Source organism: Leisingera sp. ANG-DT (assembly GCF_000813785.1).
GTDB lineage: Bacteria > Pseudomonadota > Alphaproteobacteria > Rhodobacterales > Rhodobacteraceae > Leisingera.
In genome coordinates this window covers 1-45,518 of the sequence record NZ_JWLE01000022.1, presented here as the reverse complement: position 1 = coordinate 45,518, position 45,518 = coordinate 1, and the positions used below count along the sequence as shown (strand labels likewise).

General features: G+C 60.9%; 36 protein-coding genes, 4 pseudogenes and 3 riboswitches. Of the genes and pseudogenes, 21 read left to right on the top strand and 19 right to left on the bottom strand.

What is annotated here, in order from left to right:
• Nucleotides 1-10: 10 nt before the first annotated feature.
• Nucleotides 11-652 carry an ABC transporter substrate-binding protein gene (locus RA21_RS16760; RefSeq protein WP_241483516.1) on the bottom strand — a complete coding sequence of 214 codons (642 nt, stop codon included), beginning with the start codon at nt 650-652 and terminating at the stop codon, nt 11-13.
• Nucleotides 653-655: 3 nt separating this feature from the next.
• The gene (locus tag RA21_RS16755; RefSeq protein WP_039151026.1) at nt 656-2,539 is read right to left on the bottom strand and encodes a TonB-dependent receptor plug domain-containing protein; all 1,884 of its coding nucleotides are present in this window, start codon (nt 2,537-2,539) and stop codon (nt 656-658) included.
• Nucleotides 2,540-2,699: 160 nt separating this feature from the next.
• Nucleotides 2,700-2,908, bottom strand: a riboswitch (cobalamin riboswitch).
• Between the two features lie 278 nt (nt 2,909-3,186).
• Nucleotides 3,187-3,401, top strand: a riboswitch (cobalamin riboswitch).
• A 143-nt stretch (nt 3,402-3,544) separates the two neighbouring features.
• Between RA21_RS16755 and RA21_RS16750 the strand changes: the two genes are divergently transcribed.
• Genes RA21_RS16750 through RA21_RS16730 form a run of 5 tightly spaced genes read left to right on the top strand, consistent with a single transcriptional unit; the run spans nt 3,545 to nt 6,961 of the window.
• Complete coding sequence (locus RA21_RS16750; RefSeq protein WP_019294587.1) at nt 3,545-4,330, top strand: DUF4198 domain-containing protein; 786 nt, start codon at nt 3,545-3,547, stop codon at nt 4,328-4,330.
• Between the two features lie 10 nt (nt 4,331-4,340).
• On the top strand, nt 4,341-4,958 hold the full coding sequence (gene cbiM / locus RA21_RS16745; RefSeq protein ID WP_039151022.1) for a cobalt transporter CbiM: 618 nt from the start codon (nt 4,341-4,343) through the stop codon (nt 4,956-4,958).
• Nucleotides 4,955-5,539, top strand: a complete 585-nt coding sequence (locus RA21_RS16740; RefSeq protein WP_019294585.1) for a cobalt ABC transporter permease — start codon at nt 4,955-4,957, stop codon at nt 5,537-5,539. Before cbiM ends, RA21_RS16740 begins: the two co-directional genes overlap by 4 nt.
• Nucleotides 5,536-6,324, top strand: coding sequence for a cobalt ECF transporter T component CbiQ (gene cbiQ, locus RA21_RS16735; RefSeq protein WP_039151019.1), 789 nt, complete (start codon nt 5,536-5,538; stop codon nt 6,322-6,324). The genes RA21_RS16740 and cbiQ overlap by 4 nt, the downstream gene beginning before the upstream one ends.
• Nucleotides 6,311-6,961 (top strand): energy-coupling factor ABC transporter ATP-binding protein, encoded by a 651-nt coding sequence (locus tag RA21_RS16730; protein WP_019294583.1) that lies wholly within the window; start codon nt 6,311-6,313, stop codon nt 6,959-6,961. The genes cbiQ and RA21_RS16730 overlap by 14 nt, the downstream gene beginning before the upstream one ends.
• Nucleotides 6,962-7,496: 535 nt before the next feature.
• Here RA21_RS16730 and RA21_RS16725 read toward each other — a convergent pair.
• The 9 genes and pseudogenes from RA21_RS16725 to istA form a co-directional block, all read right to left on the bottom strand.
• Nucleotides 7,497-8,399 carry a DMT family transporter gene (locus tag RA21_RS16725; RefSeq protein ID WP_019294582.1) on the bottom strand — a complete coding sequence of 301 codons (903 nt, stop codon included), beginning with the start codon at nt 8,397-8,399 and terminating at the stop codon, nt 7,497-7,499.
• Between the two features lie 19 nt (nt 8,400-8,418).
• The gene (locus RA21_RS16720) at nt 8,419-9,264 is read right to left on the bottom strand and encodes an ABC transporter permease (protein WP_039151016.1); all 846 of its coding nucleotides are present in this window, start codon (nt 9,262-9,264) and stop codon (nt 8,419-8,421) included.
• Nucleotides 9,261-10,208, bottom strand: a complete 948-nt coding sequence (locus RA21_RS16715) for an ABC transporter permease (RefSeq protein ID WP_019294580.1) — start codon at nt 10,206-10,208, stop codon at nt 9,261-9,263. The genes RA21_RS16720 and RA21_RS16715 overlap by 4 nt, the downstream gene beginning before the upstream one ends.
• Complete coding sequence (locus RA21_RS16710) at nt 10,205-10,993, bottom strand: ATP-binding cassette domain-containing protein (protein WP_272946432.1); 789 nt, start codon at nt 10,991-10,993, stop codon at nt 10,205-10,207. Before RA21_RS16710 ends, RA21_RS16715 begins: the two co-directional genes overlap by 4 nt.
• Nucleotides 10,980-11,741 (bottom strand): ATP-binding cassette domain-containing protein, encoded by a 762-nt coding sequence (locus RA21_RS16705; RefSeq protein WP_019294578.1) that lies wholly within the window; start codon nt 11,739-11,741, stop codon nt 10,980-10,982. Before RA21_RS16705 ends, RA21_RS16710 begins: the two co-directional genes overlap by 14 nt.
• Before the next feature lie 13 nt (nt 11,742-11,754).
• On the bottom strand, nt 11,755-13,314 hold the full coding sequence (locus RA21_RS16700; RefSeq protein WP_019294577.1) for an ABC transporter substrate-binding protein: 1,560 nt from the start codon (nt 13,312-13,314) through the stop codon (nt 11,755-11,757).
• A 265-nt stretch (nt 13,315-13,579) separates the two neighbouring features.
• A riboswitch (cobalamin riboswitch) is annotated at nt 13,580-13,790 on the bottom strand.
• Nucleotides 13,791-14,109: 319 nt separating this feature from the next.
• Entirely contained in the window at nt 14,110-14,511 is a 402-nt protein-coding gene (locus tag RA21_RS22695) for a hypothetical protein (RefSeq protein WP_152610579.1), read from the bottom strand.
• A gap of 117 nt (nt 14,512-14,628) precedes the next feature.
• Nucleotides 14,629-15,425 (bottom strand): annotated as a pseudogene (istB, locus tag RA21_RS16695) (IS21-like element helper ATPase IstB).
• Nucleotides 15,388-17,135, bottom strand: a pseudogene (gene istA / locus RA21_RS16690) (IS21 family transposase). The pseudogenes istB and istA overlap by 38 nt, the downstream one beginning before the upstream one ends.
• A gap of 124 nt (nt 17,136-17,259) precedes the next feature.
• Here istA and RA21_RS16685 point away from each other — a divergent pair.
• The 8 genes and pseudogenes from RA21_RS16685 to argE form a co-directional block, all read left to right on the top strand.
• Nucleotides 17,260-17,679, top strand: a pseudogene (locus RA21_RS16685) (IS21 family transposase); the annotation flags it as partial.
• A gap of 522 nt (nt 17,680-18,201) precedes the next feature.
• On the top strand, nt 18,202-19,476 hold the full coding sequence (locus RA21_RS16680) for a flavin-containing monooxygenase (RefSeq protein WP_039151011.1): 1,275 nt from the start codon (nt 18,202-18,204) through the stop codon (nt 19,474-19,476).
• Between the two features lie 130 nt (nt 19,477-19,606).
• A complete protein-coding gene (locus tag RA21_RS16675) occupies nt 19,607-20,023 on the top strand; it encodes a RidA family protein (protein ID WP_019294911.1) in 417 nt (138 codons plus the stop codon).
• Nucleotides 20,024-20,145: 122 nt separating this feature from the next.
• Nucleotides 20,146-20,820, top strand: a complete 675-nt coding sequence (locus tag RA21_RS16670; protein WP_019294912.1) for a DUF1028 domain-containing protein — start codon at nt 20,146-20,148, stop codon at nt 20,818-20,820.
• 14 nt (nt 20,821-20,834) lie between these two features.
• Nucleotides 20,835-22,331 carry an aldehyde dehydrogenase gene (locus RA21_RS16665; RefSeq protein ID WP_039151008.1) on the top strand — a complete coding sequence of 499 codons (1,497 nt, stop codon included), beginning with the start codon at nt 20,835-20,837 and terminating at the stop codon, nt 22,329-22,331.
• Between the two features lie 33 nt (nt 22,332-22,364).
• The gene (locus tag RA21_RS16660) at nt 22,365-23,306 is read left to right on the top strand and encodes a LysR family transcriptional regulator (RefSeq protein WP_039151005.1); all 942 of its coding nucleotides are present in this window, start codon (nt 22,365-22,367) and stop codon (nt 23,304-23,306) included.
• 92 nt (nt 23,307-23,398) lie between these two features.
• The gene (locus tag RA21_RS16655; RefSeq protein ID WP_039151002.1) at nt 23,399-25,468 is read left to right on the top strand and encodes an oxidoreductase; all 2,070 of its coding nucleotides are present in this window, start codon (nt 23,399-23,401) and stop codon (nt 25,466-25,468) included.
• A 2-nt stretch (nt 25,469-25,470) separates the two neighbouring features.
• A complete protein-coding gene (gene argE / locus RA21_RS16650; protein WP_039150999.1) occupies nt 25,471-26,610 on the top strand; it encodes an acetylornithine deacetylase in 1,140 nt (379 codons plus the stop codon).
• A 42-nt stretch (nt 26,611-26,652) separates the two neighbouring features.
• Here the strand turns inward: argE and RA21_RS16645 are convergent, their stop codons facing one another.
• Nucleotides 26,653-28,053: an aspartate ammonia-lyase gene (locus RA21_RS16645; protein WP_039150996.1), complete on the bottom strand. Its 1,401-nt coding sequence runs from the start codon at nt 28,051-28,053 to the stop codon at nt 26,653-26,655.
• 222 nt (nt 28,054-28,275) lie between these two features.
• On the opposite strand from RA21_RS16645, the gene RA21_RS16640 reads away from it, so the two are divergent.
• From RA21_RS16640 to RA21_RS23195, 6 genes and pseudogenes are all read left to right on the top strand, one after another.
• Entirely contained in the window at nt 28,276-29,406 is a 1,131-nt protein-coding gene (locus RA21_RS16640) for an ABC transporter ATP-binding protein (protein WP_019294918.1), read from the top strand.
• Entirely contained in the window at nt 29,406-30,335 is a 930-nt protein-coding gene (locus RA21_RS16635) for an ABC transporter permease (protein ID WP_019294919.1), read from the top strand. The genes RA21_RS16640 and RA21_RS16635 overlap by 1 nt, the downstream gene beginning before the upstream one ends.
• Nucleotides 30,336-30,338: 3 nt before the next feature.
• On the top strand, nt 30,339-31,148 hold the full coding sequence (locus tag RA21_RS16630) for an ABC transporter permease (protein ID WP_039150993.1): 810 nt from the start codon (nt 30,339-30,341) through the stop codon (nt 31,146-31,148).
• Nucleotides 31,149-31,168: 20 nt separating this feature from the next.
• Nucleotides 31,169-32,206 carry an extracellular solute-binding protein gene (locus RA21_RS16625; RefSeq protein WP_019294921.1) on the top strand — a complete coding sequence of 346 codons (1,038 nt, stop codon included), beginning with the start codon at nt 31,169-31,171 and terminating at the stop codon, nt 32,204-32,206.
• Between the two features lie 797 nt (nt 32,207-33,003).
• Nucleotides 33,004-33,429 (top strand): annotated as a pseudogene (locus RA21_RS23200) (class I SAM-dependent methyltransferase).
• Nucleotides 33,423-33,599, top strand: a complete 177-nt coding sequence (locus tag RA21_RS23195) for a hypothetical protein (RefSeq protein WP_241480939.1) — start codon at nt 33,423-33,425, stop codon at nt 33,597-33,599. Before RA21_RS23200 ends, RA21_RS23195 begins: the two are co-directional and overlap by 7 nt.
• Nucleotides 33,600-34,619: 1,020 nt before the next feature.
• Here RA21_RS23195 and RA21_RS16615 read toward each other — a convergent pair.
• Genes RA21_RS16615 through RA21_RS16605 form a run of 3 tightly spaced genes read right to left on the bottom strand, consistent with a single transcriptional unit; the run spans nt 34,620 to nt 38,135 of the window.
• Nucleotides 34,620-36,797 carry a xanthine dehydrogenase family protein molybdopterin-binding subunit gene (locus RA21_RS16615; RefSeq protein WP_019294895.1) on the bottom strand — a complete coding sequence of 726 codons (2,178 nt, stop codon included), beginning with the start codon at nt 36,795-36,797 and terminating at the stop codon, nt 34,620-34,622.
• 1 nt (nt 36,798) lies between these two features.
• Complete coding sequence (locus RA21_RS16610) at nt 36,799-37,260, bottom strand: (2Fe-2S)-binding protein (RefSeq protein ID WP_039150990.1); 462 nt, start codon at nt 37,258-37,260, stop codon at nt 36,799-36,801.
• Between the two features lie 35 nt (nt 37,261-37,295).
• Entirely contained in the window at nt 37,296-38,135 is an 840-nt protein-coding gene (locus RA21_RS16605) for an SDR family NAD(P)-dependent oxidoreductase (protein ID WP_039150987.1), read from the bottom strand.
• Nucleotides 38,136-38,336: 201 nt separating this feature from the next.
• On the opposite strand from RA21_RS16605, the gene RA21_RS16600 reads away from it, so the two are divergent.
• Nucleotides 38,337-39,230: an AraC family transcriptional regulator gene (locus tag RA21_RS16600; RefSeq protein ID WP_039150984.1), complete on the top strand. Its 894-nt coding sequence runs from the start codon at nt 38,337-38,339 to the stop codon at nt 39,228-39,230.
• 215 nt (nt 39,231-39,445) lie between these two features.
• On the opposite strand, the gene RA21_RS16595 is transcribed toward RA21_RS16600, so the two are convergent.
• From RA21_RS16595 to RA21_RS16580, 4 genes are all read right to left on the bottom strand, one after another.
• On the bottom strand, nt 39,446-40,081 hold the full coding sequence (locus RA21_RS16595; protein WP_019294899.1) for a peptide chain release factor-like protein: 636 nt from the start codon (nt 40,079-40,081) through the stop codon (nt 39,446-39,448).
• Nucleotides 40,078-41,208 (bottom strand): RNA ligase RtcB family protein, encoded by a 1,131-nt coding sequence (locus RA21_RS16590; protein ID WP_039150982.1) that lies wholly within the window; start codon nt 41,206-41,208, stop codon nt 40,078-40,080. The genes RA21_RS16595 and RA21_RS16590 overlap by 4 nt, the downstream gene beginning before the upstream one ends.
• A gap of 597 nt (nt 41,209-41,805) precedes the next feature.
• Nucleotides 41,806-42,897: an aminomethyltransferase family protein gene (locus RA21_RS16585; protein WP_039150980.1), complete on the bottom strand. Its 1,092-nt coding sequence runs from the start codon at nt 42,895-42,897 to the stop codon at nt 41,806-41,808.
• 16 nt (nt 42,898-42,913) lie between these two features.
• A complete protein-coding gene (locus RA21_RS16580) occupies nt 42,914-44,455 on the bottom strand; it encodes a trimethylamine methyltransferase family protein (protein WP_039150977.1) in 1,542 nt (513 codons plus the stop codon).
• Nucleotides 44,456-44,571: 116 nt separating this feature from the next.
• Here RA21_RS16580 and RA21_RS16575 point away from each other — a divergent pair, with 116 nt between their 5' ends.
• A complete protein-coding gene (locus RA21_RS16575) occupies nt 44,572-45,441 on the top strand; it encodes a LysR substrate-binding domain-containing protein (protein WP_052257697.1) in 870 nt (289 codons plus the stop codon).
• Nucleotides 45,442-45,518 lie beyond the last annotated feature (77 nt).

Below are 45,518 nucleotides of genomic sequence, written 5' to 3'. Positions count from 1 at the left end.
GGCGCTGACGTCAGACAAGCAGATCCGGCGCGGCCAACGCCAGCAGTTCCAGCGGCATATGACCGGAGTGCGCATAGCCCAGTTCATCCGCGATATTGCGCAGCCCCGCCGCGCGCAGGATCCGGCCCGCGAGGGTCATACTGCCGGAAGTGAACCCGTTGGCGGCATAAAGCGCGGCGCGTGCCGCCTCCGGTCCGGCTTGCTCAAGCGTTGCCAGTCGCTTGTCGAAGTCTGCCAGCAGTGCGTGGGCCGCTTCTTCGCGGCCCAGAACCTGACCCATCTGCAAGATACGTGCGCGCACATCCTGCAGCGAGCTGGCGGGCTCGAACACCACCACCGGCACGCCAAGACGGCGCAGCATATCCGTGGTGGCAGGTGTCGAATAGGCGCCGGCAATCACCAGGTCGGGCTGCAGCAGATAGATCTCTTCGGCCAGCCCGTGGTTGGCGGGATAGGCCATGGCCGCGTCCGCCATGGCCGAGGCGCGTGTGTCCTGCGCGATGTAGGAGACCGAGGCCAGCTGGCCGGGCGCCGCAAGCAGCATCGCCAGTTGGTCAGTGCAGAGGTTCATCGACACCACGCGCGATGGCCCGGCAAAAGTACCGGTGGCGGCCCACAAAAGGGCCAGGGCTATGCCGGGGAGCCTGCGCATGGGTCAGAACGAGGCCCGCACGCCGATATAGGCGGCGCGGCCGCGCTTGGCGTAGCCCCAGACGTCGGCGTAGTCCTCGTCGAACAGGTTGGTGACGCGCCCAGTCAGCACCACGTTATCCGTCAGCTCATACTGAGCAGCCACATCAAAGGTTGTGTAATCCGGCAGCTCAGCGGTGGCAAACGAGCCAAAGAACTGGCTGTCCCAATTGCCTGCCACATGCCGGATGTCCGCGGTGACAGAGCCGCGGCCATTGAAAGTATCCAGTGTGGCACTCAGCAGAAGCTCGTGCTCCGGGCGGCGGATCTCGACCGAGCCATCGGGGTTGGTGGCGTCCAGATAGGTGTAGGACAGACGCAGATCGAGGTATTCGCTGGCTTCCAGGCTTGCTGCCAGCTCAACACCCTTGCGATCACTGTCACCGGCTTGGTTGCGGTAGGAGAACGTGGTTGCGTTCACCATGTAGCTCTCGATCTCGCCTGTCAGCGTCTCGTCGAAATAGGTCACATCAACCAGGCCGCGCCCTTGAAGGAACGGCACCTCAATTCCGAAATCGAAGCTGCGATTTTCCTCCGGCTGCAAGTTCGGATTGCCGAGATAGGTGGTGGAGCCGAATGTGCTGTTGGCAAACAGCTCAAAGTAAGAGGGGTTCACAACACCGGTTCCAGCCGAGCTGTGCAGGCGCACACCGCTGTCTGCTAAAGTGTAAGAAGCACTGGCGGTCCAGCTGGTGGCGTCTTCGAATACGCTGTTGTTGTCGTGGCGCACCCCGAGCTGCAGGTCCAGGCCGTTGGCAAAGCTGCCGCGGTATTCCAGGGCAATCGAATTGGTTTCGCGCGCAAAGGCCGGGTTGGAACTGCTGGAGTCCTTTTCCCATTCCAGCATCGCGTTAAGAAGGTGGTCTGCTTGATCCGCTAACTGCCCGTCCAGGCCGAAGCTCAGCAGGTACTTTGCTGCTTCCGTTTTGGTCTCGGTCGGGGTGCCGCCATTGAAGGACCGGTCAAAGTCAGTGCGTTCGATTGACAGGCGGTGTTTCAGGCGGCCGCCCAATGTGTCCAGTTCAGCATAGACTTGCGCCAGTTGCTCATCCCGGTCACTGAATTGCGTCGGATCATCCACGACATAGCTAGCCGCATCCGTTGCGGTGAAGGAGGTGCGGTCGCTGTCATAGCGTTCATCCGACGTGCGGAAGTTGAAGCCAAGTTTCAGCCGGTCGGTGACCAGGTAGTCGCCTTTCAATTGCAGTGTATTGCGGCGGATGCCGTCTTCTTCACCGCCATCGCCCGAGGTGTCATAGCCGTCGTCATTGTCATGGGCGAAGCTGAAGGCGATACCGCCGCGCTCGGTCCGCGACGAAACTCGGGCCGAGGCCCGGTAGCCGTCGGACCCCGCTTCCGCGCTGCCGCCGTATTCCGTGCCGATGCCGCCGGACTTGGTGATGATGTTGATCACACCGGCGGAGGCGTTGGAGCCGTAGAACACCGACTGCGGGCCGCGCAGGACTTCGATCCGCTCGATATTGGCAGTGTCCAGGCCGGACAGAATGTACTCGCTGTCACCGCCCGAGGCTTCGACGCCGTCGATCAGGATCAGCGTGTGATTGGCTTCGGCACCGCGGATGCGGACCTGGGTAAAACTGTCGCCGGAGCCGTTCACCATCAGGCCGGGGACCGAACGCAGCGCGTCCCGGACGGTGGTGATACCGCGATCTTCGATTTCTTCGCTGGTCAGGACTGAGACTGAGCGGCCGTATTTTTGGGCCTCGACCGGCGTGAAGCCGCCGGAGACGATGATCTCCCCCAGATCGGTGACTTCTTCATCCTGAGCGGTTGCGATTACAGGGGCGGCGGCCAGGGCGGCGGCCAGGGACAGGCTTGCCTTGCGCATATTCCATTCCTCCCGGCCCACGCAGCAAGCACAGGCCAAGCGGCTGCCCATACCTGGCAGCATGTTCATAATTTTGGTCTTTGGAAGGCAATGCCCCCGCAGACGGTGAAAACTGCCACCACTACGGAAGGTCCGTTATCTTCGGCGCGCCCCGCACCGCGATAGGGTGATCATCCTGGCAGGTCTCCTGACTTGCGGGTCGAGGCTTTGCTGCGCCTTCCCGCCCCTTGGGGCAGTGGCATACCGCAGCATTGCTCTCCGCTCACAGTTGCGGGGGCAGTCACGGATTCGGCGCCTGTTGGCTACACCTCACCGTGTTCCCTTTTAACCGGGTGGTCTCCCAGCCGGACCAGAATGGTCGGGACTTAGGCAAACTGAACTTATTCTGTCAAGCGGGAGAATTCGCAACCTGAGTAGAAATGGCCTTGGGCTGGCATCCATATCGCCGAATTTGCCTTTCCAATTTTTCAAGTGACGATGATTGATTACGCATACAAAAAACTTCGAAAGGCAGCGGTGTTTCCCCGTTCCTCTGATAGGAACATGCCTGCCTATTGATCCCTGCAGCACTGCAGGAGAAAAACCATCGGCACCGGACGGCCAAGTGAACAGAACATGATTCTCTTGACTCAGAAATTCCGGTTTGCCATTCAGCCAAGGTGACCGGTTCCGCGAGTGTTTCAATGCGCAGCGGAAGAAATAGGGAACACGGTGCGGCGTACCCAAAAGGGACCAAATCCGTGACTGCCCCCGCAACTGTGAGCGGTGAGTGACGCTGAATACGCCACTGGGAACATCCCCGGGAAGGCCAGCCGAGCCAGGACCCGCGAGTCAGGAGACCTGCCGGACACGGGGACTGAGGCTCCGCTTGCGGGGTTACTGCCCTTTTCCACCGGACGCCGGGGTGCGCGTCTGGCGCGTGTGCCGTTCAGGCGTTTCCGTGCCGCTACTCCCCGTTGTTCATTCCTGATTGCAGGTGCGCCTGTATCGTCGAATGAGGACGAAATGAAACTGAACTACCTGGCCGCTGCTCTGGCCGTTTCCCTGCCGGTTACCGCTTCGGCGCATTTCCAGCTGAACTACACTGAACAAGCGCTGATCGAAAAGCCCGGCGACGTGCCGATGGGCCTGGTGTTCTGGCACCCGATGGCCAACGGCCATGCGATGGACATGGGCAAGCCGGAAGAGTTTTTCATGATCCACAAAGGTGAAAAGACCGACCTGTCGGACCGCCTGGAACCCGCCACCTTCAAAGGGGCTGAAAACGAAGCTTCGGCTTACAAGGCCTCGGTCCCGGTCAAGCGGTCCGGCGACTATGTCGTGGTGACGGTCCCTTCGCCTTACTACGAGGAAAGTGAAGACATCTATATCCAGCAGATCTCCAAGGTCGTGCTGAACCGCAACACGCTGCCCACAGACTGGGACCAGCCGGCTGGCCTGGCGACCGAGATCCTGCCGCTGAACAAGCCCTATAACGTCATCGTAGGCTCCACCTTTTCCGGTCAGGTTCTGGCGGACGGCAAGCCGGTTCCGGGTGCCGAGATCGAAGTCGAGTTCATGGCGTCGGAGCCGGATCTGGAAAAATTCTCAACCACTGATCCCACCGTGGGTGAGATGCCGGGCGGCGCAATTGTTGCCATCGCCGACCAGAACGGCGTTTTTTCCTTTGGCATTCCGAAAGCAGGCTACTGGGGCTTTGCGGCACTCGGGTCCGGTCCGGCGACCGAGCACGACGGCAAGGAACTCAGCCAGGATGCTGTTCTGTGGATCCACGCAGAAGAGCTGAAGTGAAAGTAGACCGATGCATATCGTAGACGGCGCACTGTCGAACCCGGTTGTGATCGGCGGCGCGGTTGCCGCCGTCGGCGGTATTGCCATGGGTCTGCGCAACCTGCCGCTGGAGCGGATTCCCGCGGCGGGTGTTCTGTCGGCCAGTTTCTTTGTGGCCTCCCTGATCCATGTCCCGATCGGGCCCAGTTCGGTTCACCTGATCCTAAATGGCCTTGCCGGGCTGGTGCTGGGCTGGGCCGCGTTCCCGGCTTTGTTTGTCGGGCTTCTCCTGCAGGCGGTCTTCTTCGGCTTCGGCGGGCTGACCGTGTTGGGCGTGAACGCCGTGAATATTGCCCTGCCCGCTGTTCTGGTCGGCCTGATGTTCCGGCCGCTGGTGGCGCGCGGCTCGCCGCTGCAGGGGGCTATCTGGGGCGGCATTGGCGGCGGTGCAGCAATTGCCTTCACAACCCTCGCAGTCGCAGTATCGCTGATGCTGTCCGGTGATGAGTTCATCCTTGCCGCCAAGCTTGTGTTCTTTTCCCATATCCCAGTGATGCTGATCGAGGCGCTGTTGTCCGGCGCCGCCATTTTCCTGGCCCGGCGGGTGAAGCCCGAACTGTTTGTTGACACGAAAGGAAGCCTGGCATGATCCGCTCCTGCGTGCTGATCCTTGCCCTGCTGGCACCGCTGCCGGCATTGGCGCACAATGTGATTTCCTCGGTGTTTCCATCTGGATCGGACATTGAGGGCGAGGTCGGCTTTTCCAATGGTGATATGGCTGCGGACTTGCTGATCGAGGTCTTTGACGAGGCTGGCGGCAAACTGGGTGAAACCAGGACCGACGCTGACGGCTTCTTCCTGTTCACCCCGTCAGAACCGGTGACGCATATCTTCCGCGGCGACCTTGGTGCCGGCCATGTTGCCGAAGTGATCATGGACGCCGCAGAGGTCGCACAGATCATGGGCCAAAGCCCAAGCATGGCAGCGCTTGCGGCGACTAGCACCGCAGACGTCACTTCGGCCTCCAGGTCTGCCGGTTTGTCCGATCAGGCCCGCGCTGAGCTTGCCACCATGATGCGCAATGAATTGCGCCCGCTTCGGCAGGAGCTTACCGCGTTTAAGAACAAGTCCGATTTTCAGTCTGTTCTTGGCGGCATCGGCTACATCTTTGGTCTTTTTGGTCTGGGCTTTTACATCGCTGCGCGGCGCAGAATCGGTGGCAAAGCATGACCTATGTCCTGACAGGCGCCGAAAGGCCGCTCAGTGGCATCGGTGCCTTCCGCGCCAAGGTCACCGCGCTTGACCCGCGGATGCGCATCGTAATGACCGCGGTCTATGCCGTTGTGGTGGTCTCCATTAGCAACCTTTGGGTGCTGTCAGCTGCGCTTGGCCTGTCGATGTGGCTACTGGCTTTCTCCGGGCTGCCGCCCCGGAAGACGCTGAAGCGGATGGCGATGATGGACAGTTTCATCATCTTCATGCTGGTGCTGCTGCCGTTCACTGTTCCGGGCACCCCAGTCCTTTCTGTTTGGGGGCTGGAGGCGAGCTGGGAAGGCCTGCGGCGCGCGGCCGAGATTGCCCTGACCGCAAACGCCGTCATCCTGGCGGTCATGACGCTGGTCGGGTCCATGGAGCCCGTGACGATGGGACATGCTCTCTTTGCCCTCAAGACGCCGGAGCGGCTGGTGCATCTGATGATGTTCACTATCCGCTACATCGATGTCCTGCGCGAGGAATACCAGCGCCTGAGCACCTCGATGAAGCTGCGCGGCTTCCGCCCCGGCACCAACTGGCACACCTACCGCAGCTACGGCTATCTGGTGGGGATGATGCTGGTGCGCGCCATTGAACGGTCGGAACGCATTCTGGCGGCGATGAAATGCCGGGGCTTCTCCGGCCGTATCATCCTCCTGGAAGACTTCCGCCTGCGCAGGGCGGACCTGTTGTTTGCCGCGGCACTTACCGCCGCCCTTGCCGCCCTGATCTGGGCAGAGGCCTTTTATGCCGCTTCTTGATCTGAATGATATTCATTTTGCCTACCCTGGGCTTGATCCGGTGCTGGAAGGCGCCTCGATGAAGCTCAATGCGGGAGAACGGCTGTCGATTGTCGGACCAAATGGAGCAGGGAAATCCACGCTCCTAAAAATCATCATGGGATTGATTGCACCCGATAGCGGTTCTGTCACAGCATTCGGAAAACCTTGCAACAGCGAACCGGACTTTCACGAAGTGCGCCGCCGTGTGGGGTTCGTTTTCCAGGACGCCGATGACCAGCTGTTCTGCCCGACTGTGGCCGAAGATGTCGCCTTCGGCCCGCTGAACCTAGGCAAGTCCAAGCAGGAAGCCCTGGCGGTGGTTGATGCAATACTGTCACGCCTGCGGCTGATGCACCTGCGTGACCGGGTCACCCACAAGCTGTCGGGCGGTGAGAAACGGCTGGTGACGCTGGCCACGGTTCTGGCAATGGAACCGGAAGTGCTCATACTCGATGAGCCGACCAACGCGCTGGATCCAGAAAATTATGCACGGCTGGCTGAGATTCTGAAAGAGCTTGACCAGGCGGTTCTGCTGGTCAGCCATGATCCTGAGTTCCGTGAACAGATTGCTCCAACAGGGTATCACCTGATGGAGCGGACACTTACAAGGGTATAGCGGTTTTTTGGCTGAACAGGGCTTTAGCACACACGCTTCCTGCTAAAAAACCGCCGCTCCTGGTTAGCCATGCTGCGAATGCGGCCAATATCCGCAAAGTCCGGTCCCTGATCCGTCTCTGATCAACCTATGCTGCAACGCCGATCAATGGCCGCGTTGAACGCCGCGGGGCAGCGCGCAATTTTCTGCATCTGCGATATCCAGTGTGCAGCAAGCGCGCGCAGCGAGAAATGCCAATGAGCAAGTTGGGCTCACAGTCAAATTTCGCCGTCTGCCACACGAACATCTGCTGCCGATACGGGAACGTCTGGTCACCGTTCCAGGTCGCACGATTTCAAGGACTTGGCCGTAACTCTGGGTGGCCGCTTCTGTTGCCTCAGAGCCATCGGATTCGCCGCGTGAGCAGTCAGCAAAAGAGAGCCCCTTTGCGGTCAAAAGTTGGCTCGCCGCCTGCGCCATTTTCATACTTCGTGATCAGCAAAAAGCCGTCGTTTATGGTATTTCCAATGAAAGACTATGTTGTGAGGCAACTAGCCTACATTTGTTTGCTTGGCTCCCGTCCAGGTGATCTTCCTTTTGCACGGTCTTTGAATGTAATCGCCCACATCGCGGCCAGGATCATCAGCGTCGAAAGGTAGAAAGCACCGTCTGGGACAAGCCGGAACAGCATGAAATCCGCTAAAACGGCAAAAATCAGCGACAGATACTCGAATGGTGCGAGTTTTGAGATTTCGCTGTGCTGCAGAGCAAGGGTCATCATGATATGGGCAATGCCACCTGCAATTCCTGCACCGCAGAGGTAGACCAGCTGCAGAAAGTCAGGCTGGACCCAGCCCCAAAACACAGAAACTCCCCCAGCCACTGCACAGGTCAGTGCAAAGTAGAAGGCTATGGCTCCGGCGTTTTCCGTTTGAGCAAGGCTGCGGATCTGAATTTTGGCACCGGCCGTGAAGATCGCCATGGCGAAGGCCAGGCCTGCTCCGATCAAATAGGGTTGATCCGGTGTCGCAGCAGTCAAGCCAGGCAGCACTAGAACGAGCATTCCCAGGAACCCCAGGACAACGGCAAACCAGCGCATCCCGTTCACTTGTTCACCCAATAAGAATCGCGCCAGAACCACTGCCAGGACCGGGGCCAGATAGCCTATGATCGACGCATGGGCGAGCGGCAGGTATTTTAGCGAAGCAAATGAGGCGAACAGCGCAGTGCAGCCCAGTAGGCAGCGGGCAATATGGGACAGGGGTCGTTTAGTCCGCAAACCGCTAGGAAAGTCCCGTGTCCACATCAGGAACAGAACCAGTGGTATCAGGGCGACGGCGCTTCGAAAAAACACCACCTGGCCTAACGGGACCTCGTCGGCAAGCAGCTTCACAAACACGACCATGACTGTGAAAAACAAGGTTGCGCCGATGCGCAGTGCGATACCTGTGGCTTCCATTGTTTTGCCTCTTGGTGGGTTATCTGGTCTGTGCCAGTACGTCTCGGAGACTGTCTCCAGCCAGATTGATTGCCAGCACGGAAACCAGCACGGCCAGACCCGGAAAAATCATAATGTGAGGAGCGGTCTGCATATAGGGTTTGCCATCCAGCAGCATGGCCCCCCATTCGGCGGTGGGCGGCTGCACTCCGAACCCCAGAAAGCTGAGCCCAGACACTGCAAGGATCGTGCGTGACCAGCTGCTGGTCCAAAGAACCAGCAGTGATGGCAGCACATTCGGCAGAATGTGGCGCCACAGGATCAGCCAGTCAGCCAGGCCGTTCAGGCGGGCCTGAATAACAAAATCCCGTTCTCCGATGGTCAACCCCAGACTGCGGGCAAGCCGCGCGAATTTCATCCAACTGACCAGAGACAGGGCAACCACTAGGTTGACAGTGCTGGGGCCGAACAGCCCGGCAAAGGCAACCGCTGCGATAAGCTCCGGAAAGGCAAAGAAACTGTCTGTCACTCGCATCAGCAGGGCGTCGGGGAAGGAACCGGAACGGGCAGCCAGCAGCCCGACGAGCGTCCCTGCGATCAGCCCCGCCAATGACACCACAAGCGCCAGCCCCAGAGACCAGAACGCACCATAAAGCAGCCGGGTGCCAATATCGCGGCCCAGATGGTCTGTGCCGAACCAGTGTGCAGGTTCAGGCGGCGCCAGTCGGTTGAGAAAATCCGCCTGTGCCGGCTGGTAGGGTGTCAACCACAATCCGATGCACAGCCCCAGTGCCAGCACCGCCAGTACCAGACCTGTTCTGCGCTTGAACCGGGACAGCGGGCTGTCCGGCAGCTTGGCGCCTTTTTGTAGGAGAACCTCACTCATACCCTCTGCTCCTGCGTGCGGGTCGCCGGGTCACTGGCGGCCTGCAGTGCCTCAGCCAGTGAATTGATCACGACATAAGCAACGGCAAAGAACATCACCAGAAACATCACCATAGGCAGGTCGCGCGACAGCACGGAGCCAGCCAGCAAAGACCCCAGCCCAGACCGGGCAAAGGTCAGCTCGACGATGATCGCGCCTTCCAGCAGGCTAGCAAAGTCGATCGCAATCATGGTCACAGCGGGCACCATCGCGTGGCGCAGCACGTGCCGAAAGAAGATCTCGCTCTCGGAAATGCCGCGCAGGCGCAGGGTTTCGACAAATGGCTGATTGGCCGCCTCCAGCATGAAGCTGCGAAGCAGACGGGTCTGCGAGGCCATCACCCAGAACGCCAGCGTCAGCGCTGGCAGCACCAGATGCGCGGGCGTGCCGGTGCCATATGACGGGAACCACCCCAGATGCACGGCAAAGCCCAGGATCAGCAGCAAGCCCAGCCAGTAGCTCGGCATGGCTGCGCCAACTGAGGAGAGCATCACGGCAGCCCGGTCCAGCCATGTCCCCGGGTGGCGCACCGCAAGACTGGCCAACAGAAACGCAACAGCCAGCCCCAGCCCCAGAGACGTTAGCGACAGGGTCACTGTTTCACCAAGATTGCCAATGAAAATGTCCCAGACCGACGTTTGCGAGGCATACGACAGGCCAAAATCACCGCGCAGCACATTGCCAAACCAATAGAGGTACTGGAGCCAGAACGGCTCCTCTAAGTGGAACTCGGCGCGAATGGCCTGGAGCAGTTCTGGTGGGAAGGCAATTTCTTCGGGGTAGCGCGCATGGGCAATAGCCTCAGCTCGGTCGCCGGGGGAGAAATAGCTGAGCGTGAAGGTAATCAGGCTGATCCCCAACAGAACAAAGGCAAGGCCCGGCAGGCGCGACAGAAAATACTTCATGCGGCCTCACTGGCGTGGCTCAATGTGCCGAGGCTGCGGGCGGCCTCGATCAGGTTTTCCGCATAGGGGCTGGCCGGTGCGGCAATGAACTCATCGCATGGCTGATAGGCTTCGACCTGCCCCATGCGCAGAACCAGAACCTTATCAGCATAGGCCGCGGCGAACCCCAGATCATGGGTGACCACAAGATATGCGGTCTGCGTCTTGCGCCGCAGCACTTCCATTTGGCGGGCGATCTTCTTTTGCACCAGAGCATCCAGCGCGCTCAGCGGCTCATCAAAAAAGATGAGCTTGGGCCGGGCGATCAAGGCCCGCGCCAGACAGGCCCGCTGTGCCTGACCCAGAGAGACCTGACCAGGGAACCTGCTGTAAAACTCCGATCCCAGCTGGACATCTTCCAGTGCGGCAAGAACGGCACTCTTGCGCTCCTGGACGGTCAGGTTTTGGCGGTAAAGGCTTTCCTGTATAGAGGCGCCAAGTGTCAGCCGCGGGTTCAGAGCAGCCAATGGATCCTGCATTACCCAGCGGGTCTGCGGCAGGCCAGGGTGCGTTGGCACAGCCCCGGTGATATCCGTGCCAGAGGGCGTGAACACTAGCCTGCGGCAAGTTGCGGGCAGAAACCCCTGCACGGCTTTCAGCAAGGTAGACTTACCTGCGCCGCTTTCTCCGATGACACATAGCATTCCACCCTGCTGGATGTCACAGGAAACATCTTGCAACAGCACTTTGTCTCCGGCCCTGACTGTCAGGCCTTCGAGTTGAAAGACCGGGTCATTCGGCGGCATGGCTGATCTCTGGCTTGGCTTTGTCCCAGCAGCGGTGCGCCACTAGCTCGCGGGAATAGGTATGCTGCGGGTTGGACAAAAGGATGTCAGAAACTCCGCTCTCAACAATCCGGCCGCGCTGCATAATTGCAATCCGTCCTGCAAATCGTGCGGCCAGCGCCAGGTCGTGGGTCACCATCATCACCGCGATCTCATGTTCCGCGGCGATGCGCCGGGTTTCCTGCAGCACCTGCGATGCAATCAGCGGATCCAACGCTGAGGTCGGCTCGTCCAGGATCAAAAGTTTCGGAGCATCCATCAGGGCCATCGCCAGCAACAGACGCTGCTGCATACCTCGACTCCACTGATGCGGGTAGCTACCGCCCGGATCCGGCAGGCCAAGGGCCGATAGAATGTCCCGCTGATGTGAGGTGTGTTTTACCCTTTTGCGGCGGGCCAGTTGGTCCCATTGCCAGCGCAGGCGGCGCAGCGGATCAAAGCCATGGGCCGGGCTTTGCGGCACATATGCAATGCCATCCAGAGTGGTTTTTGCGGGCGAGGCAAAAGCACGCTGCGCGCCGTTGAACAGAATGTGCCCGCTGGTCGGACGCGCAGGGCGGGTCAGGCCCATCACGGCCCGCAAAAGAGTAGATTTGCCCGCACCGGAGCCGCCCACAACCGCCAGCCATTCTGTCGGCGCCATCTCAAGACTGACATCATGCAGAATACCCTGCCCGCCAATTTCGGCGGACAGGGCCTCGATTTTCATCAAAGGTGCCTGTTTACTCGGCAATCGCCAGCTCCGGGCTCGCCAGATAGGTTTCTGCCGGGTGGATGCGGTAGCCCTCAACCTTGCCATTGCCGACCGAAACCTGTGTCTTGTGGAACAGCGGGATCACCGGAAGGTCACGGTTGATAATGGCTTGAACCTCGGCATAGACCGGTTTGCGCTCTTCGCTTGAAAACAGGCTACGGCCCTTTTTAAGCAGTGCGTCCAGCTCAGGGTTGGAGTAGCCGGAAACATTATAGCTGCCATCCGTCGCCACCAATGTGCTGGGGAAGTAATCCGGATCGCCTTGCGGGGCGGTGCCCCAGGCCTGTAGGTGCAGGTCGATTTCGCCAGCTTTAAGTGCCTCGTTGTTTGCGCCGAATTCACCCATTGCGATTTCCGCGCCCAGACCGATCTGCTGCAGCATGATCTGCGAGATTTCCAGTGTCGGCCGCAGCGCAGCCCGGCCTTCGTAGCTACGGATCTTCAGCACGATGTCTTCGCCGTTCAGCTCCCGGATGCCATTGCCGTCACTGTCGGTAATTCCCGCCTCATCCAGCATGGCCAGCGCTTTGGCCGGGTCATAGGACAGGCTGATATCGCCGTTTACCCAGGATTTCATGCTGGCTGGGAAGATGCCATTGGCCGACTGCCCACCGACACCTGCCAGGGTCGCCGCAACGATGGTGTCACGGTCCAGGCCCAGCGAAACGGCATTCAGAAGCGTCTGGTTGGACAGTGGACCGTCATTCACCCGTGGCTGCAAGAAGAACAGTCGCGCGGTTGCCTCCGAGAACAGCTGGCCTTTGCCTTCTTCAAGCAGCTTGGCGAAATCCGGTTCCGGGTAGTTGGTGACCAGATCAACATCGCCCGCCTGCAGTGCCAGTGCCGCAACCGAAGGGTCGCTGATCGCGTCGATCACCAGACGGTCAAGTTTCGGCGCGCCGCCCCAGTAATCGGCAAACCCAGTGGTCACATAAGTTTTGTCCGTTTCCGCATTTTCAAAGACAAACGGACCAGTGCCCACCAGCGGCATTGCATCGGTGCCGTCTTTCATGACAGCCGCCGACGGTTCGGTCAGCGACCACAGGAAAGCTGAGTTCGGTGCACTGGTGCGGAAGACCAGCGTTTTATCGTCAACCAGCTCGATGGATTCGATGTTCAGAAGCTTGACCAGGCGCGGGTTATTCCCGGGGTGGCCCTCTTCGCTCAGCTTTTCAAACGACTCTTTGACAGCCTGGGCGGTGACCGCAGAGCCATCATGGAATTTTACACCCTCGCGCAGGGTGATTTTCCATTCCCGTTCAGACAGGTTTTCAAAACCGGTGGCAAGGCGCGGCTGAAGGGTCATGTCATAGCCGATACCAATCAGCGTTTCCGACACGCCTGCCCGGTTGCTGAGCCAGCCATTCTGGCGGGCACGGGGATCAGGAATGCTGCTTTTGGGGCCAAACGGCGCGGCAATCACCATTTCCAATTTGGTTTCTGCGGCTGCAGGGCTCAAAAGCGCCGCAGCGGCGAGGCAGGTTGCGGCGAGGGTTTTGGTCCAGAAAGCGCGTGAATAATTCGGCATGTCCTTGGTCCTTAGGTTTCTGACAAGGGAATTTTGGGGTGAGGTGTACAAGTTATGTGATAATATAACAAGCGCTGATTCAGTGGACAGCTGCGTCAGCTCAGGTGTTAGGCAGGCAGCTGCGGAACCTGCATGGACAAGATGATGTCAGGGACGGCAACCGCACCTGCGGCTACGTCCAAGCAAGCCCAAACAGTGGGAGCAAGTTTCCGAGATACGCAGGATGCGTGCCATGAGGCCTCCTTCCAGGACGCCCCGTCCCGGTGTGGTTGAAATCGCGATGGCAGGTCTCCTGACTTGCGGGTCTTGGCTGCGCCATCCTTCCCAGCCATACGGCCAGTGGGTGCTTGGCGTCGCTATCCGCTTACAGTTGCGGGGGCAGTCACGGATTTAGCGCCTGTTGGCTACACCTCACCGTGTTCCCTTTTCATCCTCTCAGCATTTTGCCTTGAGGAACCATCGAAAGCAGGTAGGCGAACGCTGACAGAATTGTCAATTGCCCCGAACCAATAGGTAAGGGCTCGAGGTGGGCCAAAAGCTGCAAGTTTCAAGAGGGTCAGTTTCAATGGAAATGACCTTTGCAGCTAATGGTTCAGCCAAATTGCCTCAGTAGCCTGTATTGTAATGAACCGGCCTGTCAGGCAGTGCCTCTATTAAGTTGGCTTCCCTGCGCGAAGCCGACACTCGGGGCACCCCTAGCTGCAATTGGGGCGGAAGTCAGCTCCGTCCGGCGACCTGTGGATTCGGGTGACAGATCTCTCTGCAGCATGCTTGAACGGCTGTTTTTTACGCCGCTCAGCGGCGCCCAAAATGATGCAGTTGCGACGATTTTGTTGCGGCGAGCACGCGCAGCGAAGAAATCCAAGGTACAAGTTGGGCTCGAACCTGCCGTCCACTGCATGAAGCTGCGACGTCAGCTGCCTGCGTAAAGAGGGCACAGGATGGCGCCTTGGCTGCGTTTGCAGCGAAAACCGGCCTGTCTTGGGTCAGAAATGCTTGACAATTGGGGTGGAAATGCCTGGCAGGTGCAGGCAATTTTTCCTTAAAAACAGTCAGCATCGGGTCAGCTTTGCCTGACGTTTGACACAAATTGTCGGGCGACACATAGTTTTGCCATTTGCGACAGAACCTTTCCTTTTTCGTGTCTCCAACATCCCCGCTCGCGCCTCCTGTTCCGCCAGTGGTTTCAATCGGCATGGAACTTTGACCCCCTATAGGCATCCAAAATTGACCCCCTGTTTGACGTGCGGTTAGCTGGCCCGATGCGGTGTAGCCTCCACCAAGCGAAGCCGTATCGTGCCAGCGTCGGCTCGACTATTCTCGGGTTTTGAAGCGCCAGCTCTCGTTGCCCGTTTCGACGATGTCGCAATGGTGGGTAAGGCGGTCGAGCAGCGCGGTAGTCATCTTGGCGTCGCCGAAGACCGAGGGCCATTCGCCGAAGTCGAGGTTGGTCTTCACGATGATCGATGTGCGCTCGTAGAGGCGGCTGATGAGATGGAACAATAGCTGACCACCGGTTTGTGCGAAGGGGAGATAGCCAAGCTCGTCGAGGATCAGGAAGTCGAGACGGCACAGCAGATCTGCCGTGCGCCCCTGTCGGTCGGCGCGGGCTTCCGCATCGAGTTTGTTCACCAGGTCCACAACGTTGAAGAAGCGCCCCCGTCTGCCGCGGCGGATGCACGCCCGAGCGATGCTGACGGCAAGGTGGGATTTACCGGTCCCTGTGCCGCCGATCAGCACGACATTGCGTTGCTGCGCCAGAAACTCTCCGGTCGCCAGATCACGGACCAGCGCCTCGTTGACCGGCGTGCCTTCGAAGCTGAACTCATCGACCTCTTTCGCCAGGGGCAGCTTGGCAATCGTCATCTGGTATTTGATCGAGCGCGCCTGCTTCTCACTGATCTCGGCGTTCAGCAGATCGCCCCCTCTCGGCAGTATGCTGCGCATGCGCCTGCCGGGCAATGGATGATCTGTTGCGGTTCGTGCTGACGCTTCACCGCCGTGGCGATGGTCTCATCGTAGGCGGCCTTCATGCCGTAGAGCTTCAGCTGGCTCGTCGTGCCGGAGGCACGCCTACGGCGTGACGCGTCCAGCACCTGTGATCTTTCCACGGATGTGTCTCCTTAGGCGGTCATAGCGTTTGCAGTCGGCCACGGGCTCGCAGGTCAGTCGCGTCGTGCCAGAGGCACGCATCCAGCGTGACGCGTCCGGCGTATCGATGGTCAGCGGCGGCTCACGATGCCGGGCCAGAATGTTGGTGACGACCGAGGCCGCGGGGGCCCCTTCGTTCAGCGCTTCGGCACAGGCAGCATCCACTGCATCCAGCCCATCGGTGGGGATCATGCTCAGGATCTGGACCATCCACTGCCCGGCAGGGCATTGCGCAGCAATGTCCCGAGAGGGGGCCGGTCGCCATTGGGCACCTTGCCCAGTTTGCGCTGAATGCGCCTGATCGCTGATGGCAGCTCCCTGTCCTTGAAGGGAGCCCCATTCCTGAGGGCGTCCCGCTGCCCGGCAGCGCATGCGTGCATGCGCGAGAGGGGGCTTGCGGGCCAGCACCGGGATGTAGTGCAGCGGATCGTAGATGGCCTTGTCGCGCCCGAAGGCTCGTTCATGCCGCCCTACGATCTTGCCGTCCTGCCAGAACTCGACCCGCTCGGCATAGGCGCGGATCTCGACTGGCCGGCCGACGGCGCGGCCATCCACCGAGTAGCGGTTCTTGTCGAACCGGACGAGACAGGTCTTCGAGACTGATGCCGGAACAGCGTGGAAACCATCAAAGGGGCCGACGTATGGCACCAGACTCGCCCGCTCGTCCTCGAAGACCTCCCAGATCGTGCGGTCTCGAAGCTCTTGGTGCGGATGAGATTTGGCCCAGGCGGCGCAGCGATCCTCGAGCCAGGCGTTTAGTTCGGCGTAACTCTTAAACTTGGGCCTGGGCACGAAGAAGCGACGCCGGACAACGCCTGCCTGGTTCTCGACCTGTCCCTTCTCCCAGCCCGATGCTGGTGTGCAGGCAACGGGATCGACAAGATAATGCCCGCACATCTGCTGGAAGCGCCGATTGCAGGCCCGGTCGCGGCCAACGAAGATCGTGTCTGCCGCCGTCTTCGCGTCCATTGTCCTCGGACCAGTGGCGGACAATTTCCGCTGTCGTAGATCCCGCGCGTGCAGGCCCCGCCGAAGAAGGCGAAGGCCTTGTCATGGGCATCGAACATCGAGCCATTGGGAGCGCCATTGGTCCAAGCGGCAATGGCGAGGCTCCTGCGTCTCGCGCGGATAGGCCCGGACAAACAGCATGCGGCTGTGGCAGAGCCGGACATGCGCCACCTTCACAGTGGTGGTCGCACCGTCGATCACAACAATCTCGTGGCTCCAGTCAAATTGGTAGGCCTCGCCCGGATCGAAAATCAGCGGGACATAGGCGGCCGCGGTGGCCTCTTGTTCTTCCTTGGACCACGTGGCCGCGTAACGCCGGACAGCGTCATAGCCGCCGTCATATCCAAGGGCTCTCAGTTCTTCGAAGATCCGGATGCGGGTTAACCGCTCGCGCTTTGGCTTCCTCGCATTCGCCGCCAACATCTCTTTGAGCTTGTCTTTCCATGGCCCGATCTTTGGCAGAGGCTTAACGCGGCGTTCGTAGGTTGCTTCCGTCACACCAGACCGGATCACCTTCCGCACCGTATTCCGCGATACCCGCAGTTCCCGGCAGATTTGCTTGATCGGCTTGTTCGGCATTGGCCTCGGACCAATGGCGGCTCAATGCCTCAATCCTGAAAATACGCCCGCCGGATCTTTGCTATCGTCTCCACGACCAACATCCCACTCTGTGCTCCCCGATAACCTCGAGGGCATGATTCACATCAGTGTAAGGGGGTCATCTTTGGACGCCGATTTCCCCGCTACGGGGTCAAAATTGCATGCCTGTTCACACGTTCGGGTGCTGTTGTGCCCCGGTTTCAAGTCCCGCAGCGTCCGAGCAAGCTGGATCCATTCGCGGACAAGCTGTCTGCTTGGCTTGCCGCGCAATCGCGCAAGCCCCGCAAGCAGCGGCGCACGGTTAAGCAGCTGCATGTGGACCTGGCGGCTCTCGGCTTTACCGGCTCGTACGGGCGGGTGGCGGCCTTCATGCGGGCATGGCGCGCGGTACGCCAGCGCGTTCAGCAGTCGTCAGGCCGCGGCACGTTTGTTCCGCTGGCGTTTCAGCCGGGCGAAGCCTCCCAATTCGACTGGAGCGAAGACTGGGCGATTCTCGGTGGAGAGCGCACCAAGCTCCAGATTGCCCATATCAAGCTGTCGCACAGCCGGGCCTTCCTGGTCCGAGCCTACCTTCTGCAATCCCATGAGATGCTGTTCGACGCGCACTAGTATGCGCTCCGGGTCTCCGGCGGCGTGCCCCAGCGCGGGATTAATGACAGTGGGAATTGCCCGCCACTGGTTCAAGGGCAATGACCGCGCGCACAGCGGTTGAACGGGTCGGCAAAGGCGTTGAGCTGACTAAAAAGTCTAGTTCAGCCTGGACCATCTGAACGAAACATTGGTGCTTTAGTTTGAGGGCAGCTGTCGAGTGCCCCACAGTGTATCCAATCCTCAAGGGCTTTTCATGCCCAGACAGTTTGGGAATGTCCCGAATGACTAGCAGTGCAAACAATACTGTATGTTGCCACAGGTTTGCACAGGCGAAACCGCGTCGATCAGGGTTTTTCTTCAGGGCTTTGCCGCGAAAGCCCCGTGAGTTGTCTATTTTGATTTCAGCTGCTGGTTAGCTGCAACCGAAGCAGGGGTAAGTCACACAATTCTTTTTCCGAACTTGTTGTTGTGAGCATTCTGATGGGGAAGACCGGTAGGGTAGCAGCCCGCGCCGGAGTGTCAGAAGAGGGTTTGGAAATGGCTGTAGAAAAGGTAGACACTCTAGTTGTTGGTGCCGGGCAGGCCGGTGTGGCCATGAGCGAGCATCTGACCAGCCACGGCGTACCGCATCTGGTGCTGGAAAAAAACCGGATTGCAGAGGCCTGGCGGACCGGGCGCTGGGACTCGCTGGTTGCCAACGGCCCCGCTTGGCATGACCGTTTCCCGAACCTGGAGTACGAAGGAACTGACCCTGAGGCCTTTCCGGCCAAAGAGAGGGTTGCGGACTACATGGTTGAATATGCGGAACGGTTCAATGCGCCGATCCGCACCGGAGTTGAAGTGACCAGGGCCGGGCGTATTGACGGCACCGGCGGTTTCCGGGTCGAAACCTCGGATGGTGTGATCGAGACAAAGCGGATTGTGGCGGCAACCGGCGCATTCCAGCATCCTGTGATCCCGCCTGTGGTGCCCGAGGGCGCAGGGGTGAACCAGCTTCACTCTTTCCACTACCGCAATCCGGATCAGCTGCCCGAAGGTGCAGTGCTGGTGGTCGGGGCGGGGTCATCCGGTGCGCAGATCGCCGATGAGCTGAACCGGGCAGGCCGCAAGGTTTATCTTTCGGTGGGGCCGCATGACCGCCCGCCGCGGATGTACCGGGGCCGCGACTTTGTCTGGTGGCTGGGGGTGCTGGGCCTGTGGGATCAGGCTGCGCTGGAGCCGGGCAAGGAGCATGTGACGATTTCCGTCAGCGGCGCCTATGGCGGTCAGACCATGGATTTCCGCCGCCTGGCAGGCGAGGGGGTGACGCTGCTGGGCCTGACCGAGTCCTATGACAATGGAACCATGAAGTTTGCCGGCGATCTTCCGGAAAACATTGCCAATGGTGATGCCGACTATTTGAAGATGTTGGACTTGGCAGATGCTTATGTCGAACGCACTGGTGTTGATCTGCCAGAGGAGCCGGAGGCGCGCAGGGCCTTCCTCGACCCGGACAGCCTGACCAACCCGGTACGCGAGCTGGATCTTGCGGCAGAAGGCATCACTACCATCCTTTGGGCCACCGGCTTCCGCCAGGATTTCACCTGGATGAAAGTGGATGCCTTCGACGAACGCGGCCGCCCGCTGCATCAGCGCGGAGTTTCGGCAGAGCCGGGGGTCTACTTCTTGGGCTTACCCTGGCAGTCTCGGCGCGGCTCGACCTTTATCTGGGGGGTCTGGCATGATGCCAAGCATGTGGCTGACCAGATCGCTATCCAGCGCCACTACGAGGGCTATCGTGGCCCCGGCGAACACCGCGCCGACGCGCTCTGAGCGCGGCGCTTAGCAGCAGCCTAAGCAAGGGGTAGCCAGACGGTAGTTTTGCTGCCCCGACGTGTGTGCGACAGTCACCAGAAAAACAACGCTGGCCGCACACTTTATCCCGCCATGCCAGGAGGACATCATGGCCCATACCCGTATCCGCAAGTTCAACACATCGGACACTTATCCGGAACAGAACCTGGACAATGATCTGTGCCAGGCGGTGGTGACACACGGCGGCAAAACCGTTTACCTGCGCGGCCAGTGCCCGCAGAACCTGGACGATGCGAAGAACATTGAAAGCCACGACCCGGTGGAGCAGACCCACAAGGTGATGCAGAACATCCAGCAGTTGATTGAAGAGTGCGGTGGCACAATGGAGCATCTGGTGAAGGTCGTCGTCTACATCACCGATGTGCGCCACCGCGAGGCGGTTTACCGCACCATGGGCGAATACATTAAAGGGGTGCATCCGGTGTCGACCGGCCTGGTTGTGCAGGCGCTGGCGCGGCCCGAGTGGCTGGTGGAGATCGACGGCACCGCGGTTATTCCGGACTGATCCGGAAGCGGGAAGGGGGCTGTCTGCCCCTCTTGAGCCTGCGGCTCAAATCACCCCCGAGGATATTTCCGGCCAGATGGAGGAATAGATCCGTTTCCAGTGGCTGGTGAGGAGGAAAGACGATGACATTTTCGCTTGTGGCGCGCTGCGCGGAAACGGGCATGTTCGGAGTGGCGATTTCGTCCTCCTCTCCGGCGGTGGCAGCACGCTGTTCATTTGCGCGGGCGGGTGTTGGCGCTGCCGCAAGCCAGAATGTAACCGATCCAAGCCTCGGTCCGCTGGCACTGGACCTGATGGAGCAGGGCATGAGCGCCGCTGAAGCGGTTGCGGAAGTTCAGCGGCGCGGCAGGTTCATTGAATACCGGCAAGTGCTGGCCGTAGACAAAAGCGGCGACACGGCCATTCACTCCGGGCCGAACTCCCTGGGCATCTGGACGCAAGCAGAAGGCCAGGATGTGGCCTCGGGTGGCAACCTGCTGGCCAACGATGGCGTATGCCAGGCCATCGTGGACGGGTTCGCGGCTTCAACCGGCCATCTTGGCGACCGGCTGATTGCCGCGATGCGGGCCGGGCTGGCAGCTGGCGGCGAGGCCGGGCCGGTGCATTCTGCGGGCATGAAACTGGTCGACAAGGTGAGCTGGCCGGTGGCCGACCTGCGCTGTGATTGGACCGGGGATTGCCCGATCGAAAACATTGCTGCGGCCTGGGATATCTACAAGCCGCAGCTGGATGCCTATGTCCAGCGCGCGCTCGACCCGCGCGAGGCGCCGTCTTACGGCGTGCCGGGCGACGAATAAACAGGAGTGGGACTATGCTGGACTATACATTTGACGACTGGAAATCCCGTGCAGCGGCTCTCTCATTCCGCAGCCAGGCTTTCATTGATGGCAAATTTACCGACGCTGTGTCGGGTAAGACTTTTGCAAGTGTGAACCCGGCGACGGGCGAAGTGCTGGCGCAAGTAGCCGAATGTGATGCAGAGGATGTGGACCGTGCGGTGGCTGTCGGCCGCCGCGCGTTTGAGGACGGACGCTGGTCGCGGATGGCGCCGGGTGACCGCAAGGCGGTGATGCTGAAGCTGGCGGATCTGATCCGGGAAAATCTGGAGGAGATGGCGCTGCTGGACAGCCTGGACATGGGCAAGCTGGTGACCGATGCGGCCACCATCGACGCGCCCGGGTCGGCGCATTTTTTTCAGTGGTATGCCGAGGCCATCGACAAGGTCTATGACGAGGTGGCGCCGACCGGGCCGGGTGATCTGGCATTGGTGTCGCGCGTGCCGTTAGGTATTGTGGGCGCGGTAACACCCTGGAACTTCCCGCTGGACATGGCGACCTGGAAAGCGGCGGCGGCGCTGGCGGCCGGGAACTCCGTGGTACTGAAACCGGCGGAGCAGTCGCCGCTGTCTGCACTGCGGCTGGCCGAGCTGGCGGCAGAGGCCGGGGTGCCGGACGGGGTATTCAACGTGGTGCCGGGCTATGGTGCCACTGCGGGTAAGGCGCTGGGGCTGCATATGGATGTGGACTGCCTCGCCTTCACTGGCTCCACCGCCATTGGCAAGATGTTCATGCAGTATTCCGGGCAGTCGAACCTGAAACAGGTTTGGCCTGAAACCGGCGGCAAAAGCCCAAATCTGGTATTCGCCGACTGCGAGGACCTGGATGCAGCTGCCGACATGGCTGCCTTTGGCATCTTCTTCAACCAGGGTGAGGTCTGTTCGGCCAACTCGCGGCTTTATGTCGAGCGTTCGGTCAAGGATGCCTTTGTCGAGAAGCTGATTGCCCGCGCCGAGGCGGCCCAGCCGGGGGATCCGCTGGATCCGGCCTCGAAAATGGGCGCCATCGTGGATGAGAAGCAGACCGAGGGCATCATGCGTTTCGTTGAGGCGGGCAAATCCTCGGCCAATCTGGTGGCGGGCGGTGAGCGCGTGACCGTCGGTGGCAAGGGCTGTTTTGTGCAGCCGACGATCTTTGACGACGTGAGCCACGACAACCCGCTGGCGCGGGATGAAATTTTTGGCCCGGTGCTGTCGGTCATTCCGTTTGATAGCGAGGAGGAGGCCGTCGCCATGGCCAATGACTCGATCTATGGTTTGGCGGCTTCGGTCTGGACGGCCAACCTCAGCCGCGCCTGCCGGGTGTCGGACAAGCTGCAGGTGGGCACGGTCTCGGTTAACACGGTGGACGCGTTGTCGGCGCAGACGCCCTTTGGCGGTATGAAGCAGTCAGGCTTCGGACGCGATCTGTCGCTGCATAGCCTGGAAAAATATACCGCGCTGAAAACCACTTGGATCAAATACCGGGCTTGATCGGCCCGGTCCTGCTCCGGCATAGTCGCTGACATGCCTTTGCGTTTCACACTGCGCCAGCTGGAGTATTTCGTCGCCGTGGGCGAGGCCGGGTCTATTGCCCTGGCCTCGGAGAAGGTGAATGTCTCCTCGCCGTCGATCTCGGCGGCGGTGTCGCAGCTGGAAAATGAGTTCGGCCTGCAGCTGTTTGTGCGTAAGCACGCACAAGGGCTGTCGCTGACCCAGGCCGGGCATCAGTTCATGGATCAGGCGCGCGCGGTTCTGTATGAGGCCGGGGCGCTCAGCCGACTGGCGGACAATATCTCGGGTTTCGTGCAGGGGCCTTTGTCGGTGGGGTGCCTGCTGACCTTTGCCCAGCTCATCGTGCCGGGCCTGCGCCGCCAGTTCGAGGCGCTTTATGCGGCGGTGACCATCAGCCAGACGGAGCGCGATCAGGCCGGGCTAATCAACCTGATCCGGCAGGCGCGGATCGACGTTGCGCTGACCTATGACCTGAACATCCCGGCGGACCTGACATTCAACGCGCTTGCGGAGCTTCCGCCCTATGCGCTGCTGAGCGAAGATCACCCGCTGGCGGACCGCGACAGCGTCACGGTGGAAGATCTGGCCGCGCATCCGATGGTGCTGCTGGATCTGCCGCTGAGCGCTGAGTATTTCCTGTCGTTCTTCGAGGATGCCGGAGTTACGCCGCAGATTGCCGAGCGCACCCGCGACATGGCGGTGATGCGCGGGCTGGTGGCAAACGGCTTTGGCTATTCCATTGCCAATATCCGTCCAGTGACAGACATGGCGCCGGACGGGCGCAAGCTGAGCTTCGTGCCAATTGCAGGCAAGCTGCGTCCTATGCGGATGGGGCTGCTGACGGCTGAGGGCGCCGAGAACGTTCTGACCGTCAAGACCTTCATCAGCTACTGCCAGGAACGGATTACTGACGGCACTGTGCCGGGCATCCGCATCGGGGACGGCGGCGCTTAGGCGGCGGCTAATCAATGCTTCCGTAAGCGCAACTTTCGCCTTTGGTGCGGTCCTGTACCTTTGAGGGGCTCTTGCACCGAAGGAGATGGAAATTGCGCGATCCCCGCTATGATATTCTGTTCGAGCCGATGAAGATCGGCCCGCTCACCGCCAAGAACCGCTTTTACCAGGTGCCCCATTGCAACGGCGGCGGCTACCGGGACCCCTCTGCCGCGGCAGCGATGCGGGGCATCAAGGCCGAAGGCGGCTGGGGCGTGATCTTCACCGAACAGTGCGAGATGCATCATACATCGGAAATCACACCCTTCATCGAACTGCGCCTGTGGGAGGACAAGGACATCCCGCAGCTGCGCAAGATGTCGGAGCGGATGAAAACTCACGGTGCGCTGGCCGGTATCCAGCTGGCCTATTCCGGGATCAACGGCCCGAACCTTTATACCAAGGAAGTGCCGCTGGCGCCGTCGGCGCTGCCGATCCGCACCTTCACCAATGACCCGGTGCAGGCCCGAGCGCTGGACAAGCAGGACATCAAGGACCTGCGCCGCTGGTTCGTGAATGCCGCGAAACGGTCAAAGGAGGCCGGGTTCGACCTGATCTGCCTCTATGGCGCGCATGGCTTTGGCATCTTCCAGCACTTCCTGAGCCGCGCTACCAATCAGCGCTCGGACGAATACGGCGGATCGCTAGAGAACCGGGCGCGTTTCAGCCAGGAAGTCATCGCTGACATGCGCGATGCGGTGGGCGACACCATGGCGATCACTCTGCGGGTTTCGTTGGACGAGACTATCGGCGAGCTGGGCTTCTCCAACGCTGAGGTGCGCGATTACATTGAGATGAACAAGGACCTGCCGGACCTCTGGGACCTGGCGCAGGGCACTTGGGAGGATTGCTCCGGCCCGAGCCGTTTCAAGGAGGAGGCCGCGCAGGAGCAGCTGGTGCGCGGCATTCATGAACTGACCGGCAAGCCCATCGTTGGCGTTGGCCGCTTCACCAGCCCGGATGTGATGGCGAAGATGGTGAAATCCGGCACGCTCGATTTCATCGGCTGTGCGCGCCCCTCGATTGCCGACCCTTTTCTGCCGAAGAAGATCGAGGAAGGCCGGATCGAGGACATCCGCGAATGCATCGGCTGCAACATCTGCATCACCGGCGACATGACCATGTCGATCAGCCGCTGCACCCAGAACCCGACTTTCATGGAGGAATGGCGCAAGGGCTGGCATCCGGAAAAGATGAATACCAAAGGCGACAGCTCCAATGTGCTGGTTGTGGGCTCTGGCCCGGCCGGGCTTGAAGCCGCTTGGGCGCTCTGCCGCCGCGGTTATGACGTGGCCGTGGCCGAGGCCAAGGATGTGATCGGCGGGCGTGTGACCCGCGAGCGCACACTGCCGGGCCTCAATGCCTGGGGCCGTGTCGTGGATTACCGTGACTACCAGCTGAGCCAGCGCCCGAATGTGGAGATCTACCGCGAAAGCCCGCTGGATGCGGACAGTATTCTTGAGTTCGGCTTTGAGAACATCTGTATCGCCACCGGCTCCACTTGGCGCCGGGACGGCGTCTCGCGCCAGCATGTGGTGCCGATGCCGATCGCCGAAGGTGCCAAGGTCTATACGCCCGACGACCTGATGGACGGCACCATCCCCGAAGGCCGTGTGGTGGTCTATGACGACGACCACTATTACATGGGCGGGGTTCTGGCCGAACTGCTGGCCTCCAAGGGGGCGCAGGTTACGCTGGTCACGCCGTCGGCCTTTGTCAGCGATTGGACCAACAACACGCTGGAGCAGGTGGCGATCCATCCGCGCCTGGTGGAGGCCGGGGTGGAGATTGTGCTGAACCGCGGGGTGACGGAAATCCACGCGGGCCATGTGGTCAGCAACTGCACCTACACGGACCGCACCTGGAACATCGAGGCGGATGCCGTGGTCATGGTCGCCTCGCGCACCGGTAACGACAGCCTCTTCGAGGAGCTGCGCGCCCGTGAGGCGGAATGGGCGGATGCCGGCATCAAGTCGGTCAAGATCATAGGCGACGCCAGCGCGCCGGGGCCGATTGCCTGGGCGACCTATGCAGGCCACCGTTATGCGCGCGAGCTTGATGGCCCGGATATCGGCGATGCGCTGCCCTTCCGCCGCGAGATCACCGAGCTGGCCGTGGACTGACGATGACAGCAACGCTGGACATACTGGAGCGGCTGACCGGGTTCGACACGGTCAGCCGCAACTCCAATCTGGAGCTTGCCGCCTATGCGGAGGGCTTCCTGGTTGAGCGCGGTTTCGCAGTGGTGCGGCTGCCGTCGCCGGATGGCTCCAAGACCGGGCTGTATGCCGAGAAAGGCCCGGCTGGGCAGGGGGTTCTGCTGTCTGCCCATACCGATGTGGTGCCGGTGGACGGGCAAGACTGGACCCGCGACCCGTTCCGGCTGACCCGGGATGGAGGCCGGGTCTATGGCCGCGGCACAACCGACATGAAGGGCTATCTCGCCAGCGCCCTGGCGCTGGCGGATCGTGCCGCAAAGGTGGATCTGAAAGAGCCGCTGAAAATCGCGCTGTCCTATGACGAGGAGGTCGGCTGCGTCGGCATTCAGGAGATGCTGGAGCGCCTGGCTCCGCTGATCGGCAAACCGCGGGCCTGTTTTGTGGGGGAACCGACGGAGATGAGAGTCGCCATCGGCCACAAGGGAAAAGCTGCCCTGCGCGCGGTGTGCCACGGCCAAAGCGGCCATTCAGCGCTGGCCCCCAATTTCACCAATGCTTTGCACCTCGCGGGGGACTTCCTGGCGGAGCTGCGGGCATTGCAAGAAGAATTTGCCGCCATTGGCGCGCGGGACGCAGCCTATGCCGTGCCCTATTCCACGGTGCACGTTGGTAAAATGAATGGCGGCACCGCGCTCAACATCGTGCCGGACCGGTCAGAGCTGACCTTTGAATACAGACATTTGGCGGCGGACAACGGGGAAGACATTCTGGCCCGCATTCAGGCCGCCGCCGAGCGGGTCAGCAACCGCTACCCGGCTGAGGCCTGTATCGAGGTGGAGCAGTACAACGCTTACCCCGGCCTGGACGTGCCTGCAGATAGCCCAGTAGTCCCTTTTGCGCAGAAGCTTGCCCAGGGCGATGGCACCACCAAGGTCGCCTTTGGCACTGAGGCCGGGTTCTTTGACCAGTTGGGTGTGCCCACTGTGGTCTGCGGCCCGGGCTCGATGGAGGGGCAGGGGCACAAACCCGATGAATATTTGGAGCTGAGCCAGCTTGCCGCCTGCGACGCGATGATGGACCGGATCCTGAACGATCTGACAACTTGAGAAACACGGCACGGCGACAATCGCCTATCTGCAGGCCAGAGTTTATCGTTCCGGCTCATTTAGCATGGCAGCGGGTGAAAGGATTCCCTCAATGCTGGCAGCAGGCAAGCTGCCCTGCTCCTTCAGCACCGCACGGATGCTGCGGCCCGAGGCCAATGCCTCCTTGGCGATCCTGGCAGCGGCATCATAACCCAGATGCGGCGCCAGAGCGGTGGCCAGCACCAGGCTGTTGTCCAGAAGGGCGGCGCAGCGGCCCTCATTGGCGGTGATCCCCGAAACGCATTTCACAGTCAGCACGTCAACGGCATTTTTTAGGATACGGATGGATTCCAGCAGGTTATAGGCCACCACCGGCTCCATCGCATTGAGTTGCAGCTGCCCTGCTTCCGCGGCCATGGTGACGGTAAGATCATTGCCGATTACCTGGAAGCAAACCTGATTGACAACCTCAGGGATCACCGGGTTCACCTTGCCCGGCATGATCGACGACCCCGCTTGCACCGCGGGCAGATTGATCTCACAAAAACCGGCGCGGGGGCCGGAGGACAACAGCCGCAGGTCGTTGCAGATCTTCGAGAGCTTCACCGAGACCCGTTTCAGGATACCGGAATAGGCGACAAAGGCGCCAAGGTCAGAAGATGCCTCGATCAAGTTGCCTGCCTGCTTCAGTTCAAATCCGGAAAGATGCGAAAGGTATTGCAGCGCCAGCGGGGCATAGCCGGGTTCTGCGTTTACCCCGGTGCCGATGGCAGTGCCGCCAAGGTTCACTTCGGTCAGCAGTTGGCTGATGTCGCGCAGCCGGTCGATGTCCTCGCCAACGGTGGCGGCAAAGGAGGCGAATTCCATGCCCAATGACATCGGTACAGCGTCCTGCAACTGGGTGCGGCCGACCTTGGCGATGCAGCAAAAGGCCTCTGCTCGCTCGCCGAATGCCTGCTGCAGCCGGTGCAGCGCCTTGCACAGCGGTCCGGTGCTGGCCAGAACCGCCAGCCGGATCGCTGTCGGGTAGACGTCATTGGTGGACTGGCCATGGTTCACGTCGTCATTCGGATGCAAGTGCGCGTAGTCGCCGGGTAGGTGTCCCATCCTCAGCAGCGCCAGATTGGCAATAACCTCATTGGCGTTCATGTTGGTGGAGGTGCCGGCCCCGCCCTGGATCATGTCGACGCAGAAGTGCCGGTGATGGCGGCCGCGCGCAATCTCATTGCATGCGTCCACAATCACCTTTGCTTTGTCCGGCACCAAGCCGCCGGTTTCCGCGTTTGCACTGGCTGCCGCGGATTTTACCATCGCCAGCGCTCGCACCAGCGCCGGGAAATGCGACAGCGGCACCCCAGTGATTGGGAAGTTTTGCCGGGCCCGTTCTGTCTGGATGCCATGTAGGCAATCTGCGGGCAGCTTCATTTGGCCGATGGAGTCCCATTCCGTGCGCGTATTATGCATTGACGTCTGTCCTGCCGCTGGAAGTATTTTCCAAGGCCATAGCCAGATCCGCAGGCGAGCCGAAGATGCAGTTTCCGTTGCAAGGCTTAGGGTCAGGCGAAGCAGGTGATCAACTCTCCAGTGTATGCTCTAAGGCATTGTTTTGGAGTGACTTTCAAAGATTAGGTAAAGGCTAACATTTGCTGAGGGAGTCAATTCTTAAGCAAGCCTCCCGGCCTTCCTATGCTGGATCAAACGACACGCGGCAGAGGGGAGGCGCAAGTGCCCAGCAACAAGACAGATGCGATTGATGTGCGTAACGCGGTCAAACGCTATGGGGACTTCACTGCCCTCAAGCGGATTTCGCTGACCATCAAGGACAATGAATTTTTTACCCTGCTTGGCCCCTCCGGCTGCGGCAAGACTACACTATTGCGGATGATCGCCGGCTTCGAGGATGTGACCGAGGGTGAGATCCTGCTTTATGGCGACGAAATCGAAAAGTTGCCGCCGCATCAGCGGCCGGTGAACACCGTGTTCCAGAACTATGCGCTGTTCCCGCATATGACGATCCTGGACAACGTGGCCTTTGGCCTGGAGATGCGCGGCAAATCCAAAGCCGACGCCCGCAAGCGCGCGGGTGAGATGCTGGAGCTGGTCCAGCTGTCGCAATTCGCTGCACGCAAACCGTCTCAGCTCTCAGGCGGCCAGCAGCAGCGTGTGGCGCTGGCGCGTGCGCTGGCGCCACAGCCAAAAGTCCTGCTGCTGGATGAGCCGCTGTCGGCGCTGGACCTGAAGCTCAGGAAGGCCATGCAGCTGGAGCTGAAGCACCTGCAGCGGGAAACCGGGATCACCTTCATCTTTGTGACCCACGATCAGGAGGAAGCGCTGACCATGTCCGACCGCATCGCGGTGATGTCGGCGGGCGAGATGCAGCAGCTGGGCACGCCGACCGAGATTTACGAACAGCCGCGCAACATGTTCGTGGCGGATTTCATCGGCGAAACCAACTTGTTGGAGGTTTCGGTGGATCAGGTGATGAACGGCCGCGCTACTTGCCACCTGGGCGGCGGCCACGCGCTGACCTGCAATTCGGTGGACGGCATCGGCGAAGGCGCCAAGGTGCATATGTCGGTGCGGCCCGAACGGCTGTTCATGTCCGATGCACCGGTGGAGGCCGAAAGCCTCAAGGGCCGGGTTGCCGAGAACATCTTTGTCGGCACCGACATCAGCACGCTGGTCGATCTGGCCGAGGGGCCGCAATTCATCGTGCGCACTTCCAATTCCGACCGCGGCAACAAGCGGATCTTTGAGCCGGGCAGCGAGATTTTCGTCAACATGGAGCTGGGGGCCGGGCGCCTCCTGATGGACTGATGGCAGCAGGCGCAGCAAGCGGCGGCTCAGCCCGCGCAGACACATACAAGGACGCCCGCGGCTGGCTGCTGCTGCCGTCCTGGGCGGTGCTCGGCATCTTTGTGCTGGGTCCCGTCTGCATGATGCTGATCTATTCCTTCCTGACCAAGGAATTCCGAGGCGGGGTGATCTGGGAACCTTCACTTGCGGCTTACGATCAGTTCTTCTTTGACCGCGGGCTGTTCGGAGATGAGCCGCCCAAGCTCGAGTGGACCTATATCACCATCTTCTGGCGCTCGATCTGGCAGGCCGGGGCGGCGACGCTCCTCAGCCTTCTGATCGGCTTCCCCACCGCCTATTTCATCGCTACGCGGCCGGAAAACGTGCGGCCCGTCTGGGTGTTCCTGATCACCATCCCCTATTGGGTGAATCTGCTGATCCGCACCGTCAGCATGAAATTCCTGCTGCGCGATCAGGGCCCGCTGAATGACTTCCTGATCGGCACCGGGCTGATCGACAGCCCCATTCACATCGTCAACACGAACTTTGCGGTGCAGTTGGGTCTGTTCTACTCCTACCTGCCGTTCATGGTGCTGCCGGTCTATGCGGCGGTGGAACGCTACAACTTCTCGCTCTCTGAGGCGGCGGCGGATCTCTATGCCAGCAAGTGGACCACCCTGCGACGGATCGTGCTGCCTGCGGTGAAACCGGGCGTAGTAGCGGGCTGCATCCTGGTATTCGTTCCCTCGATGGGCTCCTTCCTGGCGCCTGATCTGCTGGGCGGTGCCAAGAACTTCATGATCGGCTCCCTCATCGAGGAGCAGTTCAAGGGCAACGCGGGCAACTGGCCGTTCGGCGCTGCCGCGTCGATGATCCTGCTGACCATGGTCCTGATCATCCTGATGTTCTCCGCCCGCCAGCAGGCCAAAACAGACAAGGCAGGGGGCTGAGCCATGGCGCATGTGAATGACAATATCAAAGCCTACAAGGGTTTCCGCTCCATCACTCTCATGTGTCTGGCGGTCCTTTATGCGCCGCTGGTGATCGTCACCATCTACAGCTTCAACGCCTCCCAATCGATCACCAACTGGGAGGGGATCTCCTTGCGCTGGTACGCCGATGTGTTCACCGGGCCGGAAAGCGAGAAGTTCAAGGTCGCGGCCTTCAACAGCTTCACCATCGCCATCATCGCGGCGACGGCCAGCACAACAATTGCCACCCTGGCGGCAACCGCAATGGTCCGCGGCGGCAACTTCAAGCTGCGCACGGTGTCCTTCGGCCTGATCTCGCTGCCCCTGATGGTGCCGGAGATTGTAACGGCGGTTGCGACGCTGATCTTCTTCAACGCGATCGGCTTCACCCGCGGCTACATGACCATTCTGGTCGCCCATATCGCCTTCTGCATCCCCTTTGCCTACCTGCCGATCTCGGCCCGGATGCAGGGGATCGAGGACAGCTTTGAGCAGGCGGCGATGGACCTTTACGCGACCAAGCGTCAGGCCTTCACCAAGATCCTAATGCCGCTGATGGCGCCGGGCATCATCTCGGGCTTCCTCTTGGCCTTCATCGTCTCGCTCGACGACTTCATCATCACCAACTTCGTCAAGGGTGCAGGCGTTGAGACCCTGCCTACCGCGATCTTCGGCTCCGTCAAACAGGGCATCAAACCCAACATCATGGCGATCTCGACCATGCTGCTGAGCGTCTCAATCGTAATGGTCACCATCAGCTACTTCGTCAGCAAATCCGACAATACAAAATGATCCAACCTGGAGGGAAACACATGAAAAATCTGCTGAAATCCAGCGCCGCAGCTCTTGCTCTGAGTGTTGCTGCCACTGCCGCCGCCGCCGAGGGCAAACTGGTCCTCTACCATTGGTTCGAATACATGCCGCAGGAGGTGCTCGACAAGTTCACCGCCGAGACCGGCATCGAGGTGACTATGGACACCTACGATTCCAATGAATCCATGCTGGCGACGCTGAAGGCGGGCGGTATGGGCACTTATGACCTGGCAGTGCCGGGCGACTATATGGTCAGCATCATGGCGGGCGAGGGGCTTCTGGACACCATTGCCAATGGCGAACTGGCGAACAAAGGCAACATCGCGCCGGAATGGGCCGACCCCAGCTTTGACCCGGGCCGCGCGTCCTCGATCCCCTACCAGTGGGGCTCCACCTCCTTTGCGGTGAACCGCGACGCCTACAGCGGCGACATCCAGACCACTGCCATTCTGTTTGAGCCCCCGGCAGAGCTGTCGGGCAAGATCAACATGCTGGACAGCCAGGGCGAAGTGATGGCGATGGCCTCGCTGCATCTGGGCATTCCGCAATGCTCCACCGACCGCGAGCAGCTGAAAGCGCTGAATGCCATGCTGCAGGACGCCAAGCAGCATTGGGCATCCTTCAACTCGGATACTGCCAAGGAAGTGCTGGTGTCAGGGGATGCGGCTGTCGGACAAATCTACGATGGTTTCGCCGCCAAGGCGCGGGAGGAAGGCGCCAATGTGGAATACGCATATCCGACCCAGGGCTATGTTGCCTGGATGGACAATGTGGTGCTGCTGAAGGACGCGCCGAACCGGGAAAACGCGCTGAAATTCATGGACTTTTTGCTGGAACCTGAAAACATCGCGGCAGTCACCAACTATGCCCAGTACAATGCCGGGGTGACTGGGGTAGCCGGCTTCCTGGATCCTGCACTGGCCGCGCAGCCGGAAAAGAACCCTCATGCGGATGCGGGCGATGGGGTGTTTATCGAGGTCTGCAATCAGGAGGCCCAAGCGGTCTATGACCAGATTTGGACCAACCTTAAGAAGTAAGAACCTTACCTGATTTCCCCAATAGGCAAGCTGTCCCGGGCATCAATTGCCCGGGCTTTTTTGGTTGAAAACTCTGACTGGGGCCGCCAATGACAAATAAGTTCGGCAAAACTTACTCAGCGCTGAAAAGGCGAGTGCAACAAGGAACGCAGATCAGGACCCCTAGCAGCCTTTGGCGCAGACGCAGCGAATACTCACTGTGTCCGGCTCCTTGTGAGTGGCTCGTTCCAGCCTCGCTGCGCGCTGCATCAATGGCGGGTTTCATCGCCGCGACACAGCGCCAGATTTGAGCGCATGAAGCATTTCTTCCGCAGCAAGCGCGCGCAGCAAAAAATCACAATGACCGGGTTGGGCTCTGAGGGTGAGTTCGCTGCTGTCAGGGCAAATGGTCGGTCCAGGCTGCTTCGTCTATCGCTGCGCTGTCAGTGCGCCGCCAGATGAGCGAGGAATATGACATTTTCTGCATCCAGACCGGTATAGCCTGCATGGTTGAGAAGGACATCCACATTGTCGCCCGGTTGGCCGGTACCCCCTTGGCGGGATGCCGGGATGCCAATCACGCGAACTGACCACGCTGATTGCCAGCCTCGGCCTCGCCCTTTTGGACGAGGTTGTTAGGCGTGGAAACGTGCCTCGTCCTCCTCTTTGTCTGGAGGCAAACATGGCACAGAATATCTACGACAATCCCGATTTTTTTTGCTGGCTACAGCCAGCTTCCCCGGCAGGTTCACGGGCTGGAAGGTGCGCCGGAATGACCGGCAATTCGGGCGCTGTTGCCCCGACTGTCAGGCAAGCGCGTGGCGGACCTGGGCTACAGCTTCGGCTGGGCAGCACGGTGGTTCTTCGGTCAGGGGGCTGCTTCAGTTCTTGGGTTTGACCTGTCTCAGAACATGATAGAATGTGCGAGGGCCGACACCGAGGATTCCGCAATCGAATACCGGATTGTTGACTTGGAAACGCTTGAATTGCCCTAGGCGGCATTTGATCTGGTCTACAGCGCTTTGACCTCCCACTACGTGCAAGATTTTGAACGGCTGATCCGCATGATCCATGCGGCGTTGGCGCCTGGCGGGGATCTGGTCTTCACCATCGAGCATCCGATCTTCATGGCAGCCGCCCGCCCCCAGTGGACGCAAGATGAAGACGGCCGAAAGACCTGCCGGTTAACGGCTATTCTCTTGAGGGCGAGCGCCGCACTGACTGGTTTGCCAAGGGCGTGCTGAAGCACCATCGGACCCTGGCGACAATGATCAACACGCTGATCAGCGCGGGGTTCGACCTGCGCCGGGTGGAAGAGTTTGCGTCCACACCTGAACAGACTGCGGAGTTGCCGGACCTGGCCGAAGAACTGGAGCGGCCTATGATGCTGCAGGTTTCGGCGCGCAAAATCTGATCCTATCGCCGCCCAGTCTAATCGCTTGGGCGGCGGACTTTCCAATGACCGGGTTGGGCTCGAACCTGCCGTCCACTGCATGAATCAGTAACGTTAGCTGCCTGCGTAAACAGGACACAGGATGGCGCCTTGGCTGCGTTTGCAACCAAAAACGGCCCGGCTTGGATCAGAAATGCTTGGCAGGGGCAGGCAATTTTTTCTTAAAAACAGTCCGCATCGGGTCAGTTTTGTCTGACGTTTGACACTTAATTGTCGGGCGACACAAAGTTTTGGCATTAGCGACAGAACCTTGCCTTTTTCGTGTCTCCAACATCCCCGCTCGCGCCTCCTGTTCCGCCAGTGGCGAAGCCTTCCCTGATTTTCACTTCGGAAGACCTCGTGTCTTCCGGAGGGCATGCGGACCAATCAAATGAAAATGCCGGGGCAGGGGGGAGCGGGCGCAGCCCGTCGATGCCCTGCCGCGACCCCTGGAACATGCAATCCGCGCGTGCCGCGAGGACTTCTACTGTTTCTTTCTGAAGGCCGCAGTTGCCCAGCTGCCAATCAGCTCAGCCTTGTCCCGCAAAAAGGATCGTCACCCTCCGGGACGGAAACTGGGTAGTGCAAACGACTTGTGTCCGCGGTGAAAAGTGGCTCGGAACGAGACGCTTTCCGCCGCTCCCGGCCGCAGGGAGATTGAGCTATCCAATATCCGTCCAGATGCCGATGCAGTCGGTATCCGGATAGAGCCCGGTCACGAGCTGAAAAGTGCGGGATTTTCTGACCCAAGAATGGGCTCTGAAGACGAGCTCGGCAATGCGGACCTTATGCCTACACGGCAGGGCCTGCTAAACAACAGTCTGCAATGAGGCCTACAAAGCGTATTCAGCACCTGAAACAACGTTTGCGGTACTTTCCTAAACTGGACGTCGGGCAAGTAAATGGCGGTGCCAGACGAACTGTTTGCACGCATAAAGTTGAATGCCGCCCTGGGCCGAATTACCTGCACCGGGCTGAATACCGTCCGGTGCAGGCTGCGGTTCAGGCGAAGCTGACGCCATTCAGGTTCATTGGCAGCGCCGTCACCCGCGGGCCGTTGACTGCAATGGCATTGGCCAGCGCCGGCGCCGAGGGAGGCGTGCCGGGCTCACCGACCCCCGTGGGCATCTCTGCAGAGGGCACGATATGCACTTCGATGGCGCCGATGTCGCCGATCCGAAGCGGCTCATAGTCGGGGAAGTTGAACTGGTCCACTTCGCCCCCGGTCAGAGTGATCACGTTGCGCATCGCGTGGCCTAGGCCATAGCCGATACCGCCCTCCATCTGCGCTTTGATCACATCCGGGTTGACCGCGATGCCGCAATCCACCGCGCAGGTGACCTTCTCGATCTTCACGCCGCCATCGGCATTGCCGGAGATCTCTACCAGCTCGGCCACATAGCTGCCAAAGCTCTTGTGGACGGCGATGCCCTGGCTGCGGCCCTCCGGCGCGCTGCCCCAGCCGCCTTTGTCGGCGGCCAATATCAATACCCCCGCCAGCCGCTGCTGGTCGTCGCCGCCGCCCTCCAGCAGGGTGAGGCGGAAATCCACGGGATCGCGGCCTGCAGCGCGGGCGGCCTCGTCCATCATCACCTCCATCACATAGGCCGTGTGGGTGTGCCCGACCGAGCGCCACCACAGGACGGAAGTTGCCTTGGCCACGTCGGTGAGCCCGGTGAACTGCCCCGGGATCCTGTAGGGGGTGTCTGCCACGCCCTCGACCGAGCTGTGATCGACGCCGCCGTGCACCATCATGCTCTCAAACGCGGTGCCCTTGAGGATCGACTGCGCGGCGATGCGGTGGTCCCAGCCGGTGATATTGCCCGCCGCGTCCAGACCCACCCGCACACGGTGCGCCACCGCGGGGCGGTAATAGCCGCCGGTGATGTCATCCTCGCGCGACCAGACCAGTTTCACCGGGCGGGTGCGGTCAGTCAGGGCAAAGGCCAGCGCCGCCTCCACCTGGTAATCCGCCGTCGGCGTGGCGCGGCGGCCGAAGGAGCCGCCGGCAAACATCGTGTTGATGCGGACCTTCTCCATCGGCAGCTGGAAGATCTGCGCCAGCGCCATGTGCGGGCCGGTGGGGAACTGGCAGCCGTCGTGCAGGGTGACGCCGCCGTCCGCGTCGGCCTCGATGGTGCAGGTGAGCGGTTCCATCGGCGCATGCGCCAGCAGCGGGAAGTAGAAAGTCTGCTCGACCACCTGTGCCGCCCCTTCGATCTGCTCTGTGGTGGCGGCGTGGTCGGCGCCGGTCACGTTATACTCCGGCTCCGCGTTTACCGCGGCCAGCAGCTCCTCGCGGATCTGGTCCGAGCTGCGGCTTTCGGCGTTTGAGAAATCCCAGTCCACCGTGATCGCATCGCGGGCCTGGAACGCGGCCCAAGTGTCCTCGGCATAGACCGCGACGCCCGCCTGGTTGGGCAGCACGGCGGCGCGGATGTAGCCTTTGACCGCCTTGGCGCCGGCATCGTCAAACCCGCTGGCCAGCCCGCCCATCCGCGGGGTGCGGATGATGACGGCAACCATCTGGTTCGGCAGATGCAGGTCCATCGCATACATTGCGGTGCCGTTGGTCTTGGGCAGGGAGTCCTTGCGTTTGACCGAGGCGTTGCCGATCAGGCGGAATTCGCTGGGGTCCTTCAGCCGCGGCTCTGCCGGGGCTTCCATCTGGGCGGTGGCAGCGACAAACTCTGCCAGCGGCGCCTCTTGGCCTGCGCCCTTGATGACGCCGTCCTCAAGAGTCAGCTCTGTGGCGTCTGCGCCCCATGCCTCAGCCGCGGCCTTGATGAGCATCTCGCGCGCGGCGGCCCCGGCCTGGCGGTACTGCATAAAGGAATTGGCCATCGCGGTGGAGCCGCCGGTGCCCTGCATCTGGCCGAACGCCAGGTTGGCATAGCGCGAGGGGTCGGAGGGCGCGAATTCGTACTGGATGTCCTCCATCGAAACACCCAGCTCCTCGGCGATCAGCGTGGTGAGGCCGGTGGCCGGGCCCTGCCCCTTCTCGAAGTGCTTGACGATGGCAGTGACGGTGCCGTCTGCATCGATCTTCACAAACGGGTTCAGCTGCGCCGGTGCGGCGCCCGCCGCCAAAGCGCCGTCTGGACGGACGCCGACATAAAGGACCGCAGCAGCGGCAGCAGCGGATTCCAGGAAGCCGCGGCGGGAGGTATTGAGGGTCATTTCAGGCCTCCATCATTTCAGATGCGCGCTGGATCGCGGCGCGGATGCGCTGGTAGGTGGCGCAGCGGCAGGCGTTGCTGTTCATGTAATCGTCGATCTCTTCCACCGTAGGCTTGGGGTTTTCGCTCAGCAGCCCCACAGCGGACATGATCTGGCCGGACTGGCAGTAGCCGCACTGCACCACGTCCAGCTCCACCCAGGCGTCCTGCACGGCTTTGGACACCTTGGAGTCCAGCCCTTCGATGGTGGTGATCTCGGCGCCTTCGGCGTCCTCGACATAGGTCTGGCAGGAGCGCACCGGCTGACCGTCCAGATGCACGGTGCAGGCGCCGCAGGCGGCGACGCCGCAGCCGAATTTGGTGCCGGTCAGCTTCAGTTCATCCCGGATCACCCACAACAGCGGGGTTCCGGGCTCGGCCTCGACCTGATGCGTCTGGCCGTTGAGTTTCAGTGATAGTGCCATGGCTATGGGGCCTCCCCTTGGCTGGAATTTCTGGTTCAGGATTTTTCGAAGTCTGCAAAGGCACCGGCATAGTCGGGATGCCAGCGCGACAAGGCCGGGCGGTTCTCCAGGATATCGCCCAGGGCCCAGGCAACTCGGCGCCGGTCGCGGGCCGACGTCACGTCGTTGTCCGGGCAAAGAATGTAGAAATCGCCCGCTGCCATGCGGGTCAGCAGGTGATCCACGGTCTGCTCCGAGGTCCAGGCAGAGGCGGGTTTCTCCAGAATGTGGCGGGCGATCATGCCGGTATAGGTGAAGCCGGGGACAAACAGATGCGCGGTGATGGGCGCCCCGGACTGCCGCAGGTCATGGGTCAGCATCTCTGTCAGCACCTTCACGCCGGCCTTGGAGACATTGTAGCCCGGGTTGCCCGGCGGCGTGGTGATGCCCTGTTTCGAGCCGGTGTTGATGACAACCGCCGGGCGTGCGGCGGCGATCATCCGCGGCAAAAAGGTCTGCACGCCGTTCAGCACTCCGAACAGGTTCACCTCGATCATCGCGCGCCAGGCCTCGGGTTCTTCCCAGCTGCCGGAGGGGCGGCCGATGCCTGCGTTGTTCATCAGCACCGCCACCTCACCCGCGGCGAAGGCAGCATCCGCCAGGGCCTGAACGGCCCTTGCGTCGCTGACATCGGTGGGAACGGCCAGAACCTGCGCACCCGACCGAACCTGGCTGCGCAGCTTCTCAGCCGCCTGATCCAGCGCCTCGCCCGGCAGATCGGCCAGAGCCACGTCCAGCCCGGCCCGGGCAAAGCGTTCCGCGGCGGCAAAGCCAACCCCGCTGGCGCCGCCGGTCACAACCGCTAGGCCGCCTGCTGCAAGTGCGTCTTTATACATGGATGTGTCCTCCCAGAAATGCCGTGCTGCCGGTCAACTGCCGGGATTTGGCTATGCTGCTGGACCTTAACCTAGTGCCCGCCGGGCCGGTTCCTGTGCCCGATCCTCCGGATGATCTGCCTGATCCTCCGGGATGCCGGGATTTGCAGTTCTTCCCCTGCCCCTGCCCGCCTATAGTCTGATCAAAGAGGAGGAGCGCCGATGGTACCGCAGGACCTGATTTCCGATGTTGCGGCATTTGTCCGGGAGCAAGGCGCGCTGGACACCGGCTGCGAAACCGGCGTGGGCGGGCTTTTTGCCTTTTGCAGCGAGAAGCGCACTGAATTTCAGGCGATGATCTATGAGCCGGTGATGTGCCTGGTCCTGCAAGGCGCCAAGGAGGCGCACCTGGAGGACCGCACGGTCCGCTACGGCACAGGCAAATCGCTGATCGTCAGCCATGCCTTGCCGGTGTCGGCCGGGGTGATCGATGCTTCGCAGTACAAACCCTATGTCTCGCTGGCGTTGCAGCTGGATCTGGCGATGGTGCGCAGCCTCTATGACGAGATCGGCACTTTGCCGGATGCACGGCGGACCTCTCATTCGATGAGCGTAGCGGACGGCGATGCCGCTTTGTTCGATGCCGTCGGGCGGCTGTTCCGGCTGGCGCAGGACCCGGTGGAGGTACAGGCGCTGGCGCCCCTGGTGCTGAAGGAGATCCATTTCCGCCTGCTGCGCGCCCAGCACGGCGGGATGCTGCGCCAATTGCTGCTGCACGAAAGTCCGGCAAGCCGGATCACCAAGGCGATTGCCCTGATCCGTGAACAGTACAAGTCCCCGCTGCCGGTGGCAGATCTGGCCGCGGAGGCAGGCATGAGCCAATCCACGTTTCACGAGCATTTCAAGGCGCTGACTTCCACCACGCCGCTGCAATACCAAAAGGAGCTGCGGCTGATGGAGGCGCGCCGCCTGCTGCTGGGTGGCGGCAAGTCGGTGGCTTCGGCGGCCTATGATGTCGGTTATGAAAGTCCGACTCAGTTCAGCCGTGAATATGTGCGGAAATTCGGGGTTCCACCGCGACACGAGAAATTGCCTTCCATACCGGCAGCCGACTAGAGCTCTCCGGGAATGCCTCATTGGCATACTGAAAATGACATCGGCTTCTTCCATGTCCGAGCCGCCGGGATTTTCAGACTAGAGTGTTTTCGGTCATCTTGAATGGCTGGTTTGGGGAGGCAGCTCTGCTGTGACAGTAACCCCTTTCAACGGCAGGTATGGGCCGATACAGTGCAATCAGCAGATGGAGGGGCGGCAAAACGCTGCCCCTCCTGTCATTTCACCTCTTTGAATTGTCTCCCTTCAAAGGTCCAGCGCGGCTCACCACGTTGAAGCTGTCCGTGGAGCGCCCAGGTTTCGTCCTGGCGGGCAGCGTCGGCTTCTGCTTTTTCGGCAGCAGCTAGCGCGGCAAGCCGTTCCATCGCCAGACGGCGGTTCTGGTGCTGCGAGCGGGTGTCGCGCACGACGACGGCGTAGACTTGCCCATCGGCGCTGGTCCAGCGCGCCCTGATCGCGCTCGACGTTTTGTTCTGGTGCTGGCCGCCAGGGCCTCCCGCGCGAATGGCCTGCATTTCAACGGATGCCGGATCAATCCGCACCGCGTCAGTGGCCGCAGGCAGACGGAAAATCTGCACAAACCAGTTCTTCCGTTTGTGCCTGGGGCGCAGCTCGCTCTGGCACCGCCAAAGGACGGTACCTTCGACAGCGCACGCCAATTCTGCAGCGCGAGCGCCGCTCAGGATCACCACCGCTGAGGCGGGGCCGTGCGTGGCGTCCCTTGTCGCGACATCGAGTTCGACACCGTATTGCGTGGCCTTTGCTCCCAGCCAGGACAACAGATGGCCCACAGCCTGACGGCATTCACCCGGACCATTGCCGCTGGACAAGAGAAGGGCTTCCCTGCTGCTCATGCCGCACCTCTCGTCGTCTTGTAGGTGACAAGCGGCAGAAGACGCGCGACCGCGTTTGCGATCCCAAAGTCCGCCAGGTTCTGCAGTACCTGTTCCGGGTCTTTGTAGGCCTGGCCGGCTTCTTCCAGCAGAAGATCGCGGTCCCCGCAAATGACGCGCCCGCCGAAACGGGTGCGGGTCAGGGCTGCCAGATCCGAACGGGTCTTGCGGATCCGTCCATGCATGGAGGACCGGTCATACTTCCTGCCTGCCCCATGAGAGACGGAGCCAAGCGCCCCGGGTACGGCATCCGGCACCTCCAGGAGGTAGCTTGGCGCTTCGCGCGATCCCGCGAGCGGGACGAGGCCGCCCTCCGGGCAAGCCGCCCCTTTGCGGTGCAGCCAGCCATCTGAACGCGGCACGGCATGATTATGCACCGTGTCGCAGATCAGCCGGGCCTCACTGCCAAGCGCTTCAGACGCGGAAGAGGCAATCAGCGCCCGGTTCACGCGCGCCCAGCGGGTAGCCGCATCATGAAGGGCGAGATAGCGCGCCGCCGCATCGCTTCCCGCCGCGAAGCCCTGTTTCCAGCTGTCGTCCAGCCCCTGAAAAATCCCGGCGCCGCGCCCGCGCGAACCGGAATGCACCAGCAGGCACAGATCATCTTTTTGCAGGTCAGTACGGGTGTGATCCATGACTTCGCCGACCACCTGCACTTCGCAGAAATGGTTGCCGCCGCCGATGGTGCCGAGTGCCTCTGGACCGATCAGTCCCGTCAGGCCAGCTGCATCCAGTGCTGCAAGCGCCTGATGAAGATCAGCCCCGTCTTCCAGTACAGCCAGCCGCCGGGCGGCCTTGTCGAGTTTGAGCCGGCGCCGAGGCAGATCGAGGCGAAACAAAGCCATACCGCAGCCGATATCCGGCCCGACAAGCTGGGGCCAGATCCGGTCGGCCAGAAAAGCTGCACCAACGGGGCCGAAGCGGCCTGGATGCAGATCCGGAAATCCGGCGACGGCCGTCATGCCCGGCCAGCCAGCCACCTGTTCAAGTTGCTCTTCTGCACGCCCGTCGATCCAGGCCGCACGATTGTAGAATTTGGAGATACGGGCGCACGCGGCGCTCCGTTCCCCGGAAATGGGATTGCCCATCGTTCATCTTTCCATAGCAATAGAAGCGGCCCGAGAGGGTCGCGGATGGATCGGCACGATGTTGGGAAACCCCGAATTGGGGATCAGAACCGCGTCAGATCCTGCGGAAGGGAAATGTTGATGGTTACGGTCATGGCTTACCCTCCTGTCTGTTGCGGATGAAAAGTTGGGAATGGATAAGCCGCAGATGCCGCTCCCGGAAGTCCTTGATCTCAAAATCTGGGACGGTGATGCAATCACGCGACAGGGAGGCTTACCCAAGATGTGACGGCAGATGGCTGTTTGCCTCTTACCCGGTGCCTGCAAGCCGACAATGAAACGTGGTTGATGCTGCACCATGCTTTAATGGCCGTTTTGGTGAAGCTGCGCTGCGGCGGTGAGAGATAATGCGAAATGAGGCTATGGGCTGACTGAGCCAGTAAGGTGCTAGCCGCACCAATCGTCCACTGAAAGACCCTGGCTGATCGTTTCGTCCCTTTAAGGTGGATAGGGAAGCTCCTGTAACCGCTTTTGGTGAGCCAAAGTGCTGAAAGGCGGGCGTGAGTGTCAATTGGACCAATGTCTCTCACGCCCGCCCGCGGTATTTATTTCGCCAGGTTATTGATGCGTCCGTGTCTTTTGCGGGTCGTAGACCGGGCTGACAACCACTGTTGCGGCGGTTTGAAGAGTCTCGCCTTTAAGCCACAGAACCGTTCCAGCGGCGATCCCAGGACGGACATGTGCCAGCGCCAGCGATTTGCCCATCCGGTGAGAAAAGCAGGGGCTGTTGATCACACCGATCTCATCACCATCCAGCAGCAAGGTCTCTCCGCCCTCCACTATGTCAGAATGGTCAATGTCGACGCAGACATTGGAAATCTTCTCGCGGCCCTTCAACGCCATCACCGCCTCTTTGCCGCGGAAATCGCTCTTCGTGGTGCTGACTGTGAAACCCAGGCCGACTTCCCAAGGAGTGTGGGCCTCGGTCATGTCATAGCCGTAGAACAGAAGCCCTGCTTCAATCCGTACCTTGTCAAGCGCGGTGAAAGAGCAAGGCATGACACCCGCCTCTGCCAGCTTGTCCCAGATACCGGTGATCACCGCGGCGCTGGCAAAGATCTCATAGCCGCGTTCGCCCGAATATCCGGTGCGCGAGATCCGGCAGGGGTGACCAAACAGGACAGCAGGCGCGTGTTCAAAATAGCCCAGCCCGGCAAGATCGATGTCGCAATGGGTGTTCAGGATATCCAGCGAGGCCGGACCCTGGACCGAGATATCATGCAGGTCGTCGGTGAACTCCAGCCAGACGTCACGGCCCTCTGCCGAGGCTTCCAGCAGCGCCATAGTGTCGCCCGAGCCATGCACGATCATCCATTCATCGCCGCCGTTGTTTGAGACAATGGCGTCGTCGGCAATACCGCCCGCTTCGGTCAAAACGCAGAGGTAGGCCGATTTGCCCGGCGCCAGTTTGGACAGGTCGCGGGTGGTCAGGTGATTCAGCACCGCCTGCGCATCCTTGCCGCGGACAAAGACCTTCTTCAGCGGCGACATGTCGAACATGCCGACGCGCTCCCGCACCGCGTCGTGTTCGTCATTCGGGTCGGTGCTGTAGGTCCAGGCCGTGCCCATGCCGTTCCAGTCCTCCAGCCCCGATCCGAGGGCAATGTGGCGGGAAGCAAGCGCCGAGGTGCGGCTCAATTCTTCGGTCATGTTTCAGTGTCCTTTCTCAATACCATTCGTCGGGCATGTCGGCTTTGCGCCCCGCCACGAAGTCGTTCAGGGCTGTGCGGATGGCTGCTGGCATTTCCGGCGGCTGATACTCCGTCAGCATCTGCCGCCAGCGGGCGGCAGCGCGCTGGTCAGCGGTCTGGCGGCCATTCTCGCTCCATTTTTCGAAGGGGCCGCCTTCGGGCACCTGCGGTTCAAAATTGGCGGTGGTGTAATGGCGCAGGGTGTGGCTGGTAGACAGGAAGTTCTCGCCCGGACCCGCCTCGGCGTAGGCATCACGGCCGAAGGCCTCGCCGTCCGTGCCGAACCCCTGCAGCATCTTCAACATCGCGCCGCAATGGTCGAGGTCCATCACGAATTTCTCGTAGGACATCACCAGACCGCCCTCGAGCCAGCCCGCCGCGTGCCAGACCTGATGCCCGCCGGACAGGAGAGTTGCCCACATCGCACCGGCGCTGTCCTGCATCGCCTGGCCGTCGGCGGTGTTGGAGGCAGTGACCTGACCGCCGCCGGAACGCACCGGCACCCCCAGTCTGCGGCCCAGCTGGCTCAGCGCCATGGTGGTCAGGTTCGCCTCCGGTGAGCCAAAGGTCAGCGCCCCGGTGCGCAGGTTCATGGAAGAATGAAAGCTGCCGAAGACGACCGGGCAACCGGGGCGCACCAGCTGGCTGAGGGCAATGCCCGCCATCGCCTCGGCCAGTGTCTGGGCGGCAACCGCCGCCGGTGAGAGCGGCCCCATGGCGCCAGCAAAGATGGCGGGCGAGATGCAGACGCATTGGTTGGCCGCCGCATAGATACGCAGGGAGGCGGACATCACCCCGTCATAGATCAGTGGTGAATTGACGTTGATATTGGCCTGCATCACCGCGTTTCGGTCCAGGAACTCCGAACCGAAGGCCAGCCGGGCCATTTCTATACTGTCCTTTGCGCCCTGCGCGGATGTCACGCTGCCCATGAAGGGTTTGTCCGACAGGGTGAGATGGGCCAGCATCATGTCCAGATGCCGCTTGTTTACCGGCACATCAGTCGGTTCAACCACGGTGCCGCCGGTATGGTGCAGAGCAGGCGACATATGCGAAAGTTTGACGAAGTTTTCGAAATCCTTCAGCGCGGCATAGCGGCGGCCTTGCTCTAGGTCGGTAACAAAGGGCGAGCCGTAGCCGGGCATCAGCACCAAGCTGTCGCCACCCAAGGTCACCGTGCGGGCGGGATCACGTCCATGCAGCTGGAATTCGGCGGGAGCGGTTTTGCATAGCTGGCGCACATGGCCCTGTTCGAAGCGGACCCGGACACCGTCAACGCGCGCTCCGGCAGCGGCAAACAGCGCAAGTGCCGTACCATCGCCGCGGAATTCGACGCCGATATGTTCCAAAATCCAGTCCGCCTGGGCTTCAATGCGCCGGAGTGCGGTCTCGTCCAGCAAATCATATACAGGGATTTGGCGGCGCCTATACATGGGTGCCGCCTGGGGCGCGTTGTGCCTGGTCAGCCGCCCCCGGCGCGACTTGCCGCGCTGGGTGATATGTGTGTTGGCGTTCATATTTCCCAACGCTGTGACTCCTGAGAAATGTTCCGCGGTCCATATTTTAGGAATCTGGCCGGCCAACAATCGATTTTTTTTGCTCTACGTGTTCAGGAAATTTATACGCCTTTGTTATGTCCATAGAATTCCGCCATCACGACAGCCTGCGCCTGTTTGCTGAGATCGCCCGTTACCGCAGTTTTTCAGATGCGGCTGGGGCGCTGAACATGACCAAGGGCGCCGTCAGTTATCAGGTGAAAACGCTGGAGGATGATCTGGGGTTTGCGCTGTTTCAGCGCAATGCCCGCGGGGTTGAGATGACGCCGGACGGGCTCAAGCTGCTGGCTGCCTGCCAAAGCCTCTATGAAGAGATCGAAGCCGAAATCCTGGCCCTCAAGGGGCTCTCCGCCAGAACCTTGACGGTGGGTGTCTCCACCTATTTCGCCGCCCGCTGGTTGTCGCCGCGGCTGATGTCCTTCATGCAGGCGCATCCGGATATCCAGCTCCGGCTGCAACCGATGATCCGGCTTTTCGATCTGGAAGCCCAAGGTGTTGATATCGCAATCCGTTGGGGAAACGGGCAATGGGAGGATGGCGACGTTACGCCGTTCCTGCCGTGCCCGGCTTTTCCCGCAGGCAACGCTGCAGCAGTAGAAACAGTGAAGCGGCTTGGCTGGGAACAAGCGGTTTCAACCTTTACGCTGTTGCGTGATCATGATGACAGCGATGCCTGGACAGACTGGCTGAATGCCGCAGGCTTGCCGCACCGGACGCGGCGGGACACACTGATCATCCCTGACCCCAATGTGCGGGTCCAGGCGGTTGTTGATGGTCAGGGGGTCGCCCTGATGGACACGCTGATCGAGCAGGAGCTGGAAGAGGAGAAGCTGTTCCGCCTGTCACCACATGTGCTACAGGACTACGGCTACTTTCTGGTGCGTCCGCGCAAAGCTGCTTCCCAAGACTGCGCCGCAGCGTTTTCAAGATGGTTGCAAACCCAATAGGTTGGCAAATCTTGCTGAATTTCTTCTTTGAACTTTTGTGCGAACAGGCTTGTTCCCCTGTCCGTCGTCAGAGATTT

Coding starts and splice junctions, on each gene's coding strand:
- RA21_RS16720 (WP_039151016.1), bottom strand. CDS start 9,264: ATGAGTGAGGTTCTCCTACAAAAAGGCGCCAAGCTGCCGGACAGCCCG.
- RA21_RS16640 (WP_019294918.1), top strand. CDS start 28,276: ATGCTGGATCAAACGACACGCGGCAGAGGGGAGGCGCAAGTGCCCAGC.
- RA21_RS16755 (WP_039151026.1), bottom strand. CDS start 2,539: ATGCGCAAGGCAAGCCTGTCCCTGGCCGCCGCCCTGGCCGCCGCCCCT.
- RA21_RS16605 (WP_039150987.1), bottom strand. CDS start 38,135: ATGTATAAAGACGCACTTGCAGCAGGCGGCCTAGCGGTTGTGACCGGC.
- RA21_RS16725 (WP_019294582.1), bottom strand. CDS start 8,399: ATGGAAGCCACAGGTATCGCACTGCGCATCGGCGCAACCTTGTTTTTC.
- RA21_RS16630 (WP_039150993.1), top strand. CDS start 30,339: ATGGCGCATGTGAATGACAATATCAAAGCCTACAAGGGTTTCCGCTCC.
- RA21_RS16575 (WP_052257697.1), top strand. CDS start 44,572: ATGTCCATAGAATTCCGCCATCACGACAGCCTGCGCCTGTTTGCTGAG.
- RA21_RS16740 (WP_019294585.1), top strand. CDS start 4,955: ATGATCCGCTCCTGCGTGCTGATCCTTGCCCTGCTGGCACCGCTGCCG.
- RA21_RS16600 (WP_039150984.1), top strand. CDS start 38,337: ATGGTACCGCAGGACCTGATTTCCGATGTTGCGGCATTTGTCCGGGAG.
- RA21_RS16750 (WP_019294587.1), top strand. CDS start 3,545: ATGAAACTGAACTACCTGGCCGCTGCTCTGGCCGTTTCCCTGCCGGTT.
- RA21_RS16665 (WP_039151008.1), top strand. CDS start 20,835: ATGCTGGACTATACATTTGACGACTGGAAATCCCGTGCAGCGGCTCTC.
- RA21_RS16645 (WP_039150996.1), bottom strand. CDS start 28,053: ATGCATAATACGCGCACGGAATGGGACTCCATCGGCCAAATGAAGCTG.
- RA21_RS16700 (WP_019294577.1), bottom strand. CDS start 13,314: ATGCCGAATTATTCACGCGCTTTCTGGACCAAAACCCTCGCCGCAACC.
- RA21_RS16625 (WP_019294921.1), top strand. CDS start 31,169: ATGAAAAATCTGCTGAAATCCAGCGCCGCAGCTCTTGCTCTGAGTGTT.
- RA21_RS16610 (WP_039150990.1), bottom strand. CDS start 37,260: ATGGCACTATCACTGAAACTCAACGGCCAGACGCATCAGGTCGAGGCC.
- RA21_RS16590 (WP_039150982.1), bottom strand. CDS start 41,208: ATGGGCAATCCCATTTCCGGGGAACGGAGCGCCGCGTGCGCCCGTATC.
- RA21_RS16705 (WP_019294578.1), bottom strand. CDS start 11,741: ATGAAAATCGAGGCCCTGTCCGCCGAAATTGGCGGGCAGGGTATTCTG.
- RA21_RS16660 (WP_039151005.1), top strand. CDS start 22,365: ATGCCTTTGCGTTTCACACTGCGCCAGCTGGAGTATTTCGTCGCCGTG.
- RA21_RS16585 (WP_039150980.1), bottom strand. CDS start 42,897: ATGACCGAAGAATTGAGCCGCACCTCGGCGCTTGCTTCCCGCCACATT.
- RA21_RS16710 (WP_272946432.1), bottom strand. CDS start 10,993: ATGCCGCCGAATGACCCGGTCTTTCAACTCGAAGGCCTGACAGTCAGG.
- RA21_RS16635 (WP_019294919.1), top strand. CDS start 29,406: ATGGCAGCAGGCGCAGCAAGCGGCGGCTCAGCCCGCGCAGACACATAC.
- RA21_RS22695 (WP_152610579.1), bottom strand. CDS start 14,511: ATGCCGATTGAAACCACTGGCGGAACAGGAGGCGCGAGCGGGGATGTT.
- RA21_RS16730 (WP_019294583.1), top strand. CDS start 6,311: ATGCCGCTTCTTGATCTGAATGATATTCATTTTGCCTACCCTGGGCTT.
- RA21_RS16675 (WP_019294911.1), top strand. CDS start 19,607: ATGGCCCATACCCGTATCCGCAAGTTCAACACATCGGACACTTATCCG.
- RA21_RS16680 (WP_039151011.1), top strand. CDS start 18,202: ATGGCTGTAGAAAAGGTAGACACTCTAGTTGTTGGTGCCGGGCAGGCC.
- RA21_RS16715 (WP_019294580.1), bottom strand. CDS start 10,208: ATGAAGTATTTTCTGTCGCGCCTGCCGGGCCTTGCCTTTGTTCTGTTG.
- argE (WP_039150999.1), top strand. CDS start 25,471: ATGACAGCAACGCTGGACATACTGGAGCGGCTGACCGGGTTCGACACG.
- cbiM (WP_039151022.1), top strand. CDS start 4,341: ATGCATATCGTAGACGGCGCACTGTCGAACCCGGTTGTGATCGGCGGC.
- RA21_RS16580 (WP_039150977.1), bottom strand. CDS start 44,455: ATGAACGCCAACACACATATCACCCAGCGCGGCAAGTCGCGCCGGGGG.
- RA21_RS16760 (WP_241483516.1), bottom strand. CDS start 652: ATGCGCAGGCTCCCCGGCATAGCCCTGGCCCTTTTGTGGGCCGCCACC.
- RA21_RS16615 (WP_019294895.1), bottom strand. CDS start 36,797: ATGACCCTCAATACCTCCCGCCGCGGCTTCCTGGAATCCGCTGCTGCC.
- RA21_RS16595 (WP_019294899.1), bottom strand. CDS start 40,081: ATGAGCAGCAGGGAAGCCCTTCTCTTGTCCAGCGGCAATGGTCCGGGT.
- cbiQ (WP_039151019.1), top strand. CDS start 5,536: ATGACCTATGTCCTGACAGGCGCCGAAAGGCCGCTCAGTGGCATCGGT.
- RA21_RS16670 (WP_019294912.1), top strand. CDS start 20,146: ATGACATTTTCGCTTGTGGCGCGCTGCGCGGAAACGGGCATGTTCGGA.